This window comes from Chryseobacterium sp. CH21 (assembly GCF_004119445.1).
Lineage (GTDB): Bacteria > Bacteroidota > Bacteroidia > Flavobacteriales > Weeksellaceae > Chryseobacterium.
In genome coordinates, this window is sequence record NZ_QICI01000019.1 from 115,344 (window position 1) to 173,014 (window position 57,671).

The following is a 57,671-nucleotide window of genomic DNA, read 5'->3' on the forward strand; positions in this document are numbered from 1 at the left end:
GAAAAGGGAGCTTTTTACCTTCATACAGAACAAAATCTGCCTCACTTTCAAATTCTTTATTGAGTCTTTTGGCTTCATTGTGCATGGTCTCGGAAATATCAATTCCTGTATATCTGAGATTTTTGGCAAGACTCATTATACTTTTCAGATGAGCTGCGTTACCGTGTCCTATTTCAAGGATCTGCTGCTCGTCATCAATCACCAATGTTTTGATGCTTTCCAACGTCATGCTGATATTAGTTGCATTCATCATTTCACCAATCTCGATGCCTTTTTCTCCCTGAGGATTGGCAAGATTCTGTGCGAGGATTTTGAGTTCGTCTTTTTCCATGGTTATCCAAAATGATCATTGGGTTATTGGTAATAGGGTGTCCACAGATGGTACAGGGAAAATTATAGGCATTGCTTATATTTTCTGCAGTAAAAACTTCCTGTGGTGTTCCATAGGCGGAAACCTGTCCTGATTTCATTAATAAAATCTTATCTGCAAACTGTGCAGCAAGGTTCAGATCATGTAAAACTACAATAGCACTGTTGGCTTTTTTGGTGAAATTTTTGATAATTTCCAATGCTTTATACTGATGCTTTATATCTAAATTATTCAATGGTTCGTCCAGAAAAACCAGTTTGTGGGCAATATCATTTTCAAGCTGTGCCATTACTCTTGAAAGATGTACACGCTGTTTTTCTCCTCCTGAAAGGGTGTTGTATTCTCTTTCTTTCAGGTGAAAAATATCGGTTTCGTACATCATATTATTCATGGCTTCCAGATCTTCTTTTCCGGGCTGGGCATCGAAATACGGATACCTTCCCATCATGATTACATCTTTTACCTCAAGCGGAATATCGTTGCTGTTATGCTGTGAGAACTTTGCTTTGTGCTTTGAAAGTTCTTGTATATTCCATTCTTTGATGGGTTTATCTTTAAACAAGACTTTGTTATGTCCGGATTTTACTTCATCTGCCAATACGCTCAGAAGACTTGACTTCCCTGCTCCGTTGGGTCCTACAATGGCCAGAAATTCGCCGTATTCCAGAGATACATCTACCCCGTCCAGAATTCTGAATTCCTTATGTTTATAATTGATCTGGTGTGCCTTGATCATTACAGTGATTTTTTAAATTTAACCAAAATAGCGATAAAAATAGGGCCTCCCATTAAGGCTGTTAAAATTCCGATCGGCAGCTCTGACGGTTCCACAATGCTTCTGCTGAAGGTATCTGCCGTTAATAACAAAATGCTTCCGCACATTGCCGATAATGGCAAAATAAATGTGTAATTGGATTTGAATAACAGTCTTAAAATATAAGGTACAATAAGACCAACAAAACCAATGGTTCCTGAGAATGCCACACAACTTCCTACCATTAAAGCTACAATGATAATGATCTGCTTTTTCAGTCTTTCCACATTGATTCCCAGATGCTGCGCATCTTTCTCTCCCAGCATCATCGCATTCAATGCTTTTCCTTTTGGGAGTAAAATAATGTAAGCAATGATCGCAACAACGGCCAAAATAATATTCTTCGTCCATGTAGCGGCTGCCAGGCTTCCTAAATTCCAGAAAGTAAGGTCTCTGAGCTGCTCATCTTTTGAGATATAGATCAAAATCCGGTTATCGAAAACCCGATAGCCGTTATGGCAACTCCGGTAAGCAGCATCATCACTACATTTGTTTTTCCTCCGCTTGTTGAAATTCTGTACACCAGCATCATTGATAAAAAAGAACCGATAAAAGCCGCAATTCCTACCAGTGAAAATTGTACAGCTTCAGGAAGATATTCTTTGAAATGTCCTCCTAAAACAATCGCAATAGCTGCCAGCAATGTTGCTCCTGATGTAAGTCCTATTAAATCTCCCGTTGCCAAAGGATTCTTGAAAAGTCCCTGAAGACTTGTCCCTGAAACCGACAACATACTTCCTACTAAAATAGCCATGATAATTCTGGCTGCTCTTACGTCCCAAATCACATATTTATCACTGAGTGATAATCCGGAATCTCCTTTTATAAATTGCCACAGTGCCATGAAAGGAGATTTTTCTCCAAAATCATAAACGCCTGTATTAAGCGACAGTACTGCTATAATGGCAAGCAGTACTGCGCTTATAATAAGATAAAAGTATAGTTTACTTTGTGCTTTCAATTAAAAGTTTGTTTAATCCTACTGCTGCTTCTCCTACTCTCGGCCCGAAACCTGATACTAAACCTCCGTCCATTGCAATGATTTTTTTGTTTTTACCTGCATTGGTTTGAGATACTCCCGGCATTTTAAGTGCTCCTTCATTTCCTCCTGCTCCCTGTAAACCAGTTTCGAAGAAGAATAGTACGTCAGGATTAGCTTTTACAACAGCTTCCGGAGTCAAAGGTTTGAAATCTTCAAAATCAGTAACTGCATTTTCTCCTCCTGCAAGGGTAATTAATGAAGCCATTGGTGTATTTTTACCGCTTACCATCAGCATGTTTCCTCTGGCATAGATGAACAATACTTTTGGTTTTTTAGCAATAGGCTGTACTTGTTTCAAGTCAGCATCAATTTTATCATTTAATTTCTGATAATCTGTATTTCCGATCGCTTTTGCAACCTGTTCAATCAGTTTTTTAGTTCCGTCAACAGTGTATTCCTGTTTGAAAACTTCAGTTTTAATTCCTGAAGATTTGATTTTCCCCATTAATTCGGGGTTGATATCTTTATCAGAAGCAAGAATTAAAGTAGGATTTACTGACATGATCGGTTCAATAGTCATGGATCTCATGTGCCCCAGATCTTTAGCTGTAGTTTTTAAAGAGGCAGGATATGTACTGGTAACATCTGTTGCTACGATTTCTTTTTCGTGGCCAAGAGCAGCTACTATTTCAGTAATTCCTCCATTTAATGTTACTATTTTATTGTTGGTTTTTGGTGCTTCAGAAGTGGCTTCTGTAGTATTTTCTTTCGCTGTTCCTTCTGCTTTTTTGCAAGAATATACTGCTACAAGAACAGAAGCTGCAAGGATGAATTTTTTCATGATATACTATTATTTGATTATTTATAAAGGTTCGAACTCAAAATTGGTGTACCCACGGTTTCCGTTGTCATCTTTCATTTTATTGAACCTCAGCTTAAAGTAAAAACCTTCTGCATCTTTCAATACAAAGAAACGGTCTGCATACACGAAAGGAACCGGATTGGCTGCCGTACCGGTAGTGGTTCTCCACTTATCACCAATGGCTCTCTGGTCATTGAAAACAAATTTAGCAGGCTCTACGTCTTTCAGTTTAAATGCAGTGTAAGCCTGTTCCAGACTTCCGGTAACTGTTACCTGATAAGCACCTACTCCATTCAATGTATTGGTGGTAATAAAATCTGCATAGAAATAACTTCCTGCGCTGGTTGTAGGTCCCATGAATACTTCATTGGTAAATGTTGTAAATGCAAGGTCCCAGTTCTTTTTCTTAGGCTGAATCTTTGCAGGAGTTCCCATTTTCAGATTGAAGAATGTAAAATTGTATTCTGCATCTTTTGTAATGATATATTCTTTGATATCTGTTCCTGTTGCGTTCACATCAGCATAACGAATTTTGTATCCACCCGGAGCTCTTACAATCTGTACTTTCTTCCATCCTCTCGGATCTCCCGATAAAGAAACAGAACCTGCTCCGATATTGTTTGAAGAAGGAATTTCTCTTCCAAGATTGATCAGATAGATAGGATTATCTGCATCATTTTCTTTTACAGCATCAATCCCGGTAGTCTGCGTTAAGAAGTTTCCGTTAGGGTTGTCAACATACTTCATGTTTGCTGCATCAAATGTTCCTACCTGAGCAACATCTTTTAAAGCAGCTACATCGGATTCTTTTACTTTGCTGATATCTGTAGCATTAGGAATTTTAATAGCCGTCATGGCAAGAGAACCGTTCATAATGACACGAAATTCATCTCCTGAATAAAAACCAAGATCCCAATCTGTTCTTTTATTAACAGCCGGATTGGTGTAATCACTCAGATCTATCCATACCTGATTGGGTTCTGTAGGACCTCCTATTTTAGCATTCACTTCAGACCCTGTCATTGGAGGAACCGGAACCGGATCTTCATCAGCAGAAAGACAAGACTGTGTGGCCAGCATGACGGAAAGAATAGAAAATATCTTTAAATACTTCATAACAGTAACTTATTATTTAAAATTGAAACATTAATCTGGCAAAATAGCTTCTGCCATAATATAAATTAACAAAACCATTAGCTGCATTATGAGCCGTACCGGCAGTTGCAGTAGAGTTTAATCTTGTTACATCAAATATATTTTTCACCCCGGCAGAAATCTCAAAATGCTTGTTCCAGAAAGGCTGGCTTACAATGAAATCCATCATATGAAAGCTGTCTATTTTTCCAAGGCGGAAATCGTTGGCTCCGTCTGATACGTATAATCTGTCCGGACCTGTGAATTTATAATAAAGGGCAAAATTGGTATCGGTACTTTTCAGTCTGTAGGTAGCTGATGCTCCTGCCTGTACCAGATACTGGAAGTCTGTAGGAGATGATGATTTTAAATCATTCATAGATACAGATGTACCGCTTACAGACCCTCTTAAGGATAAAGCAAACTGGTCTTTTCTGAAATCTACATTCGCTGAAACCAATAAATTTTTATAATTATTAATATTCATGTATTTGTAGGTAGAAGGCTCTTTCACCATCACCATTTCAATCCTGTCGCGCACATCAAGATATAATGCATCTACTCCGTAATTAATTTTCCAGTTATTCTCCGCAGCAAAATTCTGATTCCAGAAAAGACCTGCTGAGAATCCTTTTTCAGGATTTAGATCAGGATTTCCTTGTACGTCATGATTGATATTTACAAAATAGGTATACAGCTCTTCATATTTGGGAAAACGGTTGGCCGATCCTACAACGGCTCTAAGGTTTGAATTCTCAGAGGTTTTATATCTCGCAGATAAAGAGTAGTTGTATTGATCATTAAAGTTCTCGCTTAAAGAAAGTCTTACCCCTGGTCTTAGGGAGAATTTATCTGAAACATTCCATTCTGCAGAAAGGAAATTGGAATAGGTAAATATTTTTCTTTTTACCGCTTCTCCAAAGAAATCTCCTGCAATGAGTGCGGCATATCCGTTGGTATAGTCTAGCTCGTATCCTAACTGAAAGTCAAAAACTTTACTATCCAGAAAGTTACTGAACATACCTCTTGAATAGATCACATCTGTTTTATAATAAGATCTTTCTTCCTGTCTGCTTTTCACAGTTCTGTTCGGAATATCATAATTGTAGTCAGCAAATTTTCTATCCTGATTCTGATAAGAGAAATCTCCCATATAGCGGATATGTCCCAGATTGGTTTGAATATTGAATTGGTGAACCCAACGATCTGTATTGTATTCTCTGTCACGGCTTTCATAGGCTACCCCACCCAATCCGTCATTAAGAGGATTTCTGCTTACTTCCGGATTATAGAAGTTGAATTTTTCATTCAGATAAGACAGTTTGTAAAAGAATGTCGTTTTATTTTTGGTATATCTTAATAATGCGGAGGCATCATATTGATCTTTCGGATTCCATTCGTATCCTCTCGTGTTATCCTGTCCAAAGTATTTGTAACCTTTGCTCTCCCCTTCATATCCCATAAACTGGTTATGGTTGAAATTGATGCTTGCAAACCATTCATTATTGATGTTATAATCTACATTCAGATTCTGAATATGTCTTCCGTTTCCTCTTTTCTTAAGATCATACTGGTCTCTTACCGTTTCTTCCTGCAATGAGCCTCTTACACTGATCTTTTGTGTACTGGTTTTTTTTGTAATAATATTAATGACCCCTGCAACTGCGCCATTTCCATACTCAACTCCCATACTACCTTTCATAATTTCAATTCTCTCTATATTGCTTAAAGCAATTTTGGTAAGGTCAATATTGCTTCCTAATCCTGTATCTCCTACTACCGGGATATTATCGATAAGGATTTTTACATAATCCCCATTAAGTCCCATTATTTTGGCGGTAGAATTTCCCGAGCGGGTATCTGGAGTAATCTGTATGTTAAGACTTTGATTCAAAACTTCTGCAACATTGGTTGCTGCCATATTTTTAATCTGCTCAGCATCAATAACGTCAACCTTATAGATGGATTTGTTAATGGACTGCTGCATATACTGTCCTGTAATAACAACTTCTTCAATTTTCTTTTGATTAAGAGAATCCTTTTCTTGTGCATTCATCCAGAAAGCCATGGATAATGAAAGAACGGAAAGCACTTTCTTCTTCATAAGGGTACAAATTTTCGACAAATATAAAACTTTATTTAGACTCATTAAAAATAAATGTATATTTTTGTGGAATAATTCTAAATAAAAATAATCTCATGAAATTAAAATTACTTTTAGGAGCTCTTGTGTTTACAGCGTTCACTGCAAATGCTCAGGTAGCTAATATCAATGAAAATTTTAATAATTTCACAGTTGGAAATACTACTTTCCCTCAATTCGGATGGTCTGCTATTGTAGCTCCGATAACAGGAGAGTTCCCTCCAGTACCGCCAAGAATGCTTGTTGCAGGAGATACCAACAGAGCTGTTCAGTCTTATGCTGGAAACAATGCTACAGGAACATCTTACCTGATCACTCCGCAGATTGAAGTCCCTACAGGAAATAAAACATTAACTTTTGACACTACATTAGTGGTTCAGTCTCCTGGTACCGGAACAATCCAGATAGGAGTAGCATCTAACCCGGCAGATATGGCAACATTTGTTGCTGTCGGAAGTCCAATCAGCGTTACGACTATTGGAACGATTCAGAATGTAAGTGTAAATATTCCGGCTTCTACAGGATCTTATATTGTTTTTAAATTTACACCAACAGCTTCGCACACTGCTATTCAGATTGACAATGTAGTTTACAACACAACTGCTTCTTTAGGAGTATCAGACAGCAATAAATCAACAGAAAACTTCAGATTTGCCTTAAATTCTGATCAGTCTGCGCTAGAATTTATCGTAAAGAAAGATCCTAAGAATATCCAGATCTATTCCGCAGCAGGACAAAAAGCTGCTGAAGGAAAACTGAACGGACAGAGATTTGATATCAGCACACTTCAGACAGGAGTATACTATATGAATATTGAAACTGCAGAAGGTAAATTAATCCAATCAAAATTCATCAAAAAATAAGGTTTATTAGACTATTATCAACCTTCACAAAGCCGGCGGGATCACTCCTTCCGGCTTTTTCTTGCTCTCTTTATTTCTTTTTTAAACGATAATTAAAATAAAAACAAGATAAAAATCATATTTTTATTTAGAATGATTAAAAATAATTATTTATTTTTGTGGAATCATTCTAAATAAGGATTTAAAAAATAAATTATGAAAACAAAACTATTATTGGCTTCAGTATTCGCTATGTCTGTTCAGCAGACTGTTTTGGCGCAGACTGATGCACTGGGATACTCACAGGTAAATATGACAATGGGGAGCGGATACCAAAACCGTGTGTTTGTAGATCTTGCAGATGGTAATATGGTTTCTCAGCCAGCCAATACCTGGGATATTGCTTTTTATAGAAACTCAAACTATGCCTTTGGATCAAGAGTAAATGATGCTAAAGATATTGAAGTATTCACTGCTTCTACCAATTTAGCCGATTGGGATAATATCAGTATAAGCAATGAATCTTCTTGGGGAGCACCTCTTTACAATCCGGATCAAACGACTGACTGGAGCCAGGGAGCTTTTGAACAAGGACCTGTAACTTCTCCAAATCCCAATATTCCTTCAACAGGATGGGGTGTTTACAACCCAGTAAATCACCATATTCAAGGGAAAGCTATCTTTGTTTTGAAGTATGCTTCAGGAACTTATATTAAGTTTGCCATTGAAGATGCTTTTGCAGGATATACCTTCAGATATTCAAAATGGAACGGTACATCATGGGGAGCTACAGAAACAAGAACGATCGCTAATGGAACGGATGATTCTTATTTCAACTATTTCTCATTTGATACTGGAGCAAAAGTTCCTAGCCTGGAGCCTTCAAGAACAGCATGGGATTTCGTATTTACCAAATATTATACTTTCTACATGGGGGTGCAGATGTACCCGCTTTCGGGAGCCATTCAAAGTCCGAATGTTAAAGTAGCAATGGTACAGCCTGAAACTCAGCAAACAGCAGCTTCTACCATTCCTGCCACTACAAGTTTCTCATCGGCTATTACTACAGTTGGACACTCTTGGAAAGGGATTGGTACCGTGAAAAACGATGTTGTATATTACGTTAAAAAAGGAAACGATTACTACAGAATGTACTTCACTACCAATGGTGGAGCAAGTACAGGAAATATGTATTTCAAATATAAAAAGATTACAGAAACTTTGGGAATTACTGAGGTAGGTAAAAAAGCTTCTTTCGGTATTTATCCAAACCCTGCGACAGCTGATAAAAAAGTAACTGTTCTTTTTGATGTTAAAGAAAAAGCGGGGAATAAAGGAAGTGTAGAAGTTTATGATCTTACCGGCAAAAAAGTATATTCTGAGGAACTTACTAATCAGGCAGGATTCTACAAACAGGATCTTAACCTTTCTACCCTTACTTCAGGGAATTACCTTGTAAAAATTACTTACGGTGGCCATTCGGAAACGAAAAAGCTTATCGTGAAATAAATATTTTTATTTTAATACTTTCTATTTTTTCTAATAAAAGGGCGGTTTCAAACTATTGAAACCGCCTTTTATTCTTTTAAATTTTAATATATCTTAAATCCTTTGTAAACCTCTGCTGAGCTTTCCATGATTTTTGAAGCATCTTTACGGAAATCCAAAAGATGATCCTGACCGTTATGTCTGTTATGGTGTTCTACACTTTCCCAAAGTTCGATCAGGAAGAATGTTCCTTTGTTATCTTTATCCTCGATAAGATCATACTGCAGGCAGCCTTCTTCTTTTCTTGTTTCTTTCACAAGGTTCTGAAACAGCTCTACGGCATCCATCAGATAATTTTCATTAAACTTAAAAAGTGCAATGATATGTAAATTCATGTTCTAATATTTAGTGATGTAAAAGTAAAATATTTTCAAAACCAATTATCTTTTTATTCCTTTTATTTTTCAATACCAGGCCTAATTTTTAATTAAAAACTGATTTATAAATAGTTATAGAACTCATCACAATTACCAGTGTTCCGATAATCACAAACATTTTCTTTACAGGAAGCTTAGCGGTAAGCATTGCAGAAAAAGGTGCAGTAATAATTCCGCCAATTAAAAGCCCGAGAATAATATTCCAGTGCTGTATTCCGAGGGTAAAGAAAAAGGTAACAGCAGCAGTGATGGTAAGGATAAATTTTGCTACTGTAGAACTTCCTACAGCAAATCTTGGGGTAAAAGCATTTTTGATCAGGGTTCCGGTAACCAGAGGCCCCCATCCTCCACCAGCAAAAGAATCTATAAAACCTCCTATTATTCCCAGTCTTGTCAGATTGGTTTTTCTTTTCAGGGCTTTGCTTTGTTTTTCTTTAAAAGCATTGGAGAGAATCTGAATTCCGAGGTATAAAGTATAAAAAGCAATTAATGTTTTGGTGATTTTAGCATAATACTCTCCCAGATAGGTCAATGATACGGCTCCGATAACTGCACCAATTACCGCTGGAATGGCTAGTTTTTTCACCAGACTTTTGCTTACATTTTTCAATTTGATGTGGCTGAGACTTCCTGCAGCCGTTGTAAAACTTTCCGCAGAATGAATACTCGCACTTACAATATGTGGAGGAATGTTCAGAAGCAAGAGTGTGGTAGTACAGATAACGCCATACCCCATCCCCATTGATCCTGCAACAATTTCGGCAAAAACACCTACCAAAAGCATCCAGTAAAAAATGTAATTATCTTTTGCCAGAATATTCAGAAGTTCATCCAGGTATCCCAGTTCGTACATTGAAAAAACAGCAATGAAGATAACAGCAGCAGTCACAAAAAGCACATTAAGCCTTATTTGAATTTTTCTTGAAATCACCATATCACAGAATCATTTTAGTCCATACTATCTCATTATCGACGGTACCAGCAATAAAAATATTTACCGGCAGTCTTTCTTCCTCAGAACTGTACATGATTCTTTTTCCGGATAAAGTGGGTGTGGTAACAGAATATACTGTCACGATAGAAGGTATACGATTTTGTAATGGGTTGGCATCTCCTTTTGAAATCATAATTTATTCATTTGAAGTAGTGCAAATATCTGATAAAAATATTTATCCTACAAAACAAGTAGACTATTAATTCAAAAAAAAGGATCAGGTCAGTCGACCAGATCCATTAAAGTTTTACTTTCCAGAATATTCAGTGAAGCATCCCGAACTTCTATCAGCACATCATGAAGCCCGCAGTGATCTTCATTACAATCATCACATTTCTGATAGAAATTCAGACTTACGCAAGGAAGCATGGCAATAGGGCCATTCACAAGACGAATAATCTTGGCCAGTTTCACATCTTCAGGATTTTCTTTGAGAAAATATCCACCACCCTTTCCTTTTTTACTATCAAGGATTTCCGCTTTTTTCAGTTCAAGCAGGATATTTTCCAAAAACTTTAAAGGAATCTTTTTGTGTTCCGCGATTTCAGAAATAAGAATCGGGCCATCATTTCTTTTTTCTACAAGATATGAAAGCGCCTTAAAAGCATATTGAGATTTTTTTGAAAGCATTACAGCAAAAATAAGAAAATTGTTTAATATTTGAAAAAAGACAATTTTATCAATTTATCCCCCTGTCTTTACGGTTTTTATCTTATTTGTCTTATCCGGAATTTTACGGTTTTTGCTCCCTCATTTTTGCCTTTCTCCTATTAAATCATTATGTTTGCGATATGTTCAGTAAACAAGAGGCGCAGCAACTAAAAAAAGAATTTTGGACTGCTTTTGGAAGATCATTTCCCAGAAAATGGATTCTTTATGATACCAAAATCAAGGATATGTCATTTAAATTTTCTGCCGACAATAAAAAAGCAGAGGTTTCTCTGGAGATCGAAATGAAAGACGAAATTTTTCGAAATGCCTACTACGAAAAGATCTGGTCACTGGAAGATATTTTAAAAGATTTCATTGGAGATTTTCAAAAAGAAGAATATTTCACCCTGGAAAATGGTAAGATTATCAGCAGAATATGGATCGAAAAACATGGGATTTCTATTTTTAACAAAAATACCTGGCAAGAAATTTTTGAATTTTTTGTAGCCAAAATGGATGGTTTCGAAAGGTTTTATTATGAATATGAGGATTTTATAAAGGACATATAAAATAATTATGAAATAAATACTGTTTCATGCTTCGTATTGAAATAAAAAAAGAAAACCTATCTTTGTTCCACCACTTAAACTAATAGATGAAACTAAACTAACATGATTAAAAATGAGAAAAGTGTACAAAAACATTTTTGGGGAAATTATCTCCAAAAGCAAAGCTGTGAAGTTAAACGAATATCATCTGTATTATTATGAGGAAGGTTCCGATTTCTTAAAAGAAATTGAATTCATCAACGAGGATACTGTTTACAACATCAATTATTTTCTAAGTGACGAAGAGGATGAGACAAAGGTAGTAGATTATCTCAGGGAAAAATCTGACTTTTTTGATATCGAAAAAAAGAAACCAACGACAGTTTTATTATCTCTACCAATAAACTATATTCCTTATCCGTAGATGATCTGCCCTTAATTTCTAAAACCGTTTTCAAAACTGATGATCCTGAAAACTTTATCTGTTCTCAGGTTATAGACAACGAAACTCATGAACCGCAACTTGAAAGAACAATAAAATGCTGGTATACCAATGATGAAAATGGTGAAAAATACGCAGCAATAGAATGCAGTTATCAAGAAGATGGAAAACTGGAACTGGCTGTAGATAAAACCACAGATCCTGATCATGAAGAAAAGTGGTCTCATTATGATTATGATACTTTTCCAGATCTTCAGGCACAGACATCTACCGATATCAGCTATTACAGAACTGCCGCTTTACTTCCCAAAGAAGCCTATCAGCAGTAATCTCTACTTAAAAAGCACATTTCTCAAAAAATTATTCATCGAAGTGAACTCTATTTTTTATCAGGCAGGACGTAATTAACTCCTGAACTTAATAAACATCTAAGCAGATTGATCTGTTTTATCAGATTGAATCTTTAGAAAAATAATAAAGACTGTTTCCTTATTGGAAGCAGTCTTTTTTTCATGAGATCTGGAAAATACTCGAAAAGTATCAGAATCAATTCCAAAAATAGGTTTACAATTTTGTTCCATTTTATTATATTTGTACGAAGGCACAAATATAAAAGGTCATTATGGAAAAGCTAAAAAATCTAAGAAAACAAAGAGGCTATACACAAGAATATATGTCGAAAATCATATCAACAGATGTTTCCAATTATTCCCGAAAAGAGAATGATGAAGTAAGAATATATGATGATGAATGGGAAAAGCTTGCAAAAGCACTTGATGTTCCTGTAGAAGATATCAAAGAGGAAAAACCATCTAGAGTTGTCAATAATGACAATTTAACTTTCAATGACCAATCTGCAAACAATAATTTCAATCAATATTATAATATTCCCAATTCTATTATAGAAAATTTGCAGAGTTATATTAAAGTTTTGGAAGAACAGGTAGAAAATTTAAAAACAGAAAATAAAAAATTGAAGTCTAGATAAAGCTTTATAATAAATTTATTTTCTATGGAAGATGAAGACCACATTTTTGAAATAGAGAACAGTATAGTTTTAACTATTCCAACGGATATTAAACAAATAACAGAAGGTGTTCGCGAATCATTTTATTATTTGGAAGGTTTAATCAATCTAGATTCAATATATAGAGGGATAAATCAAATGATAGTTTAAATATTAAAGCTAAAAATGTAGAATTTAAAAAAAATAGAAAATATCTAATATATTAAAATCTGATATTTTCATCAATAAAAATTCCGGAAGAAAATCTTCCGGAATTTTTTATGTTTTATCCAAATTTCTTTTTCCTTAACCAGAAGAATAATCCTCCGATAAGACCGATAATCACGAGTGGAAGCAGTAAATTCAGCCATTGCCAGGTGGATTTCTCCTCAGTAATTCTTTGTCTGTCCAGAAGTCTTTCTTCGATATTTCTGTTTCTCAGCTCCATCAGGTTGCTGTCATCCAACAAATAGTCCAGAGCATTTCTAAGGAACTGTTCGTTTCCAAACTGCTCATTTGTCAAAAGGTCTACTCCTAATGGAAGCGGTTTTCCTTTGATCACTTTGTTTCTTCCTACATCTCCGTCTGCAATAACAATCATTTTATTTTCCGGGCTGGATGTTTTGAATCCAGGGTAAGATTTTCTTTCAATTCTTGATGCATAGGCAGAACTAAATTTCCCTTCCAATGCTACCGCGAAGATCTTTGGAGTACTTGGTTTTTCCATTTGTCCAAGGCTGTCTACGCTTGCAATTTCTTTCAGATCAACATAGTTTGGAACCTGTTTCAACAATGTTCTTTCACTGGATTCGAAAAGAACTTTTGTTTTGATATTTTTTCTTCCTCCCAATGTATCGATAGAAGTTGGGAATTCAAATTTTACAGGGTTGATATTTTTAGTGATGGGGTTATTATTTTCAGCAATTCCAAGTGGATAATACGGCCAAGGCAAGCTTGTATACTGAGGATTTCCACTTACTTCACCCGTAACCAGTCTTAAAAGGGCAAACTTTTTAACATCTTTAACCAAAGCAGGATTGATTCTCAACCCATAATTGAAAAAGAAGTCGGTCATATTGATATCTACCGGGAAAGGCATCACTTTTTTAGACCTTGTTAAAGTATCCATTTCAGCATTTACCGCATCAATCATCCAAAGGGTTTTCCCTCCGTTCATGATGTACTGGTCAAGAATTACTTTTTCGTTATCTGTAAATGCTTTTCTTGGTTTTGCAATCACCAGAGCGCTCATCTGCTTCAATAACGGAATATCTTCCAATGACAGTTCAGTCTGATTTTTAGGAATAATAGGTCCGGCATCATAGTTTTCCATAGCCAGCTGTACAAATCCCTGGAATTCATCAGGATTCAACTCATCATGATTCACCAGAATTCCGATTTTCTTTCTCTTTGCTGCAGCAATATTCTTGATATTAGAAACAAGATTGTACTCTAATCCCTCAATGGATCTTGTCAGCTGCTGATCGGCATCAATTCCTGCCTGCTGTACGACCAATGGTATTGAAGCTCCGCCATCTCCATATTTGATCACAGCGTATGGGAAAAGTGTGATCTGTGAGATCTTTCCATCTTTGACATCCGGAAGAATAGAAGGCTGCATGCCCATTGCCATCAGGGTATCCTGAGACATTTTTGTTTTAATCGGGTCTATAAATTTAAAATCAATCTTTGGATTAATTTTCCTGAACTCTTCCAGCATGAATTTCGTCTCGCTTTGCAGCTGTTTGAAACTTGCAGGAAAGTCACCTTCCAGATACACTTCAACAGTCAGAGGCTTTTTAACAGACTCTAATACTTTGATGGTATTATCAGAAAGGGTATATCTTTTTTCTTTTGTTAAGTCTAATCTGATTCCCGAATAGGTCAGGATAATCACTAAAGGAACAATTACAATTAAGAAAATTCCCAGTGGAGATTTAGCATTGAACTTCTTCATGATTCTACTTCTTTTTGTTAATAAAATGATTAGACAATACTAATGAAGCTCCTATTACAAGTACAAAATAGGCTACATCCTTAAAATCAATAAGTCCTCTTGTAAAGCCTAGGAAATGTTGATAGAAACCAATATTCTGAAGAATAAAATCTGCTCCACCTAATAGTTTATAGCTTGCCAACTGCTCGATTCCAAAATACATAATAAAGCACATAAAAACGCCCAGCAGATAGGCCATAATCTGGTTTTGAGATAATGAAGACGCCAGAATTCCCACTGCTGAAAATGCTGCAATCAGCATGATCAAGCCAAGGTAGCTTCCAAAGGTCATTCCAAGGTCAATATTCCCTGCAGGAACTCCCAGCACATATACTGTATAAAGGTAAATCAATGAAGGAATAAGGCATAAAATCCCAACAATCCATACGGAAAGAAATTTTCCCGCTACCAGTTCTGAAACTTTTAATGGTTGTGAAAAAAGCCAGTTTAATGTTCCGCTTTGCTGTTCTTCTGCAAAAGTCTTCATAGAAAGTGCCGGAATGATAAACATCAGCAGCCATGGCACCAATACGAAATAGCTCTGCAATGAGGCCATTCCGATCTCAAAAATATTAGAATCGTTGTCGAAAAAGAACAGGAAAAGAGTTCCTATCAAACTGAAAGCAGCAATGATTACCCACGCACTCCAGTTTCCAAAGTAACTCCAAAGTTCTTTCTTTAAAATTGCAATCATAGTTTTTTTATAAGATGTAAAAAGGATGAATGTATTAAGACATACGTCCTACTCCACAATTATTTGTTTTTTTTATTTTTATTAACCAGTTTCACTGTCATCATGATCAGAAATACAAGAACGAAAAATCCTACAATTAATTGCCACCAGTATTCGATCACCATTGATTTTAAAATGACTGTAAATACCACCAGAAACAGAATGAATGTTGCAATTTCATTCGCCTGTCTCAGTTTGATATTAGCAATTGGCAGTGTATCTCCATGTAATTCTTTTAAATGAAGGACTTTTTCCAACACCAATAATGGTAAATGGCAAGCCCGATAAGGAAGGTAAGTTTCAAATGAAACCACGGCATTTTCATCAGCCCGGTATTTAAAAATATCATGACCAATCCGCATACTGTCATAATTACTCCCGCAGGAACGGTAATAATATTCCACAGTCTTCTGGCCATAAAAGTATACTGCTCTCTCAGAATTTTCTTTTTTTCTTCCGGAAATTCATCGGTATCCTTATAGTAAACGAAAATCCTCACGAGGTAAAAAATACCCGCAAAGTAGCTTACCATAAAAATAATGTGCAGCGCTTTGATTATTGTATAAAGCATTCAGAAAAAATTAACAGCAAAGATAAGCTTATTATATAATTGTTAAAAATAATTTTCTTTTGATCAGGAAAATATAAGTAAAAATAGGTTTCTATAAAAAATAGTTCGGCTCGGGGCAGCAAAGCTGCCCGAGCCGAACATTATATTTTCATTGTTGTAATCAATTCAACGATTAAGAGATCACTCCTAATTCTTTTCCAACCTTTTCAAAAGCAGCAATCGCTTTATCCAAATGTTCTCTTGTGTGAGCCGCAGATAGCTGTACTCTGATTCTCGCTTTCCCTTTCGGTACTACAGGATAGAAGAATCCGATTACATAAATACCTTCATCCATAAGCTTTTCAGCCATTTTCTGAGAAAGTGGTGCATCATAAAGCATTACCGGAACGATAGCAGCATCTCCTTCAGGAATATCAAAACCTTTAGCTTTCATTTCTGTTCTGAAGTATTCTGCATTTTCCATTACTTTATCACGAAGGGATGTATCATCAGAAATCATATCCAAAACTTTCAAAGCAGCTCCAACAATTCCAGGTGCCAGAGAGTTCGAGAATAAATAAGGTCTTGAACGCTGTCTCAGCATATCAATGATCTCTTTCTTACCGGAAGTAAATCCTCCTAAAGCTCCTCCTAAAGCTTTTCCTAAAGTGGAAGTGATGATATCTACTCTACCCATTACTTCATTAGCCTCATGCGTTCCACGGCCAGTTTTCCCGATGAAACCTGTTGCGTGAGAATCATCTACCATTACCAAAGCATCATATTTATCAGCAAGGTCGCAAACTCCTTTTAAGTCTGCAACGATACCATCCATTGAAAATACTCCGTCTGTAACAATAATTTTGAAACGGTGATTCTTTTCAGAAGCTGCAATCAACTGAGCTTCCAGATCAGCCATGTTATTGTTTTTGTATCTGTATCTCGCTGCTTTACACAAACGAACACCATCAATAATTGAAGCGTGGTTTAATTCATCTGAAATAATAGCATCTTCTTCTGTAAACAAAGGTTCGAAAACCCCACCATTCGCATCAAATGCAGCAGCATAAAGAATAGTATCTTCAAGACCTAAGAAATCAGCGATTTTTTTCTCCAAATCTTTGTGAATATCCTGTGTACCACAGATGAAACGTACAGAAGACATTCCATATCCATGAGACTGAATCATTTCCTGAGAAGCTTTCATAACTTCCGGATGATTTGATAATCCCAGATAATTATTCGCACAGAAGTTCAAAAGCTTTTTTCCGTTAGCTTCTATTTCTGCACTTTGTTGAGAAGTGATGATTCTTTCTCTTTTGTAAAGTCCGTCATTCTCAATATTCTGAAGTTCATTCTGTAAATGTTGAAGGTATTTTTCAGAGATCATTTTTGATAATTTTTAGATGTGCTAATTTACTAAAAAGGCAGTAAAATAAAACCTTTTATCAGTTTAATTCTAAAAAATCAGTAGAGATTTCAGTTTTAACATTATTAGTCTACAAATTTAGTAGGATAATATTTATATTTGTTTAAAATTTTCATGCATGAGACTAAAGCCGGTACAAAAAATAGAGAAAATCAGTTCAAAAACCTTTATTAACAGGCATATGAAGCCGAGAATCCCAATTATTCTTGAAGACTTTGTACATCCGGAAAGTCCCGCTTTCAATAAGTGGAATTATGAATATTTCAAAGAAATTGCAGGAGATCATAAAGTCAATATATATGGCAGTGAACTCGATTCTCTAGACAGAGTAGCCAGTGATCCGATAGCAGAATCTACATTTTCAGAGTATCTCGATCAGATACAATCTGCCCCTACTGAACACAGACTTTTCCTATTTAATTTAATAAAAATAAAGCCTGAACTTAAGAACGATATCATCTACAATGATGTTACGAATGGTAAAATACTAAAATGGCTGCCTTTTATGTTTTTCGGTGGCGAAGGTTCTGTAACGAGAAATCATATTGATATTGACATGTCACATGTTTTCATCACCCAGTTCCAAGGGATTAAAAGGATCTGGCTTTTTCCTTGGGAGCAGTCTGATTTCATGTACAAACTGCCTTACAACTTCCATAGTCTCGCTCAAATCAAAAAACCAGATTACAGAAAATACCCTGCGCTCTTATATTTAGATGGTTACGAAGCTGTCATTCATCCTGGAGAGACACTTTACATTCCCTCCGGATGGTGGCATTATATTCAATATGATTCGGAAGGATACTCAATATCTGTGAGAGCATTACCCACAAGTTCGCTGGAAAAATGGCGTGGTTTTAAAAACTTAGTCATTACGAGGCATTTTGATAACCTCATGCGTAAACTATTCAAAGAAAGATGGTTTGAATACAAAGTAAAAACGGCAAGAAAAAGAGGAGCCAGAGCTGCTAGAAAACAAAGAAGCTTTCAAATCTGAAAGCTTCTTTTGTTATATCATTATTGATTTTGGTAAACGCAAAGATTCATACTTTACCTCTCGTCATTTTTAATGCTTAATAAATTTAATACTCTTTTCATCAATCGTAATAAAGTAAGCTCCAGGAACCAATTCTGAAATTCCGATCGCTTTACCTGGCTGATAAATTCCTTTTCCTACTAATTTACCGTCTATAGCATGAATCGTAAAATCTGCAGCTCTGTTAAGACCTTTAAGGTTAATTTCATTTTTGGCAGGATTCGGATATAAGCCAAACTCTTCTTTCTCAACAGAAGAAACACTTAAAGTATTATCCTGAGTAACGGTAGAGTTTTTCTCAAGAATCTGGTATTCATAATTAAACTGAACGCTTGCAATCGGGAACGTTACAGACTGTAAAAAACTTTGATTATTTGAAGTATTATTTAAAACCAAATAAGCAGTCTGCCCTGCAGTTCCAGTCACTTTAATAGGTAAAGGCATTTCAAAGAAACTTACCAAAGAGCTGCTCTGGGTCTGGGAAACTTTGAATAAAGCCTGATTCCCGTTTTGCATCCACTTTATATTATAAGTAGGATATCCTTCTCCGTACACCCAGTCATTAAAAAATTCTGTAAAATCTTTCCCCGTAGACTGAAGCAAAGAAGCATTGAGATCAGCTGTACGTGCATAGCTGTACGCCAGATTCGGTCTTGCATGATAGTCTTTAAGTGCCTGATAAAAAACGGCATCACCTAAAGACCACTTCAGCATTCTCAGGATATATCCTCCTTTTGCATACGATAATCTGCTGTCAAAAATTCTGTTGATGCTGGAAAGTCCTGAATCCGGAACATAAACGCTTCCTCCTACACTTCCGGTAATATAGTTGGACTGACCTTGTAAGTAATTCAAAAATTCCGTATTGGTCATCAGTAGTTTTTCATTGGCAACATGCTCTCCGAAAGTGGCAAAACCTTCATTCAGCCAGATATCATTCCAGGCACCACAAGTCACTTTATCACCAAACCACTGATGGGTAAGTTCATGGGCTATAAGCTGTTTGCTCCATCCTCCCATAGAAGACATGGTCTGATGCTCCATTCCCCCTCCATACATGAATTCCATATGACCATATTTTTCATTACGGAAAGGATAAGCCCCAAAATACGTTTCAAAAGTATCCATTACCTGCTTTGTCCAGTTAATATTGGCTATACTGGTAGCATTTGAACTAGTGGATGGGTAAATATAGTTCACAAAAGGAAACGGAGGATTTCCAATGGTATCGGTAAGCTTTACAAAATTAGTAATAGACAATGCTATCAAATAAGCTGGTGTAGGATACATCGTTCTCCAGAAGGTAAGCTTTGTAGATCCGGTAGGAAAAGTTTCAGACATCAATTTTCCGTTAGCAGCCACGCTGTAATTGGATGGAGTTGTAATTTTAAAATCAAATCTTTCAATTTTATCATTCAAACTCTGTTTTGTTGGAAACCAGTCCTGTGCGCCATAAGGTTCATTCAACGTAGAAAGCACCGGGGTTCCGCTCTGAAGAGTCGTTCTGAACGCATCATTACTTGTAGAAGGTGCTCCTGCATAATAAATGGTAAGTGAATCTACTGTATTGGCAGGAATAGAAGCTGGAAAATCAATTTTCAATTCTTTTGAAGGAAGCTGCTGAAAACTTGTAATGTTAGTTCCGTGATACTTCACCTGAGAAACCGTTAATGAATTGGAAAGATCAAAATAAATGCTTCCCATACTTTGGTTAGGTTTAAAATGTGAAGTTACTGAACCTGAGATATTATATACTGCAGGATCCAGACTTACATCCATTCTCTGATACTGCAAGTCATAATTCAGGGTATTGGGATTCGTATTCCCGATGTTCATTTTCTGAGTAAAGGATTGTTTCTCTTTTTCGATCAATCCTTTCATATCTATGTTTTGCTCATGTTTCTGGCCATAGAACTGCTGGGATAATATAAATCCAAACACCAAAAGGTACAATTTTGTCATGTTTTGAAAAATTTAATCAAATATAAAAAAAACCTTTTAATCAATTATTAAAAGGCTGTTATAATATATAAAATAAAACATTTTTAAAGATCCAGTGCGGGTTCAAGAATTTTTTCCATTCTCTTTTTCACCATATCTACAGACCCGAAATAGTTATTCACCATTAAAGAGAACACCAATGTCTTCCCGGAATTTGTTTTCAGATAACCTGCTAATGTTTTTACTTTATTTAAAGTTCCCGTTTTAGCAAAAACCTGTCCGTTACCTCCTCCAATAAACATTCTTTTTAAAGTTCCGGATTGTCCTCCGATGGGAAGAGAGGTTAGATAAGATCTGTAATATTTCTGATCCATCAAAGAAGTAAGAAATTTTGCCTGTGAAATAGGAGTTACATTATTGCTTCTTGAAAGGCCGCTTCCATCCATATAAGTAAGACCATTCATATCAAAACCTGCATCTTTTAGGTGATTAGTCACCACAATTCTTCCTGATTCTGAAGTCTGGTCACCCATTTTCTGATAACCTACTGTTCTTAATAAAGCTTCGGCTAATGAGTTATCACTATGCTGATTGGTATAATAAATAATATCGCTTAAAGTTGGAGATTTATAAGCTGAAAGCATTTTTCTGCCTTCCGGAGCTGAATCTGTCATTTTCGGACTTACTTTTCCGGTAACAGGGATTCCGCTTTTTACCAATGTAGTTCTGAAAGAATTGGCAAGATATGCCGGAGCATCAGGAAGTTTGGTTGTTAAAGCTCCATTCCCTTCATATTTATCAGCATATACCATCTGATGGTTATAAGGAGAGACATAGAAAAATTTCTTATCTGTGGAGAAACTTCCTTTTTTGACAATCAGTTTTTCGTTGGCCGGGTTAATATCGCGGGTACTTCCAGCAGGCAGATAGTAATTATTGTTTTCCAACCATACAACATTTTCCGGAAGCACTGAAATATTGCCTTTGAAAAGCGCTGTCTGAATGATAATATCACCATTTACCTTTTTGATTCCCTCTCTTGAAACTCCGCCTACAAAATCTGAAATAATATCTCTATACGATGCAGCACCAGCTTTATTGGTTCCCAAAGACGGGTCACCGCTTCCTATTACATAAAGATTTCCATTTAAGACTCCATTTTCATCGATAGTCCCTGAATACTCAAGCTGAGTCATCCAACGGTAGTTTTCACCCAAAAGGTTTAATGCTGTTTCCGTTGTAAGCAGCTTTGTAGTAGAAGCAGGTACTAAAGGAGTATTTTCATTGTACGAAGAGATTACCTTCTTCGTTTTCGGATCGTACACTACGAATCCCCAGCTTGCATTTTTCAGCACAGGATCCGCCATCATTGTGTTTACATTAATATCTACAAGTTCTTTTGCTGACAAAACAGTTTTCTCCACCATCGTACTAACGGGTGAAGGCAGATTTAAACTGCTTTTCTGACTGTCATAATTCTGAGAATAAAGAACGGTAGAAACGGTAGACTGAGCCAGGAAAAAACCAGAAGCCAGCACCGCCGCACTTGAAAAACATTTTCTGAAATTTACCATCTATCTTCTTTTTGTTTTACAGTTTTGACTCTATAAAAAATGAAAGGTTAAATCATTCAATTAAAAAGCCAAACACTTAATCAACGTCCAAAAGTAGAAATTATTGTTATACAATGACCTACCAGTATCTTATAAAAGAGTCTAAAGTTTGTTAAAAATTGTTAAAAATCCACAAAAACAGCTTTTTTAATGCTTTGATATGCAGTAATTTCATCAAATTCTTTCAAACTTATCAAAACCATGTTTTTGAATTTCTCATAGTTTTTACCTCTGGGAAGCTTAAGCATAATCTGGAACTGATATAGATTATTAAGTCTTGCAATCTGAGCTCTCTCAGGGCCCAACACACACTCTTCCGGAAGGTATTTTCTAAGGATAGACCCTAAAAACTGAGAAGCCCGATCCACTTTATCTTCTCTAATGTGTTTCATTTCAATCATGATCAGCTTGGTAAAAGGCGGATAATGGAATTTCTGACGTTCTGTAAGGATATATTTATAGATCTTCGCAGGATTATTCATTTTAATCAACTGAAATACAGAGTGTTCAGGATTATAAGTCTGAATAAGGATTCTTCCTTTTCCTGAAACTCTTCCGGCTCTTCCTGAAACCTGTGTGATCAGTTGATAAGCTCTTTCTTCCGCTCTGAAATCCTGTACATATAATAAGGAATCTGCTTTAGGAATGGTCACCAGTTCGATATGATCGAAATCAAGGCCTTTAGAAATCATCTGTGTTCCTACGATGATATCTGTTTCTCCTTCTTCAATCTTCTCATACAGCTTTTCGTAGGCAAATTTCTTACGCATAGAATCCACATCCATTCTGTCCACCACATTTTCAGGGAACAGCTTGGTAACTTCCTCATGAATTTGTTCTACCCCTACTCCTCTTTCATTCAGATTTTCAGAATTGCATTTGGGGCAGGTTTTTGGTTTTGAAGCTTTTTGTCCGCAATAGTGGCATTTCATTTCATTAGCAGCCTTGTGATACGTCATTACGACATCACAGTTGGAGCAGTAATTGACATAGCCACAGCTCTCACATTCTATGACATTCGAATAGCCACGGCGATTATGTAGCACGATCGCCTGATTTTTTTCATCTACCGTTTTCTTGATCTCGTCTATAAGCTTCAGAGAAAAATTTCCCGAAACCTTTTTCGATTCCTGAGCTTCTTTGAAATTGATCAGCTCATATTCCGGCAGATTAACATTCCCGAATCTTTCATTCAGGAAAACATATTTCATTTTATCTTTTCTGGCTATGTAGTAGCTCTCAACAGAGGGCGTTGCAGATCCTAAAATCACTCCTGCGCTGTAGAATCCACCCAAAACCAATGAAGCATCTTTAGCATTAAAATAAGGAGAAACTTCTCTTGGTCTGTATGCAGAATCATGTTCTTCATCTACCACAATAAGTCCCAGATTCTGATAAGGTAAAAACAAAGCATTGCGGGTACCGATCAGAATACGGATGTCATTCTGCCTGATTCTCCTCCATACTTCTACTCTTTCAAAATCTGTTAGTTTCTGATGATAAAAACCGAGTTGCCTGCCGTATTTTTTTTCTAATCTTTGGGTAATTTGTTTGGTCAGAGAAATTTCAGGAAGTAAAAACAGAACATTTTTTCCTTCTTTGATGCATTCATCAATTTTCTCCAAATAAATATGGGTCTTCCCTGAGGAAGTAACTCCGTGAAGCAGGACATTTTTCCCTTCTTCAAAAGCTTCATCAATTTCAGATTTTGCTATTTTCTGCTGTTCGGAAAGTTCTTCAAGCTCCTCAATTTCTCCTTCATAGCTTTCAATTCTGTCCTTTTGCATATAATATTCTTCTACAAGACCTTTGTCAGCTAAAGGTTTGAAGTGCGAGCTTCCGAAATATCCATCCTCAAACAGCTCCGATTTTTTAATAGGAACATCAGGATTTTCTGTCTGCTTTTCTAAGATAAGAAGAAACAGATCCTTTTGTTTTTGGGCTCTGTTCAGTTTTAAAAGCACATCTGTAAGATTCTGATTGGCCAAAACCTCATCATTAATTCTTACATATGCTACTTCTTTCGCTTTATATTTTTCAGCAATTTTTTCATCAATCTCGATATACTGAAGATCAATCAATGAATTGATGGTTTTAATAATATCCTTTTTAGGAATAAAAGCCTCAATATCCGTCAAATTGATCAGTTGTCGTACTTCCAATGCCTGAATCAGGTACATTTCGTTGACATCCAGATTTTCAAAATCAACAACTACACCCGGTTTTAATTTTAAATAGGTTTCACTCTCCAGTTTTAACGAAGAAGGAAAAGAAAACCGGTAAATTTCCCCAAGGCTGCACAGATAATATTCCGAAAGCCAGTTCCAGAAATTAATCTGTTCCTCAGGCATAATCGGTTTATCATCCAGCATGCTGATGATTTCTTTTGCCACGAAGTTTTCCGGTGCATTGTCATGAAGTTCAAATACAATTCCCGTATAGATTTTCTTTCCGCCAAACGGTACCAGAACACGCATTCCAGGCTGAATTTCAGACATCATTTCTTCGGGAACTTTATACGTAAAAGATCCTTTGAGGTTCAGGGGTAAAACAATTTGAGCGTATTGCAAGGGAAATATTTAAAGTGTAAAATTAGATTTTTCCTGAGAGAACTGCAACTTTGTGGAGATTGTTTCAAGCGTCTTTAACAGACCTTAAAATCCAATTTAGAAAAAATATTCAATAGAAACGGACTTTAGTCCGTTTGATAGAAGTAAAATTTCAATAGGCTTTAGCCAAAAACTAGATTATAACGCGATGTTCGCAAAGCTATGATGAATTGTTTAATTCGTTCGCAAAGGCGTTCCACTTAGCAAAGATATCCCTCCAAAACAACAAAGAATATTCATATTAATAAATGATGACTTATCATTAAAAAAGAAGTTCTGTCATTTCATACCAGAATGCGGAGGTAAAAAATCCGACAATAATACTGACTCCGATGATCAGATTGGTCAGTTTTGTATTCAGTCTGAATTGTTCTGCAATAATACTTGAGGTAACAAGTGTAGGCATTGCTGCTTCAAAGACTGTGATTTTTGCCACATCTCCTTTTATTCCGAATAACAAAGCCATTCCCAGAACAATTGCGGGTGCCAGAATCAGTTTATAAAGCATAGACATTGACATCTGAGGAATCAGTTTTTTCCATCCGTTGAATTTCAGCTGTAATCCGACTGAAAATAAAGCTAATGGACTTACTGTTGCTGCCAGTTTATCAAAGAACGGTTCGGCTGCGGTAAAATCGATGAACTGCGATAATACCAAAGCAGAAATACATCCTATTAACGGGGGGAACGTAACAAGTCTTTTTAAAATAAATAGTGCACTTACTTTTCCTGATCTGCTTCCTCCTTTCACTGCCGCAATAATTCCGAGGGTGGAAAGAGAGAAAAACATAGTCTGATCACAGATAATCGCAATACTTAAAAGCCCTTCTCCATAAAAAGCACTGACTAAGGGAAATCCAATGAATGAAGTATTGCTATAGCCACTTGCCAGTTCTAAAGTACTTCTGGAACGCCTTGAATACCCTTTGCTCTTACTGTACAACATCATAAAGAAGAAACAGAATACAGAAATGAAAAACGTAGCCGTAATTGGGAACAGCATTTCTGTTGTCCATTTTACTTTAGGCAGATATTTAAACGAAACTGCCGGAAGAGCAAGATAAAGAATCCAGGTATTGATACCTTTATGGGCATCGGGGTGGATAGATTTTGTTGCTTTGAATATCATTCCTGCAATGATACACACTGCAATCAGAACAAAATTTACCATAATTATAAAGAAATATGCTGTAAATTTACGGCTGATTTTTGAGTTGGATGGGTAAAATTTATATTTTTTTCGTTAGAATTTCTAATGAATGTTTTCTGCTTTAAACCTTATAGGTTTCAAAAACCTATAAGGTTTGGAGATCTCCCTTCCGGAAATTTATAACCAATGTCAAGGTTCAAAGCTTTGACACAGTGAAATAATTTTTCAAAAATATATTTTAATTCTTCATCACATCCCAAAGACTCATCACTTCAATTTTTTCCAGAGGTTTTGAAAGGGTAATTTTTTTTGAAGTTCCTGGTAACAGGTCAAAGAAATTATCATTGAAGTGAATATCTCCGATCAGGTAAATATCTTTCGCCAAGATGTCCGTTGATATTTCAATTTCAGTAGATGAAATTTTTCTGATTTTAATTTCCGGTTTTGAAAGTTTTAAATCTTTAGGCTTATTAAAAAAGAATAGTTTTTCAAATTTTAAATCTTTATCGGAACTGATTCTTAAAACGGCTCCAGACAGATCAAACTGAGATAATTCAGATTTACTGATACTTCGTATTTTCTTACTCACATCAGCATTAATAATATCTGATTGATTAGCTTTCCAAAGTGTTTTTCCCTTAAAATCAATGAGTTCAAACTTTGCATCAGTCTTCAATTCTTTCAGCAGATCACTTATCAGATAAACGTCATAACTTTTATCGGTCTCGGCTACTGATATCAATACCGGTTCAAAGCTTCTTTTTGCCTGATAATGGAAGGCTTTCCAGTTTCCGAGATAATCAATAGAAGACCAGGAAACCACCGGCCAGCAATCGTTGAGTTGCCAGTAGAGTGTTCCCATATTATAAGGTTTTGCACGGCGGTGAGCTTCAATGGCGATCTGCATTCCTCTTGCCTGTAGCAGCTGTGAAAGGTAATTGTATTGTACAAAATCAGTTGGGATTTTGTAATCGCGTTTCAGGTATTCGTTGATAATATCCCAGCCACGGGCATGCTTTTCATGAGCTTTAATGGTTGGATTCTGAAGGTTTAAATCCGGAGTTCCTGAGAACATTGATTTTGTGGTTTCAAGAGTGGGTGTACCCTGAAAGCCATATTCAGACATGAAACGCCCTACTTTTTCGTTATAAACTTCAAAGGGTTGCTCACCCCACCAGACTCCCCAATAATGAGAATCTCCTTCTGTAAGGCTTTCTTTATGGCCCCAGCCAATGGATGGAGAGCTTGGCCAGTATATATTTTTATCAGATTTAAGATTTTCTGCCAATGCATTGGGAATGACTTCATGGAACAACTTTTTATAATCTTTCCAAACCTGTAATGAGTCAATTTTTGAATATTTGAACTGTTTCTGATATCCCCAGTTGACAATGGCTTCATCAATCTCATTATTCCCACACCACAAAGCTATTGACGGATGATTCTGAAGTCTGTCGACCTGATCTTTTACTTCTTCTTTTACATTGTTTAAGAATGCTTCATCTGCCGGATAAAAACTTCCCGCAAACATAAAATCCTGCCAGACGAGAATTCCATTTTCATCACAGGCTTTGTAAAATTCATCGTCTTCATAGATCCCTCCACCCCAGATACGAATCATATTCATATTGGCATCTTTCGTGTCTTTGATCAGTTTCTGGTATTTTTCTTTGGTCATTCTAGGTGAGAAGCTATCTCCCGGAATCCAGTTGGTTCCTTTGATATACAACGGCTGTCCATTGACTTTAAAGGAGAATGATTTTCCTTTTCCGTCTTTTTCCTGAATCAATTCAACTGTTCTTAGTCCTATCCTGATATTTTTAGCATCAATATTTTTCTGATCTTTTGAAAGCTTAACTTCAAAATTATAGAGATGAGCTTCCCCACGGCCATTAGGCTGCCAGAGCTTCATTCCGGTTGTTTCATAGGGAACAGATACTGTATTGTTTCCTTTCTTAAGAGATACTTTTCTGTGGATTTTATTAAGATCCAAGGTATAATCTCCTGCATTTTCAGCATAAATTTCAACGTCAAAATGTAAGTCTGTAGAAGTTTCAGAAGTGCTTTTCTGAATGTCTTTAATGGTAATAATTTTGGCATTATTCCAGAATTCTAACTGCACATCTTTCCATATACCTGCCGTGACCAATCTTGGTCCCCAATCCCATCCAAACTGATATTGTGCTTTTCTCACAAAACTTCTTGGTGATTCCGGCATAGTGAACGGAACTTTTTTCGCTGATTCTTTTCCTGTATTTACTGCAGATTTGAACTTAATTTGAACTATATTCTTTCCTGCTTTCAGATACTCTTTCACCGGAATTGTCCATTTACGGAACATATTATCGGTTTTCTTTAACAGTTTACCATTAAGATAAATTTCTGAAAATGTATCCAGCCCGTTAAAAACAAGATCAATATTGTCATTCTTTAATTCCAGAGAGGAAACTGTAAATGCAGTCTGATAATCCCAGTCTTCATTTTCAATCCATTGTACTTTTTTTCATTTTCATCTTTGTAAGGATCGGGAATAACTTTATTATCCATTAAATCCAGATGCACTGTTCCCGGAACTTTCGCTGGAAGCCAGTTTTGGTCTTTTGAATTTCTGAACTGCCAGTTCTCGGAAGACAAATTTCTTTGGGAAAACTGTGCCGAAAGGATATTCTGTGTGAAAAGGAAAGCAAAAAGGATTGTTCTCTTCATCAATAAATTTGTTTACAATTCTGTGGATTCCATATTTAATAAGTTCATTATTAAAATTAATAAGCAATCCCAATTTTATATGAGTCTGTTTCAGATATGTCAATACTTGTGAGTGAAAAATAGGATGCAACTCCAATACAGATTTCACTTCTACAATAACTTTATCTTCTACAATCAAATCAATTCTGAATGCATTTTCTATATATACTTCTTTATACTTTAAAGGTAAGGATAGTTGTTGCTTAATATTTAGTACCAACATCTTTAATTCATAAGCTAAAGCGGTTTCATATGCATTTTCTAAAAGGCCAACTCCTAAGTTCTTATGGACTTCTATAGCTGCTCCTATTATTTTGTAGGATAATCGTTTTCTGTCATTCATTTGTGTGTTTTTATTTTTATTGTGTAGTTTTTAAACGCAAAGTTTCAAATTTGGATATATAATATTTTAAGGAAGCAAAAATGGAATCGATTTTCAATCGATTGAATGAAGCGGGCTGTTTTTATCCTTAAGCTTAATCAGCGGCTTCGCCGCAACCCTTTGTTCACTCAAAATATAACACATTTTATCTTTTAAACTTTGCGTTTAAATATTTTTCATCTTATTTACTCTTCAATGCTAATACTTCATCAGGGTTGGCAAAAGCTCCACCATCCGTAATTGCTGAAGAATGGAAGTAATTAGCATTTGTTACAGCTCTTATTCCTTCAATATTGGATGAGCGAAGTCCACCTCCAACAAGGATTTCTATTCTTCCATTGGAAAGCTCAACCAGTTTTTTAAGATTTTCTTTTCCCTCAGATACATTCGGTTTCTGGCCGGAGGTAAGGATGGTTGTAAAACCACATTCAATTACTTTTTCTAAAGAATCTTCCAGACTTGCAGCACGGTCAAAAGCACGGTGGAAAGTACATGGAAGTGGCGCTGCCAGTTCTACTAAAGCTTTATTCTGCTCTCTATTAACCTCATCATTATCATCCAGAATTCCGAATACAAAACCATCTGCATGTAAGGATTTTAAATGAATCAAATCATTTTTCATCTGCTCAAATTCTGAATCTGAATAGGTAAAATCTCCTCCTCTGGGGCGGATCATCACAAAAATCGGGATGGTAATTTTTTCGCGAAGCTTTTTCATGGTTTCGAAATCAGGAGTGGTTCCTCCTTCACTAAGTCCATCGCATAATTCTATTCTGTCTGCTCCGTTTTCAAAAGCAATCACCGCTGATTCAGGGTTAAAACAAGCTATTTCTATTTTTGACATTATACTATCTATTTAATCTTATTTGGGCTCATCCTGCAATACATCAGCAATCAGGAAGGAACCGTTTTCTTTTATTACTTTTATCACAGAAGGATATTGAGCTTTAAAGCCTTCATCTTTCAGTACTACATTGAAAATATATTCATCTTTTGAAGAAGATATTAGTTCACAACTTTCAACTTCAATATTGTTCCAGTCCTGTGCTGAAATAAGGAACCCTGTACCAATTCCTGCTTTACTGATATCAAACTTCGATTTCCATTTATCCTGAAATTCTTTTTCTGTAAGGCTTCCGTCTACATCCAGATCAACATTAGTGGCATCCGTTTTATAATCAAAATAGTCTTTTGTGGTGATCTTCTGCATATTCTTTTCTCCATTTCCGATATCGGCTTTAAAATAGTTTACAATACTTGTCTTTAACCATTTTTGAGCATCTTCCACATCGTTGGACTCATTCTTCTGAACGGCTTTTTCTTCTGTCTGTTGTGGCTCTGTTACTGTTTTAATCTCCTTCTTTTCTTCCTTACAGGCAATAATCAGAAATAAGGAAGCAATAATTGTTCTTTTCATATTGTATGTTTTGGCTAAAGCCAATAGGTGTCATTGATTTATTTAAATGGGCTTCCTTCGTCTCAGCTCAGGATAAGCCCATTCTTATTGATTTGCTATTTTTTTTGTTGGAATAACGCAAAGACGCGAAGATTTTTCCTATAGTATTTCTTTTAAGGCACAAGGATTTTATCTCCGATAAAATTTATTTATAACTCTGGTTATTTATTACTTAATTATTTTAAAGCAAATTCTGGTTTTTCAAGACGATTTCCTTTCTGATCATACACGGCAAAGTTGAATCCGTCCTGAATACAGTAAGAACCATATTCTCCCTGTTTATTGATGGCGATAAAGCCTACCTGAATATCTTTTAGATTTTTGTTTCTTCTCTGCGTAATTTTTACGATTCTTTCTACTGCTTCTTTACAGGCTTCCTGTGGATTTCTGCCTTGTCTCATCAGTTCCACTACAAGATGGGTTCCCACCGTTCTTATCACTTCTTCACCATGACCTGTGGCTGTAGCGGCTCCTACTTCATTATCTACAAACAGACCTGCTCCGATAATTGGGGAATCTCCTACTCTGCCATGCATTTTGAAAGCCATTCCACTTGTTGTACAGGCACCCGAAAGATTTCCCTGTGCATCCAAAGCAATCATTCCTATGGTATCGTGGTTTTCAATATTGGCGATGGGTTTATACTGACTGGTTTTTAACCATTCTTTCCATTCTTTTTCTGATTCGGGAGTGAGAAGATTTTCTTTTTTAAACCCTTGTGAAAGGGCAAACTGTAATGCTCCATCTCCTACAAGCATAACATGCGGAGTCTTTTCCATTACGGCTCTGGCAACAGAAATAGGGTTTTTAACATGTTCCAGACATGCAACGGAACCGATATTATAATTTTCATCCATGATACAGGCATCCAGCGTTACTCTTCCGTCTCTGTCCGGACGACCTCCGTACCCTACACTTCTTTCTTTTGGATCCAATTCTACGAGACGTACTCCTTTTTCTACGGCATCCAGAGCTTTTCCTCCTTTTCCAAGGATTGTCCATGCTTCTTCGTTGGCTTTTAATCCAAAGTTTCAGGTTGAAAGGACAATTGGTTTGTTGACAGTTTTTACAGTAGGTTCAGGTAATTCGGCAGCCATTAAATCCAGCGGGTTTACGGCAAGTGCTGCTGTTGCAATTCCCAGTTTTTTAATAAAACTTCTTCGGTTATTGTTCATGGTATCTCAAATTGTATAATAGTCACAAATCTAAAAAAACTTCCATGAAATCCTCATGACAGCCCAATGAATATCCGTGTATTATTTTTATTTATCTTTACTGCTGTAATGGACTCTTTTAAAACTTTCAGAAATATCTCTTTCTTTCAGGAACTCACTGATGAGGAAATTACTATTCTGGTCAATATCAGTACCCCCAGACTGCTTCAAAAAAAAGAAAAACTGGCAGAACCCGGTAAACCTTTCAACCATTTATTCATTCTTTCCAATGGATTATTAAGATTTTTCTTTGATGATGAAAACGGTGTGGAAAGCAACCTTTTTTTACCTTCTGAAAAGGAATCAGCCATTATGGAAAGTCCGGAATCCTACTCCAATGACAATGAAAGAAAATATACCATAGAAGCTGTCATCGAAAGTCAGATTTTTTTGTTTAATAAAAATGAATTTGAGGAAATCGCATTTCAGCACAGAGGTATTTATAATGTGTACCTCAAATCTTTAAAGCTCATCATCAACATAGCCAAAACACGTATAGAACAGTTTTGCTCTACTTCTCCACACTCACGGTACGAAGAGTTTCTGGAGACAAGACCTTTCACTTCTCAGAATGCCAACAGAAAGTATATTGCTAATTTTCTGGGCATTACTCCCAATTCTCTTTCGAGGATGACCGCCCGTATTCATAAAAAAAGGAACGAAAGAAAAAAATAACTTAGGAATACTTTTTCTCACTTTATTCATTCTATTTTTGCTTACTCAAAACACAATTATATCAAAATTTAAAAAGCAAAATGAGAAAAATATCACCTAAAAAAACAACTTATTATTGATTTGTCTTTAATCTCAATTAAGATTTAGTGTAACCTAACGTATAAGTACTGACGGCCGGGTTACCCCCTTGTTTACACTTCATTATTACCTTATACAATTATTTTATGCAAAGAATATCATTACTTCTTTGCCTGTTATTATCATGCAATTTTGTTCAGGCATCAACAGGCAGTTTAGAAGATACTATAGCAAATTCTGCTTCCTGGTTCATTTTACTTGTTTTACCTATAGCAGGAATTTATCTTTTCTGGAAAGTTCACCTTTATCCGGAAAAGGTAGCTGAGAAAAAGAACCATCCTCAGCTGAAAGCCATAAAAAGTATGTGCCTCCTTTCCCTTGTTTTTGGAGGCCTTTTATGGCCGATTGCCCTAATCTGGGCCAACTATGATTACGGGAATCAAAACCCTCCCGAAAAAGAAACAGAGAACACAGATTTTACTGAAGAAGAATTTAAACCCATCGAAAATTAAAAAACATGCTGGAATTACTAGTCGCAATATATGCCGGAATATGCTGGCTGCTTATCAAAAAACTCAAACTCATTCCCTGGACATTTACTACTCAGGTAGTAGTATATTCACTTCCAATTTTTGGGTCTATTGCTTTAATATTAAGCTTAAATTTTTACTGCCCTATCACCTCTGATGTAAAAGTGGGAAACAGAAGTGTGGATATTACCACTCAGGTTTTGGGAAGGGTAAAAAAGGTATATGTAAGTACCAATCAGGAAGTAAAAAAAGGAGATACGTTGTTTGTACTGGACAGAGAACCGTATTTACAAGAGATCAAATCTCTGGAAGCTAAGCTCAGCAATATTAAAGCCACCGTAAGTTCTTACAATACGGACATCTCCGCTTCCAGAAAAAACATAGCAGGTCTGCAGTCGCAGCTGGATCTTGCTAATAAAAGAACTGCACAGTACAAGGAACTGGTAGAAGCCGGAGCTGCCAATAAATTTGATCTGGAGCAGGCTGTCACCAATGTGCATGATCTTCAGTCCAGAATCAGTGCTGCACAATCACAGCAACAGTCTTTGGAAACAAAGTCCAATGCTTCTTATGGTGGAGAAAATTCATCAGTATCTGAAATTAAGGCAAAGCTGGATCAGGCAAAATGGAATCTTTCACAAACCGTTGTTGTAGCTCCTACAGATGGTGTAATTCCCAATGTTCAGCTGAATGAAGGAGCAATCATGGCACCTTTTAAATCAGCATTTGTTCTGATTCAAAAGCAACAGTCGGTGATTGGATTTTTTGCCCAGAATGAGCTTGAAGCCGTAAAAAATGGTGATGAAGTAGAGCTGGCTCTTAAAACAGAACCGGGAAAAGTAGTAAAAGCGAAACTAGAATACGTCATTGATGCTACCAGCCAGGGAATTATGAATAATGCAGGTGGTATGCTTGGAGGAAACGGTTCTACAGCCGGACTTCCCGATACCGCCAGACAATTACCTGAAACGGACGGAAAGCTTATTGCCAAGTTTGTCTTGGAAGACCATCAAAAACAGCTTACCGTAGGGGCAAGAGGAACAGCGGTTATTTATTCTGATCATATCAAGCCCCTTCATCTAATCCGAAAAGTAATGGTACGTATTAACAGTAAAATCAATTATCTGGTTCTTAAACTTCATTAACATGGGCAAAAAATTAATTTTACTGGGTATACTTTCCGTAAGTTTAAGCTCATGTATCGGATATAAAGAGCCTACGAAGGAAAATATAAATCAGCTTAAAGAAAAGAGTGAAATTGCTTCTCATATAGAAATTCCGGACGAATGGATCTTTGACAGAAAAGCAAATTCAAGATCAATTTCCTATGAATGGGTGAATGATCTTAAAACGCCTCAACTGGAAACCCTTATTAATGAAGGAATGCTATACAACGCTGATCTCATCATTGCCAGAGAAAAGCTTACTCAGATTGAGCTGGCCATGGAAATTGCAGGAAGTGATCTTTATCCAAGTGTAAGTGCGGTTGCCAATACATCCAATAATCTGGTAAGCAATACTCAGATTCAGCGGCTAGCTTTAAAAGCTAACTGGGAAATTGATCTTTGGGGTAAGAATAAATCTTCACAGATGGCAAGTACCAGCAGTTATTTTTCTGCGAAATATCAGAATACGTTACTGCATCAGTCTATTGCAGGGATGATTGCCAAAGCTTATTTTTTGAATATTGCAGGAAATATTCAGGAAGATAAGATTGAAAGCTATATTCAAAAGTCTAAAGACCTGGAAAAGCTGTATATTATTCAAAAGAAAGTGGGAACGGCAAATGCTTTAGATATTTCGAATATTTCAGCAGAAATTATTTCTTTACAGGGCTATCTGGAAAAGGTGAAGAATGCCAATACACAGTCCAGACGGTCATTGGAACTGCTTACCGGAAAGTATCCGGAAGGAAAGTTGGCTACTCAGAACTTTTTTAATCCTGCCGGTAATCGTATTCCTGAATCTTTCCCTCTTGAACTTCTGGAGAACAGATCAGACATACAGGCCAATCATTTTCAGGTCGAAAAAGCTTTTTATGAAGTACAGGAAGCTAAAGCGGCAAGACTTCCTTCATTAAGTATAAGCTCGTCCCTTGGCAGTGCGGGAAGTAATGTGGAATCTATCAATTCTTTATTTTCTAATCCTTTATTAAAAGTGGGTGGCGGATTAGTTTCTCCATTATTTAACGGCGGAAAGCTTAAAAAGAATGTGGAAGTTAAAAACTCTCAGCAGAAGCAGGTCGTTGAAGAATATTCAAAGGCGGTTCTGAATGCATTAAACGAAGTAGAATCTTCTTTAGCCAATCTCCGTTCCATTGAAAAGCAGATGACTTATACTACTCAGGCTGTCAATGAACTGAAAAACAATATCAATCTTACAGAAAAACAAATAAAGGTAGGTATCAACAACAGTTTTGTACTGATCCGTAAACAAAGGGATCTTTTGAAAAATGAAATGAACCTCATCAATCTGGAACTTCAGTACAGAATAGAGCGTATTAATCTTTATATGGCTTTAGGGGCTGAGAACTTCATTTATTCATAATTTTATACTTTAAAAAAGACTGCAGATTGTTTTCTGCAGTCTTTTTTAATAGATTAATGAGGTAATTGATCTCTGAAATATCCATATACCCATGTTCCTGCAATAGCACTCAAAAGGGTGATGGATACAGCTAAGGCTCCGGTTCCGATCTGCGCAAACAGAGGTCCGGGGCAAGCTCCTGTAATGGCCCAGCCAAAACCGAATATCAATCCTCCGTAGATCTGACCTTTGTTGAACTTTTTTGGAGTCAGCGTAATGGGTTCTCCGTGGATTGTTTTTATATTGAATTTTTTGATCAGCCACACCGAAATCATTCCTACCAATACTGCACTTCCGATAATTCCGTACATATGGAAAGACTGCAGGCGGAACATTTCCTGTATTCTGAACCAACTGATCACTTCAGCTTTCACAAAAATAATCCCGAATATAACTCCTGCAACAAGGTACTTCAGATGATGATACCATGGATGAGTAAGGGTACTTTCGTTCACACAAACAGCATCCTGATGGCGTATTTCCTGTTCTTTTTCTTTTATCATGATGTAAACTTTTCTTTTAAAATTATAGGGAAAGGATGACAGGTAAAATGATATTAGCCATTAAAAAACCACCGATCATAAAGCAGACTGTTGCTACCAAAGAAGGCCACTGCAGATTGGAAAGTCCCATAATCGCATGTCCGCTGGTACATCCTCCCGCATATCTTGTCCCGAAACCTACTAAAAATCCGCCCGCTACCATCATGACAAATCCTCTCAGGGTCAACAGACTTTCGAAATTCATCAGTTGTACAGGAACCAGATTGCTGTAATCTGTAATTCCGTAGCCTGCCAGTTCTGCTTTCAGATTGGGATTGACTGTTATTTCATTGGGGTTCAGCAAAAAATGGGAAGCAATCATTCCTCCGAAGAAGATTCCCAGTACAAAAAATAAATTCCAGGCTTCTTTTTCCAGTCATATTTGAAAAAATTCACATTGGCAGGGATACAGGCTGCACAGATATGTCTCAGTGAAGAGCTGATTCCAAAGGATTTATTTCCCATAATCAATAAAGCGGGAACGGTAAGCCCGATCAACGGACCAGCAATATACCATGGCCAGGGTTCTTTTATAATTTCCAACATCTCTTATTTTTAATGTAATTTATTTAAAATTTTAGTCTGACACACAAAATCACTTTTAGGAATACCTGTAGATGCAATCGCTTTAAAACCACCTTCAACTTCCGAAAAGTTTCTGTACCCTCTTGCCTGAAGGATGCTCGCTGCTATTGTACTTCTGTAACCGCTTCCACAATGCATGTAGAAATGTTCCCCCGGATTTATCTGATGAATCCATTCATTGATATAGGCTAAAGGTTTGCTGTAAGCTTCATGAATATGTTCCGCATTGTATTCACTTTCTTTTCTTATATCAATGATTTTCGCTTCTTTTTCTTTGATTTCGGATTCAAACTGCTGTGCAGAGATACGATTCACAAAGTCTGTTTCTTTTCCACTCTTCTTCCATGCTTGAAAGCTTCCTTCCAAAAATCCTAAAATATGATCGAATCCTACCCTGCTCAAACGGGTTATAGCTTCTTCTTCATTTCCATTCTCGGCAACCAACAGAATAGGCTGGTTTACGTCGGCAACTAAAGCTCCTACCCAAGGGGCAAAGTCACCATCCAAGCCTATATTGATGGACTGTGGGATAAATCCTCTGACAAATTCACTACTGGTTCTCACATCTAAAATCAAAGCTCCTGAAGCTTCGGCAATTTCTTCAAACTGTTCGGGTGAAAGAGCGTGCAACCCTTGTGAAAGAACCTCATCAAAACTATTGTATCCTTTTTTATTCATCTTCACATTCATCCCGAAATAAGCTGGTGGAGGTAAAAGTCCGTCAGTCACTTCATTGATAAAGCTCTGTTTATCCTTTTGATTCAAAGCATAATTGGTTCTTTTTTGATTTCCCAGTGTGTCTACCGTTTCTTTCTGCATATTTTTACCGCATGCAGAACCTGCTCCATGGGCTGGATAGACAGTAATATCATCATCTAAAGGTAAAATTTTCTGGTATAAACTATCATATAAAAGTCCGGCAAGTTCTTCCTGAGTCATATTTGTTCCTTTCTGTGCCAGATCAGGACGGCCCACATCCCCAAGGAATAAGGTATCACCACTAAAAAGAGCCTTTTCATTACCATTTTCATCAATTAACAGGTAGCATGAACTTTCTAGAGTGTGCCCGGGCGTATGAAGAACTTTGATTTTACTATTTCCTATTTCAAATATCTGCCCATCTTCTGCAATGATGGCTTCAAATTCAGGATGGGCAGTAGGACCGTAAACAATCGGAGCTCCGGTTTTATGGCTTAAATCAAGGTGACCACTGACGAAATCTGCATGAAAATGGGTTTCAAAAATATATTTTAATTGTACTCCATCTTCTTTCAATCTGTTGATATAAGGCTGTGTTTCTCTTAAAGGATCTATAATTGCAGCTTCTCCGGCTGAAGTGATATAGTAAGCACCCTGTGCGAGACATCCTGTATAAATCTGTTCTATTTTCATCGTATTTTATTTTTTGATTCTGTTATCTGATACAAATCTCCTGCTTTCCTTTTTCATGTACAGTTACTTTTGTTACATAAGAACATTAAACGAAGATTTCTTTGGTTATAATATAAATACCCATGATCAGGATAAACCATCCAAATGCGGGTTTCAGTTTTTTACCGTCTATCTTTTTTGACAATTGTGAGCCTGTTATAATCCCTGCAACGGCAATGGCTGTAATAGAAAGTAATAGTTTCCATTCTATTTGTACGTGATTTACAGAAGTAAGAAAACCGATCAGAGAGTTGATAGAAATGATAACTAATGATGTCCCGATCGCTATCTTCATTGGGATTTTTAACAGGTTAACCAATGCCGGAATGATCATAAAACCTCCCCCAGCTCCCACCAGTCCAGTTAAAACGCCCACTATTGAGCCCTGTCCTGCAGCCTGCAAGGCTTTATTATTATTTGTTTTATGTTTTAAAGGTTTTTCCATAATACTTTTTCTTATCATTTTATAAGAAGCCAAAATCATTAAACCGGCAAAAATCAGGAGTAAAAAAACATTTTTGGTAACGAGAAAACTGTTTATTTGAAATACTTTCTCTGGAATTAAGGGAAGAAGATATAACCTGGTCAGGAAGATGGAAATAACGGAAGGAATTCCGAATATCAGCGCTATCTTAAAATTGATCAATCCTTTTTTAAAATACGATACAGATCCTACAAGACTGCTTATTCCTACTATAAAAAGTGAATATTCCGTTGCCATAAAAGCATCGATACCAAAAAGATAAACGAGTACGGGAACGGTGAGAATACTTCCTCCACCTCCGATTAAACCAAGAGAAATTCCTATTAAAACTGCAGCTGCATATCCTATAATTTCCATTTCTATTCAACTAATTATGATGCAAAAATGGGAATGTGAGAGGGAAGCTACAGCTACTTTTGTTACATAAGAAAATTTTTTAACACGAATGAGCACCAATAGGTTCACAAAGGCACAAGGAAGCTATTGTGAGAAATATAGAGATTGCTTACCTACGATTCGAAATGACTTTTACCACCCCGTCAAAAATTCTTTGAATTTTTGCCACCCCTCCGAAGGAGTGGAATGTGAGTACCTTTGATTCAATTGAAGTGGAGTTTATGAGTTGAGGGGTTTCAGGAGGACGATTTTATTTCTGCCCAGTTTGAGCCTTCCTTCTTCTTCCAGCTGTTTCAGAAGTCTTGAAACCACTACTCTTGCGGTTCCCAGCTCATTGGCCAGCTGTTCGTGCGTTGTGTGAATGATTTCAGAGCCGGTAAGTTCAGATTTTTTCTGCAGCAGATTGAGAAGTCGTTCGTCTACTTTTTTGAAAGCGATGGCATTGATGATATCCAACAATTCTTCAAATCTTTTATGATACAATTTGAAGATATAATCCAGCCATTCCGGATGTTCTTTGATGAATAAAGAGACCTTGTCTACCGGTAGGAAAAGAATTTCCGCATCTTCTTCAATCTCTGCTTTTACAATACTTTTTTCATTATGCATCCCACCCAGAAAGGACATGATACAGCTTTCACCAGCTTTGATATAATATAATAAAATTTCGCGTCCGTCTTCTTCGGTTCTGATGACTTTCAGCATTCCTTTCATCACAATAGGAATGGAACGGATAGAAGCATTTTCATCTAAAATAATGTCTCCTTCATGGTAATTTTTCGTTGTACCATACTGATACAGCTTTTCTACCAGCTCCGGGGATGATGAAAATTTGGAAGAAAGTACGGTGTCCTGCATTTTTTATTCTAATTTACGCCAATTTCGTCAACAAATAACCATGCTTTTGAATCTGCCCCAGGGTTTCCTGCCGGAATAACACCTGCATTTTCAATAGCTACTTTCAGGTATTTTGTATTCTGTTTTCCTACATTTACTTTGATTTTTCCATGAGCATCTTGAATTTCCGCAGTCCCGATTTCTTTGATCAGTTTAAAATTTTGGTTATCATCAGAAACAAAAATCTTTGCCGACTTGGCAAGATGAATCCAGCTTCCTTTATTTTCAAGGGTATTAAAATAAACTTCTGAAAAGGCAGTTTTCTGTTCCAAATCTATTGTTGCCACAACATCTTTCCCCTGGAAGCCAAGCCATGTTTTACCCAACTGTTTTACATTTCCAATGATACCGTCTACCAAAGTGAAAGCACCTCCAAAAGAATAATTTTCGTTAGGTTGTTGCTCAAGGGTTATCTTTTTTCCGGTTGTTTTGGAAACCGTAAATTCCTGTGCAGACACAGCACTTTTCGATTGACCTTCTTCGAAATAAGCCGATTTAATGGTTAAAGAATTAGGAATCTGAACTGCATTCTGGTACGTTTTAGAATTGATTGTAGGATTTGTTCCATCCAAAGTATATCTGATCCCGTTCGAATTCTGCGAAGTTGAAAGTTCGTATGAAATTCCGTTACCGGAAGGAACTACTTTTCCAATGATGTTATAAATACTCTTTGCATAGTTCACCTGCATATTATCCAGCACTTTAAACTGGCTGATCACTCTATTTTCAAATTCTTTGTATTTTTTGGGATCTGATGTTCCCCATCCTACTTCAGAAAGTGCCATTAATCTTGGAAAAATCATGTACTGTACATGTTTGAAATCTAAAATATATTCCGTCCACAGATTAGCCTGAACTCCCATGATATATTTGGCCTGCTCTGCATTCAGTTCAGAAGGGATAGGATTGTAAGAATACACTTTTTCTAAGGGAGTAAAACCACCAAAAGCATTAGGCTCAGACTGCGGATCTCCCTGATAATGATCGAAATAACAATATGCACCCGGTGTCATTACAACAAAGTGCTTTGATTTTGCAGCTTCAATCCCTCCGTTCACGCCTGTCCAGCTCATTACGGCTGCATTCGGGGCTAATCCTCCTTCTAAAATTTCGTCCCAGCCAATAATTTTTCTGCCTTTAGTGTTGACATATTTTTCAATTCGATGAATAAAATAGCTCTGTAAGCCATGTTCATCTTTTAAATTATTCTTCTTAATTAATTCCTGGCAATGTGTACATTCTTTCCATCTTGTTTTCGGACACTCGTCACCGCCAATATGAATGTATTTGGATGGGAATAATTGGATCACTTCATCCAAAACGTTTTCAAGAAAGGTAAATGTTTCATCTTTCGGGCAGAAAACATCATCAAAAACACCCCATTTTGTAGCAGCTTCAAAAGGCCCTTTCGTACATGCCAGCTCAGGATATGCTGACAGTGCTGCCAAAGCATGACCCGGCATTTCTATTTCAGGAACTACTGTGATATGTCTTTCCTGAGCATATTTTATCACATCTTTTATTTGTTCCTGGGTATAAAAATAAGGTCCATAAGGTTGACCGTCAAAGGTGTTATCAACATAAGCCCCAATCATGGATTCTTTACGTTTTGAGCCGATCTGAGTAAGTTTCGGATATTTTTTTATTTCAATTCTCCATCCCTGATCATCTGTCAAATGCCAATGAAAAGTGTTCAGCTTATACATCGCCAAATAATCTATGTATTGCTTCACCTCATCCACTGTGAAAAAGTGTCGACAAACATCCAGATGCATCCCTCTCCATGCAAACTTCGGTTGATCTTCGATCTTCATCATCGGAATTTTCTTAGTATCTTTATATTGTTCAAGAATCTGAATCAGGGTTTGAAGAGCCAGAAAATATCCTTGCTTTGTATAAGATTTAATATGAATTTGTTTTGGAGAAATTTCTATAGAATAATATTCTTTTTTCTGTTCGGCATTTACTCCGGAAGGAATTATGGAATTTGTTAAGTGGATGTCACCACCTTTCTGGCCATATTGAAATTCTAACTGAGAGCCTATTCTTTTTTGGAAATATTCCGTCTCTTCTTTCGGCAGATCACCACTTAATACGAAAATATCAGGAATTACAAATTCCCCTTGTGAAAATTCAACTTTTTGAGGGTAAGGGATTAGATTCAATTTATTTTGGGCAAAAATTAGGTTTGAAATCAATACAAAAAACACTAAAAAAGTACGTATCATTGGAAGGGGTTAAGGTTTGAGCTAAGATAATTATTTTTAAAAACTCTTGGGGCATTTTTAAAAACAAAATTTAAACATCTTAAGTTGTTTAAATTCTCATGAAATGGATAATTTACAGTTTATGAAACCATGTACCTAGAAATTGTTCTATAATACCTTGTATAGTATGGTTTGCTTTTTGATAAATTTAGTCGACTTAAAAAAATTAAAAGGTTTAAATTTGTAAAAAAATAGGATGAAAAAAAGCATTTTTCTGGCAGCCGGATTGCTATTCTCAATGTCAGCACAGGCACAACTTCTAGACATCATAAAATCTACTGTTAAAGATAAAACAGGTGTAGACCTTAATGTTCCCGTAAAAAACAACAATACTACAACTTCCCCAAAAACGACTACCACTACCACCTCAACTGGCCAGTCTAATAATTCATCTGCTAACCTTGGAAGCCTTACTTCTACTCAGATTTCCTCAGGCTTAAAAGAGGCTTTAAGTATGGGAGTAACTGATGGAGTAAAAAAACTGGCTATTACTGACGGTTTTTTCAAAAATGAAGCAGTAAAGATTTTAATGCCTGAAAAATTAAGAAAAATTGATACCACTTTACGTTCCATAGGAATGGGAAGCCTTGCTGATGAAGGAGTAAAATTATTAAACAGGGCTGCTGAAGATGCTGTAACAGAAGCAGCACCTATTTTCACAAAGGCTATTACCTCTATGACCATTACAGATGCAAAGAATATTTTATTAGGTGGCAATAATGCTGCAACAAGCTATCTGCAAGGAAAAACCCAAACTCAGCTTTTCAGTGCTTTTCAGCCTAAAGTAAAAGCTTCTTTAGGAAAAGTAGGTGCAGACACACTTTGGAAAAATCTGATTTCAAAATACAATACATTTACAGGACAGGCTGTAACTACTGATCTTAATGAATATGTTACTACAGAAACCATTAATGGGGTTTTCAAAATGGTTGCAGATAAAGAAAGCGGGATCAGAAATACGCCTGCTATGAGAACGACAAGTATTTTGCAGAAAGTTTTTGGAGCTCAGGATGGGAAATAAAATAAGAGGTTAGATTGACTTTCTAACTGTTTAGATATAAAAGCTGTTTCATGATGAAACAGCTTTTTGGGGTTTTAATTTCTTTTGTCTTGAAACAAAAGAAACAAATTCAAGACTTGGATCTCTCCGCTAAAAATAAGTCCTGTTCTCTAAAAATTCTAAACTTGCGCGAATTCTATATTGCTTAATCGGTTCTAATTTGGTGTCGCGCTTCGGACAGGAGAATTTTCTTAACGTTCACAGAACTTATTTTTTTAACGCTGCGAGTTCCTATGTCACTTTAAGGTGTTCCATAGAAATATGATCAGTATTTTAAATGATAAAAGGTTGTTTTTATGATGAGACAGCTTTTTTGGTTTTAATTTCTTTTGTCTTGAAACAAAAGAAACAAATTCAAGACCTGGATCTCTCCGCTAAAAATAAGTCCTGTTCTCTAAAAATTCTAAACTTGCGCGAATTCTATATTGCTTAATCGGTTCTAATTTGGTGTCGCGCTTCGGACAGGAGAATTTTCTTAACGTTCACAGGACTTATTTTTTTAACGCTGCGAGTTCCTATGTCAGGTTATTTATAAAAGAATCGGCCTCACAAAGTGAGGCCGATTCTTTTATATTGTGATCAGATTAGAACTGCATTTCAGGAATTTCTCCTTCAATGATCAGATCTGCTTCTGTAGCTTTAATAATATCCTCTACTGAAACGCCCGGCGCTCTTTCCACCAGCTTGAATCCTTTTGGAGTAACGTCCAAAACAGCTAGTTCAGTAACCACTTTCTTCACACAGTTTACTCCTGTTAGAGGAAGTGTACATTTTTTGAGGATTTTACTTTCTCCTGCTTTGTTTACGTGCATCATGGCTACGATAATATTTTCAGCAGAAGCAACAAGATCCATCGCACCTCCCATTCCTTTCACCATTTTCCGGGAATTTTCCAGTTGGCAATATCTCCGTTTTCTGAAACTTCCATGGCTCCAAGGATGGTAAGGTCTACTTTCTGACCACGAATCATCCCGAAACTGAAGGCAGAATCAAAGAATGAACCTCCTTCCAGAATAGTAATGGTCTGTTTTCCGGCATTGATGATATCAGCATCTTCTTCTCCTTCGAAAGGGAAAGGTCCCATCCCCAAAACTCCGTTCTCACTCTGGAATTCTACGGAAATACCTTCCGGAACATAGTTGGCAACCAAAGTAGGAATTCCAATTCCCAGGTTTACATAATAACGATCTTTCAGTTCTTTTGAAATTCTTTTGGCAATTTGTTCTTTTGTAAGCATAATAAAAACTTAGACTGCAATTTAATTATTTTCACTTGAATACAAAAGGGCTTTGTTGTATTCAATAATTAACACTGTTAGTTAAAATAATATCTGTAATTTTGTTCCCTTATTTTAACAGAATGAAAATACTTTTTAGATATCTTAAACCTTATCAGTGGCTGATTCTCATTTCTTTATTTTTGGCTACTATTAATCAGGTTTTTTCTTTATTTGCCCCGGCTATCACAGGAAATATCCTGGACCAGCTGGTTACTCACCCTAACTTTTTTGATAAAGAAAAACTATTACCGAGAAACCTGAATGAATATTTATACGGAAGCTCAGTATATCATGGAGCTTTTTATTTTCTGGGATTGCTTATCGGAACTGCAATGGTGAGCCGAATTGCCAAAGCTTTTCAGGATTATGTGGTAAGTGTAATTACCCAAAAGTTTGGAGCCAAAATATTTACGGATGGATTAAAACACTCTATGGCACTTCCTTATCAGGAATTCGAAGATCAGAGAAGCGGTGAAACCCTTTCTATTTTAACGAAAGTAAGAGAAGATACCGTAAAATTCATTACTAATTTCATCAATATTTTCTTTGGAATTCTTGTAAGTATTATTTTCGTTTCGGTATATGCGATCCGTTTACACTGGTCTATTATGCCGGTTTATATCTGTGGAATTTTCTTTATTGCTATTGTCACCAATTTATTGAGTAAGAGAATAAAAGTGATTCAGAAAAATATTGTGACTGAAACAACTGCTTTAGCCGGAAGTACTACGGAAAGTCTTAGAAACATTGAGATTGTTAAAAGTTTAGGATTAACCAATCAGGAGGTAATCCGTTTAAATAACAATACTTATAAAATCCTTGGTCTTGAGCTGAGAAAAGTGAAAAGCATCCGTTCTTTGAGTTTTATTCAGGGAACGATGGTCAATTTTCTTCAGCAGATGATTACACTTACTTTATTGTATTTAATTTTTAAAAACATTGTCACTCCAGGTCAGTATTTGTCTCTTATGTTTTATGGTTTCTTTATTTTCGGGCCCATGCAGGAGATTGGGAATATTATTATTTCTTATCGTGAAGCAGAAGCTTCTCTTCAAAACTTTGACCGTTTGATGAAGAAAGAAGTAGAAGAAAAACCTCTTCATCCAAAGAAAATTGGAGCCATTGAAGAATTGGAATTTAAACACGTTTCTTTCAAGCATCAGTCCGCACAATATAAAGCTTTAAATAATATATCTTTTGATCTTAAAAACGGTGAAACCATTGCCTTTGTAGGGCCAAGTGGTTCCGGAAAAAGTACATTGGTAAAACTATTGGTAGGATTGTACAGACCTCAGGAAGGGAACATTTTTTACAATGGAATTAATGGAAAAGAATTTGATTTTGATGAACTGAGAAATCAGATTGGTTTTGTAACACAGGATACTCAATTATTTGCAGGAACTATTAAAGAAAACCTTCTTTTCGTTAATCCTTCCGCTACTGAAGAGGAACTGGCAGTCGCTTTACAGAAATCAAGCTGTACGACATTGTTGGAAAGAGCGGAAAAAGGAATAGAAACCGTGATTGGAGAAGGTGGTTTGAAGCTGAGTGGTGGTGAAAAGCAAAGAATTGCCATTGCAAGAGCGCTGTTGAGAAAACCTCATCTATTGATTTTTGACGAAGCAACTTCTGCATTGGACAGTATTACCGAAGAAGAAATTACTACAACTATCAAAGACATTTCGAAGGAAAGAGAACAGATCACTGTGCTGATTGCACACCGTTTAAGTACGATTATGCATGCAGACAAAATTTATGTTCTTGAACGCGGACAGGTGGTAGAAACAGGTTCCCATGCCAACCTTATTGACGAAAAAGGACTTTACTACGCTATGTGGAGACAACAGATCGGAGAAAGAAAAACGCTTACTCCTCAAGGATAAAAAAAGCGCTGAATGGATGTTCAGCGCTTTTTTATTTTATGATTTAAGCCTATTCTTTAGTTCTCACTGTTCTCTGCTCAATTCTTTTTTCAAATTTTTCTCCCTGGAAAATTCTCTGAATCATGATTCCAGGAATGTGGATCTCGTTAGGATCTAATTGTCCTGGTTCTACCAGTTCTTCTACTTCAGCAATGGTAATTTTTGCTGCCCCTGCCATCGGATGGTTGAAATTTCTTGCAGATCCTTTGAAAATAAGATTTCCTGCATGATCACCTTTCCATGCTTTTACGATAGAATAGTCTGCATCGTAAGCATGTTCCAGAATATGAGGCTTCCCTTTGAAGTCTTTCACTTCTTTTCCTTCTGCTACTTCAGTTCCGTATCCTGCAGGGGTATAAAAAGCTGGAATTCCTGCCTGAGCAGCTCTGCATTTTTCTGCTAAAGTTCCTTGTGGAGTAAGCTCTACGTCCAATTCACCTGAAAGCATCTGTCTTTCAAATTCAGCATTTTCTCCTACATAAGAAGAGATCATCTTCTTTATCTGTCTTTTGTGAAGCAATAATCCTAACCCGAAATCATCTACTCCTGCATTGTTTGAAATACAAGTCAGATCTTTCACATCGCTTTCTACCAAAGCATTAATTGAGTTTTCCGGAATTCCGCAAAGTCCGAATCCGCCAAGCATCAGGGTCATTCCATCATTAATTCCTTCGATGGCCTCTTTTGCATTTTTTACTCTTTTATCTATCATGAAATATTAGATTTTTCTGTTGGCTAAATTTAATAAATTTTCCGGTATATCTGATGAACGGAAACAGTACTGAATTTCATACTTTTTTTAAATAGTATTTTCAGATACTTAAAAATATCATAATCAAACCCTTACATTAAAAACCGAACAAGTCTGTTCATTTTTTATTTTATTTCTCGTCAAATTGATATATATTTGAGCCCTCAAAAGCCGTAAATACAGTATATTTTATTGTTATCGGATGTAATTTAAACACAATTTTAATATAAAAATTATTCTATAGTAAAACATACTATTTCTATTCCCCTATTTAACCTTCCACTACTATACCATCACAATAATCATATTATACAATCAAACCTTAAATAAAAACATGAAAAAATTATTTACCTCAGCATTACTTGCACTGGTATTGAGCATCAATGTGTATGCACAGGAAAAAACGTATTTCGATGAAAACTGGGAAAAAACCACTCAGGATAAAATGGAATATTACCGTGAAACCACTCCTAAAGGAAAACTGACCCTTATCAAAGATTTTTACAAGGACGGAAAACTCCAAATGGAAGGACTGGCTTCTGACACTACCCCTAACAGTGAGGTTTTCGACGGAAAGGTAACCTGGTATACTCCGGAAGGAAAAGTAATGACTGTAACCACATTTTCTAAGGGTAAACAGCTGGGAGTCTCTCAATCTTATGATGAAAAAGGGAGACTTACAGAAGATGTCAATTATAAATCTGATGGTACTTTCGATGGAAAGACATTCCTTTATAAAGATATAGAAAGTGAATATTTTTATAACAGCATTACCACTTATGAGAATTCTATCCCTGCCAAGACCATCGTTTATGATGAGGACATAAAAGGAATAAGATACGAAAACTATGCTACTAAAGACGGCGGCACTGAAACCAAATATTATGACGAAAAGGGAAAGCTTATTGGTACTGCTCCTTCAGGCTCCGGAGAAACTTTGCTGGTAGATTATTATCCAAATCCGATGAGGGTTTCTAAAATTGAAAAATATAAAACTGACGGCAGCGTAAAGGAAGGTGTTATCTATGGCAAAAATGGGAAATTGCTGCAAGAGCAAAAAAATAATAAAAAAGATGGCTATAAAACCACTTATGATGAATCCGGGAAGAAAATAGGACATCTTGTTTATCAGTACGATAAAGAAAATGACACCTTCAAGCCTATGGATGGTGAAGATTATCAGTTTAATTATGATTCTACCCAGATTTCGGCTATTGATGTTTATAAAAACGGATCTGTCGTATTGAGTAAATCTTTCGATGAAACCGGAAAATTATCCTCAGAAAAGATATTGAAAGACGACGTAACACAAGAGATCAAATATTACAGCCCGGAAGGCAGCCTGAAATCTACACTGACTTATAAAGATGAGATGCCTTATAACGGTACATCCTATGAAGGGCTTACCGAAACACAATATAAGGAAGGCGTTGTAATGAATATCAAAATGTATAATGAAGAGAAAAAGCTGAAATCTGAGAAGAAATTAAATTCTAAACAAACAGCTTATGATGCCACCATCTATGATAATAAAGGTACTCTTTTATATACTTACAACCAGCCTTTGAATGAAGACGAAGATCATTACTTCTTCACAGCACAAATTGTACAGTATGTAAAAGGAAAACCTGCCAACAAAGCTTCTGTGAAAAAAGGTATCCTTCAAACCGGAAAAATAAAATTAACCACATTAAACGGGTCTAAAGAACTTGAACGCAATGGAAAATGGGTCCTGTTAAAGCTATATGGTACGGATGGAAAACTTATTCAGGAAACCAAAACATTGGCCGATATACCGGAAGAGTATTCTTCTACTGAAAATCCGGCAGCGATGAGTGAGGATGATCTATACTATTTTGACTAATCACACCTATATATTTAAGGCAGTTTCAATTTTTTGGAACTGCTTTTTGTTTGCCCACAGATGACACAGATTTTCACAGATGATTATGGATACTTTTGAATCTGTTAGAATTTCTTATTTTACGTTGATTCCTATTATAGAGCGGATGGTTGTGCGTAGGTTTTGTTAAAAATTAAATGAAAAAGGAGGCTGCCATTGCTGGCAGCCTCCAAAAATTATAATTGTATTTAGCTTATTTTACTGAATAATCAGTTTTAAAGTAAATAGTTTTCTTCCGTGTACTTTTACAAAATAAACACCTGCCGGAAGGTTTTCATTCACCAGAGAGAAACGCTGGTTATTGATATTTTTCGATACATAAAGCAGTTCTCCTGAAGCTGAAACCAATTCAATTTTTTCAATTGGGTAATCACTCTTAATAAAAGTAGGCTGTCCTGGTTTGGTTGGGTTTGGATACAACACTACATTTTTCTCTGTGCTTCTTGTTTCTTCAGTTCCTAAAGTAGGTGAAGCAACCTGAAACTGTACTCTGTTGGAAACTTCCGTATACGAATCATTGGTAAACATGACCATATAATAGTTTCCTGGAGTCGCAGGTACTGCTGTTCCCTGAATTGTTTTTGTTCCCTGAGTTATACCATCAAAATAGGTATAAGAAACAAAGTTATCATCCGGAGTCTGAACACTTTGAGGATAGATTCCCAACCAGTCTTTGATAATTCCCGGGGAATCTGTCCATGAAGCCGTAATATTTTCTCCTAAAGTATATACTGGTTTATTGATCCACAGGTCAGTAACAATGTCTCCTACTTTAAAGAATACCTTCTCCCCGATTCCGTTATATCCGTCTTCCAATAAATACTGTGCGTAATAATATCCTTTTGGAAGCCCTGTGAAATTAAGAGTCCCTGAAGCTGCATTTACATAGCTCCATTTGATAGAAGCTGTAGTTCCTGGGATCTGTCCCATTTTGTAAATTCCAATCCAGTCTTTCTGCAAGTTCGGCCCATCTGTAAAATTGATGACAACCGTTCCTCCTACCGGATATGTGTCTGCTGTAGCCTGAAGCTGTACTTTTGGCCCTACATAGAAGTTTTTTCTTGCTGTAATTTCAGTATAGCCACCATTCGCAAAGAATCCTGCAAAATACTGACCTTTAGCAGCCAAACCATTCGGGAAAGCAGCTGTTCCGGCTGTTTGCCCATTCGTATAAACAAACCCTTGAGAAGTAGTGGTAGCCGGAGTTTGTCCTTTCTTATAAATTCCTACCCAATCCTGCTGATTTCCGGGACCTCCGGTGTAAGTAGCGGTGATCGCTTCATTTTGAGCATATTCTGTTTTATTTAAAGTAAATGTAGGGTTTGAAACTACACTTCCTGTAATTTCGAACTGCTTCACATCACTCCAGTCGCTCCACTCAAGGTTTCTGTCTCTGTAACGTGTTTTCACATAATAGATTCCATTGGGAATAGAGTTAGCAGCCAGCGTTACTTTTGTAATATCTACTCCATCATTCAGGTTTTTCGTTTTATCCGGAGTTCCGTTTCCGTCTTTTCCGAACCAGTTTTCAAAATCGCGATAGAATTCTTTTTCAATGACAGAAAAATTCGAAGTTTTACTCAACAGGAATTGTGTTGTATTTAAAAGTTCTCCGTTTGAAGAGGAGAATGCACTTCCATTCAATGTCAATGGTAAAGTAGTCGTCCCTGTGAAATTGTTTGTAATAGAAGGTTTGGCTGGTTTAGGCTGATTTTTATATCTGTGGAAGGAATCTACCAATACATTATTTTTCTTGTTGTATACCCCTCCGATAGAATAACATTCAACATCTACTTTTCCTGTTGGAATGTCTACTTCTACGATCTGATACGTCCAGTCTGTCAATGTTTTCTGAACATCATCAAAATCCTGCTCATTAGACATTCCCCAATACTGATCCCAGGCTGTCCCTCCTGAAATAATCTGATAGTTCGGTGTATTTTTAAGCTGACCTCTGTGGTACAAATGGTGGTGAGCCCCTACGTGCATTAAATATTTATCTGAAGTTACCAGAAGCGGTACTGCATTTTCTCTTACCCATGTAGAAATATCTCCTACATACTGCTCTGCCTGATAAGGTCTGTGGCTTAAAGAAATAATCCAGTCTACGGTAGCATCATTGTTGGCAGCTGTTAAGACTTGCTGAAGCCAGGTCTGCTGTGCAGATCCCGTATGTTCTGAACTTAAACTTACGAATAATACATTACCTGCCTGCTGAGCATAATAATTTTCATTTCCAGAGCTTATTCCTTTATAACTGATTTCATCAATATAAAAGTGAGCATAGTAAGAATTCATTCCCATCGTTCCATAGGTCTCATGATTTCCTACTGTTGTCTGGATAGGCAGATAAGGGGATAATTTGATATTCTTTTTAAAGTGAACATTCTCATAGTGATCCAAAGTACCAACGTCTACCTGATCACCCACCATAAAAGTAAGCGCAATATTATCAGAAGGATCGAAAGTTGCTCCGAATTTTTCTTTCAATTTTTTATAGGCATTCAACGTAAGCGTGTCATATCTCGGTTCTGCTTTGATCTGGTTGTCTCCCATAATAAGGAAACGGATTTTTCCATTGGCAGTTACAGGTTGCCCCGGTAAAGGAAGCGTTCTGAAATTATAAACAGCAGACTCGCTTGTTCCTGTTTTAATCTTATAATAGTATTTGGTATTCGGCTGCAGGTTGTTAACCTTTGCCGTGTGATAATAATAGTTGTTGTTGTATCCGGTATCTGAGAAGATATTGGTGGTTCCCGTTACTGTTACATTCAGGTTGGTCGGAGAATCTCCATAGATCACCGTTGTTTCATTATTGGAAGCTGTTTTCCAATTGACGATCATAGAATTGGGAGTCGGGTTTTGTAAATAAGGATACAAAGTCTGCCCGAAAGCCATCTGGACCGCGAAACAAAAAAAGAAGAAATAATGTTTCATAATCGTTTTCGTTTTAAAATAACATATAGAATTTCGAATTGTAAATCAGTCAATTAAAAAATCGTTCCTTTGATTTTTTATTTCGGGCAAAAGTAGAACTCCCATATAAACTCAGTCTGATGGTACTTTGAAGAAACCGTTAAATTTTTGGTAAAACCAGAGTGAAAAAATTATAGTTTTTAGCACATTAATTATTTGGCGTATTCAAAAACTATTTTGTACATTTGCAACCTGTTATTCAACCTCTGACGAAGAACGTGTAAGTTGCTTAGCTTTAACATTTTATTTTATTAATAATGGATTTATTAAAGTACGTACAAGACAAGTACATTGCGAAAAAAGAATTCCCTGAATTCAAAGCAGGTGATACAATTACTGTGTATTACGAAATTAAAGAAGGACAAAAGACTAGAACTCAGTTCTTCAAAGGAACAGTTATCCAATTAAGAGGTACTGGATCTACAAAAACTTTCACAATCAGAAAAATGAGTGGTGATGTAGGTGTAGAAAGAGTATTCCCTATTAACTTACCTGCGCTTCAAAAAATTGAGGTTGATAGAAGAGGTAGAGTTAGAAGAGCTAGAATTTACTACTTCAGAGACCTTAGAGGTAAAAAAGCAAGAATCAAAGACGCTGCTTACAAGAAGAAATAATTCAGACAACAATACATACAAAAAGAGGCTGTTTACATGTAAACAGTCTCTTTTTTTGTTAAAACATTTTTTATTTTATTTCTTATACGGAGTTCCGATTCCTGTTTCCAGAAAAAGCTTCAAACTTCCGATGAACTGATTCCAGCCACCGGAACAAATAGTATAGCATTCCACAGCCGGATTCAACCCTACATGGGTAAGCTGCAGCAAAATGCTGTTTTCCTTTTGTTCCATTTCCCAGATGACACTTGTCCCAATCCATTCTGTCTGATTTTTTAATTCAGGAATGGCAATCAAAGAATCTTCAACCAACCAGATCATTCTCAAATTGGGTAGTGATTCTTTGATTCGTATTGTCTTGTGAATATGATCTCCAAATCTTACCGTAAATACATCTCCTATCTGTGCTGATGCTCCGGCAAACAGCTCAGACCACCAAAGAGGAATCTGATGAGCAAGTGCTTCATAGATCTTCTCTGCTGAAACCTTGAGCTCAATTGTGGTAGTATAATTGTCCATATCTCTTATTTTTTGTAAAGCTATTCTGTTGACCCATACAATTTTAAGCAAATTACTGTTCAATAGACTTTGCATAGGACAAGAAATACTGATGAATCTTTAAACCATTAAGAGCTTTTTATTACCCTTGATGACTACTCCTTTTTCATGAGATATTGCAAAGGTGTGGAACCTGTGTGTTTTTAAAAACTCAATAAAAGCACTGTCTGAAGAGAAGTCCAGGATATGCGACACCTCTCCTATTGAATTACCTTCTACTAAAAGTTCAATCGAACGCTGTAACCGCCATTGCTGCCGCCAATCCTGGTAAGAGAGTCCTGTTTCTTTTTTAAAAATACGACTGATTGTCTTTTCCACCGCCCCTACTTTTTCTGCCAGATCTTTCAACATAGGAGGTGTAGAGCTACGCTGAGTCCAGTCTTCTACAGTTTTCTTAAAACGGCGATCATGCGGCATTTTTAGTTCCAGTTTTTCTTCCGGCGCTCTTTGTATTTCATCCCAGAATACTTTTAACAGATGAGCCTGATCATTTTTGAGAGCAGACCATTCCCAAAAACAAATTCGTTCTATAATCTCCTTTAATAAAGGGTTTACATGTAAAACCTTAAGACCGGTATTGATATATTTTCCTGCATAGTTTTCATCAAAATAGATTGATCTGTAAGCTACAATATTCCGGAAATTAACACGATGAGCTTCATTCGCAGGAATCCAAAGCATTCGAAATGGAGGAAGCACCAATTGCCTGTCAGAAGTCGTAACCGTCATACAGCCTGATGGTGCATACAACAACTGAGTTTTTGTTTTATGAAAATGAAAACCAGAATCATGTAACACCATATCTGAGGCGATTCCAACTACCATTTCTTGAATAGAATCAGCATCAAATGCTTCATTTTGCTTCAATATAGCCATGTCCTATTTTTGATATTTTTTGTTTTTATATCATTATAAATATATATTGATTTTTGGAAACTTTGCAAAAAAAATGAAAAAGACAAATCCTATATGGCTGTTGACTCTGCTTGTAATGATTCCGCAGTTTATAGAAACCATTTACAGCCCCGTTTTACCGATGGTACAGAAACAGTTTGGAGTGAAGGAAGAATCTGTTACGTTGACAATCAGTTTATATTTTATAGCATTTGCTATGGGAGTGGCATTTTGGGGTGTTCAATGTGACAAAATTGGAAGGAAAAAATCACTTGAATATGGGCTTATTACCTATGGAATTGGGGCTTTAACAGCTGTTTTTGCACCCAATTTTATCATTTTTCTTGCAGCCAGAATTATGTCTGCATTTGGAATTTCTGTAGGTTCTATTGTGACACAAACTATTTTAAGAGACAGCTATGACAAAGATCACCTCAGTAAAGTATTTTCCTGGATCGGAATTGGTTTATCTGTAAGTCCTGTGATAGGAATGATTAGCGGTTCGGTTTTAGCTTCTTCTGTTGGACATCAGGGTGTATTCATTACATTATGTATACTGGCTATAGTATTCTTTATTCTTTCGAGACAGAAAATTACTGAAACTCATCATTCCAAAAGAGAAATCACCATATGTACTTTAGTAAATCTATTCAAGCGGATGATTCAGGATCGGGAGATCATCAAATGCTGTTTATTAATAATGAGTTTTAATGTATTATTGTTCTCGTACTATTCATTAGCTCCGTTTATCTTTAAAGAATATCATTATTCCTCGTATGCATTTGGATATAGTAGTATTGTATTGGCAGCTGGAATATTTGCAGGCGCAAAACTTAACAGATCTCTGTTATTGAGAAACATACAACCTAAACATTTAGTTAAAGCAAGTACATGTATAGCTTTTATTGCCTCTATTTTCGTGTGGATACTTGCCAATAAAGGAATTTATTTCTTAATTCCCTATTTTTTTATTGTGATGGCCTTCAGTACCGCAATCCCTAATATTCTGAGTACAGCACTTATTAATTATAAAAATGAAACAGGAAGTGCCGGGGCTTTACTGGGATTGATTTATTATATACTGATAGGTTCAGGATTAATAGGTATTGGTTTTATACAAAATCTGGGAATTTCGTGTGTATTGTTTTCCGGAATTGGAGTTGGTACTCTACTGCTATTTGGGGATAAAAAGAATTGATTTTGAAACATTAAGTTTAATGGAGGTGATAAGATTAGTTAAGCTTCATCAAAGATGAAAAATTAGGCAGAATGTTTATAGAGCTTACGATTTTTAATCGCTTGCAAAAACTTAATGTTTCAAATATTTTATGCCTTACAATTGATTTATTGTATAAAATTATACAGCGCTTCCAAGAATTTTGGATAGACTTCAATATGTGGCAGATGTCCTACATTATCAATCTCTACGAGCTTTGAACCGACAATTTCCTTTTGAGCTCTCTTTCCCAATTCCTGATACTGCCCCATTTTCGGCTGAAGTTCTTTGGGTGCTCTATCCTTTCCTATTGCCGTTCTGTCTCTTGTACCAATGATTAATAACGTGGGAACTTTAATGTTTTTAAATTCATAACAAACGGGCTGATTGTAAATCATATCTGAGGTAAGTGCAGCATCCCAGGCTACCTGAGGATAATCTTTATGAAGCGTCCACCCGGCAATTAAATCAAGCCATGGCTGATATTCTTCTTTCCATTTGTTGTCATAATAGAATTTCAACTGATAATTTTTATAAGTTTCGGCTGTATTTTTCAGTTCGGACTGATAGGCATGATCAATAGTCTGATAAGCTGCAAAAGTCTTATAATCTTCAAGCCCGATTGGGTTTTCAAGAATCAGTTTATGTACTTTTTCAGGATACAATAATGTAAATCTGGTTGCTACCATTCCTCCCATTGAATGTCCCAGCACTATTGCTTTATCAATTTTAAGTTCATCAAGAATTCCTTTTGTATTTTCTGCCAGTTGTGAAAAAGAAAACTGGTAAGCATGGGGTTTTGAAGATTTTCCAAATCCTATCTGATCCGGAATCACCACTCTGAAACCTTTAGCAGAAAGATCTTTCGCAGTTCTTTCCCAATAAGCGCCATTAAAGTTTTTTCCGTGGAGAAGCATAATTATTTTTCCATTGGGTTTTTGGGGCTGTACATCCATATACGCCATTTTCAAATCTTCACCCTGAGATTTGAGATTGAGAAAATGAACTTCATAGGGATATTGATAATCAGACAGCATTGCATCCAGAGGTTTTACCTGTGAAAACATAAAACCAGAGACCGTGATTGTAAAAGTGGTCATTATATTTCTGAAATGTTTCATGAAACTTTTATTTTAAAGATTAAAAATAAAAAACCGCTCCAAAAGGAACGGTTTCAACTGTTATTTTTAGTTAAATGTTTTCTAGACCATTATGCTATCGACACTTCTTTTTCTTTCTTTGAAGGTAAATTCATCAAAACAATAGCAAAAAGAATCAGGATTATTCCTACCCATTGGATGAGAAACACTTTCTCTCCCAGTAACACAAAAGCCATTGTTACGGAAACCGGAAGTTCCAGTGACGAAACAATACTTCCCAACCCCAATCCTGCATTTGGAAACCCTACATTGAATAAAATCGGAGGAATAATCGTTCCAAACAGGGCAAGTACAAATCCGTACGTCAGGAATATTGAATAATTGAATGAATGAATATGTTCCGTATTATCTGTGAAATTTAAGTATAATGATTTTAAGCCATCAAAATACATTGGTCCTATCTGAGCAAAGAATAAAAATGCAAAGACTACTACTGAACCACCCGCCAGCATAATAATACTCTTTCTGAAAACCGGAAGATGGGTAGCCAGTGTATTGGAAGTGAACATCGTCAAAGTATAGGAAGCAGCAGCCATCAGACCCCAGAATACTCCATGCCAGTCCAGCTCTATTTCCATATTAATAAGATTCGTTGCCAGAACCGTTCCCAGTAATACAATAACCACAGAAACTACTTTCCTTGCGTTAGGTAATTTTTTTGTAATAATACTTTCCACCACCACGCTGAACCATACGGACTGCATCAACAATACGATAGCAATGGAAACATTGATATATTGTACTGCAATGTAATAGAACAAACTTGTTCCTCCCAGGGAGGTTCCTGCAAGCAGCAACATTCTTACTTCTTTAGAACTTGGACTCGATAATTTTTGTTTTGAGGTTAAAGTCTGAATTAGATTAAGGATCAAAAGTCCCGTCAAACCTAGAACGAATTGAGAGGTAGTCACTTCCGAGGTTGTAAAACCATCATGATAAGCCATTTTCACAAAAGTGGCCAACATACCATATATACTAGCTCCAATCCCTACAAATAAAACACCTTTTAGTATATTTTTCTTCTTCATAATTTTTTTAACAGCCTGCAAAGGTACAATATATAAATTAAACCTTTCTGATGTGTTAGGTTAATAGATAAATAAAATCGCCACAAGCAAGCTTGTGGCGATTTTAATATTGATTATAAGTAAATTATTTTTTAACCATTACTTTTGAAGAAGCTTCGAAACCAAGTCCTTTGATTTTAACCATATAAGTTCCGTTTACCAAATTACTTGTAGAGATTGCTTTTTTAGCATCCGGTGAAACTTTATCTTCAGAAGAAACCAGTTTTCCAGAC

General features: G+C 36.3%; 49 protein-coding genes and 6 pseudogenes (2 of these 55 cut by a window edge). 17 read left to right on the forward strand and 38 right to left on the reverse strand.

The genetic code is table 11. The features are described 5' to 3' along the window. The 6 genes and pseudogenes from BOQ62_RS02935 to BOQ62_RS02960 all read right to left on the reverse strand — a co-directional run. Nucleotides 1-331 carry the 5' portion of a class I SAM-dependent methyltransferase gene (locus BOQ62_RS02935; RefSeq protein ID WP_121487249.1) on the reverse strand. It extends 320 nt beyond the left edge of the window, so only the first 331 of its 651 coding nucleotides appear in the window; the start codon lies at nucleotides 329-331; its stop codon lies off the left edge, out of view. Then, on the reverse strand, nucleotides 255-1,106 hold the full coding sequence (locus BOQ62_RS02940) for a heme ABC transporter ATP-binding protein (protein WP_129036974.1): 852 nt from the start codon (nucleotides 1,104-1,106) through the stop codon (nucleotides 255-257). Before BOQ62_RS02940 ends, BOQ62_RS02935 begins: the two co-directional genes overlap by 77 nt. Further along, nucleotides 1,106-2,145 (reverse strand): annotated as a pseudogene (locus tag BOQ62_RS02945) (FecCD family ABC transporter permease). Before BOQ62_RS02945 ends, BOQ62_RS02940 begins: the two are co-directional and overlap by 1 nt. Further along, nucleotides 2,129-3,007 carry a hemin ABC transporter substrate-binding protein gene (locus BOQ62_RS02950; protein ID WP_129036976.1) on the reverse strand — a complete coding sequence of 293 codons (879 nt, stop codon included), beginning with the start codon at nucleotides 3,005-3,007 and terminating at the stop codon, nucleotides 2,129-2,131. Before BOQ62_RS02950 ends, BOQ62_RS02945 begins: the two are co-directional and overlap by 17 nt. Nucleotides 3,008-3,028: 21 nt before the next feature. Continuing rightward, entirely contained in the window at nucleotides 3,029-4,144 is a 1,116-nt protein-coding gene (locus BOQ62_RS02955) for an HmuY family protein (RefSeq protein ID WP_129036978.1), read from the reverse strand. Between the two features lie 16 nt (nucleotides 4,145-4,160). Beyond that, on the reverse strand, nucleotides 4,161-6,266 hold the full coding sequence (locus BOQ62_RS02960) for a TonB-dependent receptor plug domain-containing protein (protein ID WP_129036980.1): 2,106 nt from the start codon (nucleotides 6,264-6,266) through the stop codon (nucleotides 4,161-4,163). Nucleotides 6,267-6,361: 95 nt separating this feature from the next. Between BOQ62_RS02960 and BOQ62_RS02965 the strand changes: the two genes are divergently transcribed. Then, nucleotides 6,362-7,168, forward strand: a complete 807-nt coding sequence (locus BOQ62_RS02965) for a T9SS-dependent choice-of-anchor J family protein (RefSeq protein WP_129036982.1) — start codon at nucleotides 6,362-6,364, stop codon at nucleotides 7,166-7,168. Nucleotides 7,169-7,363: 195 nt separating this feature from the next. Next, on the forward strand, nucleotides 7,364-8,656 hold the full coding sequence (locus BOQ62_RS02970) for a T9SS type A sorting domain-containing protein (protein ID WP_129036984.1): 1,293 nt from the start codon (nucleotides 7,364-7,366) through the stop codon (nucleotides 8,654-8,656). Nucleotides 8,657-8,739: 83 nt separating this feature from the next. Here BOQ62_RS02970 and BOQ62_RS02975 read toward each other — a convergent pair whose 3' ends face one another. The 4 genes from BOQ62_RS02975 to BOQ62_RS02990 form a co-directional block, all read right to left on the reverse strand. Continuing rightward, complete coding sequence (locus BOQ62_RS02975) at nucleotides 8,740-9,030, reverse strand: putative quinol monooxygenase (RefSeq protein ID WP_047376912.1); 291 nt, start codon at nucleotides 9,028-9,030, stop codon at nucleotides 8,740-8,742. Nucleotides 9,031-9,118: 88 nt separating this feature from the next. After that, entirely contained in the window at nucleotides 9,119-10,006 is an 888-nt protein-coding gene (locus BOQ62_RS02980; RefSeq protein WP_129036986.1) for a sulfite exporter TauE/SafE family protein, read from the reverse strand. 1 nt (nucleotide 10,007) lies between these two features. Further along, nucleotides 10,008-10,199: a hypothetical protein gene (locus tag BOQ62_RS02985; protein WP_129036988.1), complete on the reverse strand. Its 192-nt coding sequence runs from the start codon at nucleotides 10,197-10,199 to the stop codon at nucleotides 10,008-10,010. Nucleotides 10,200-10,288: 89 nt separating this feature from the next. Further along, entirely contained in the window at nucleotides 10,289-10,696 is a 408-nt protein-coding gene (locus BOQ62_RS02990) for an RrF2 family transcriptional regulator (protein WP_129036990.1), read from the reverse strand. A gap of 161 nt (nucleotides 10,697-10,857) precedes the next feature. Between BOQ62_RS02990 and BOQ62_RS02995 the strand changes: the two genes are divergently transcribed. From BOQ62_RS02995 to BOQ62_RS22330, 5 genes are all read left to right on the forward strand, one after another. After that, complete coding sequence (locus BOQ62_RS02995) at nucleotides 10,858-11,286, forward strand: DUF4268 domain-containing protein (protein ID WP_129036992.1); 429 nt, start codon at nucleotides 10,858-10,860, stop codon at nucleotides 11,284-11,286. 121 nt (nucleotides 11,287-11,407) lie between these two features. Continuing rightward, nucleotides 11,408-11,689 (forward strand): hypothetical protein, encoded by a 282-nt coding sequence (locus BOQ62_RS03000; RefSeq protein WP_129036994.1) that lies wholly within the window; start codon nucleotides 11,408-11,410, stop codon nucleotides 11,687-11,689. Nucleotides 11,690-11,914: 225 nt separating this feature from the next. Then, complete coding sequence (locus BOQ62_RS03005; RefSeq protein ID WP_129036996.1) at nucleotides 11,915-12,115, forward strand: hypothetical protein; 201 nt, start codon at nucleotides 11,915-11,917, stop codon at nucleotides 12,113-12,115. 214 nt (nucleotides 12,116-12,329) lie between these two features. Further along, nucleotides 12,330-12,695, forward strand: coding sequence for a helix-turn-helix domain-containing protein (locus BOQ62_RS03010; RefSeq protein WP_129036998.1), 366 nt, complete (start codon nucleotides 12,330-12,332; stop codon nucleotides 12,693-12,695). Nucleotides 12,696-12,719: 24 nt separating this feature from the next. Continuing rightward, complete coding sequence (locus BOQ62_RS22330; protein WP_164976663.1) at nucleotides 12,720-12,884, forward strand: hypothetical protein; 165 nt, start codon at nucleotides 12,720-12,722, stop codon at nucleotides 12,882-12,884. 115 nt (nucleotides 12,885-12,999) lie between these two features. Here BOQ62_RS22330 and gldG read toward each other — a convergent pair whose 3' ends face one another. The 4 genes and pseudogenes from gldG to kbl form a co-directional block, all read right to left on the reverse strand. After that, complete coding sequence (gldG, locus tag BOQ62_RS03015; RefSeq protein ID WP_129037000.1) at nucleotides 13,000-14,670, reverse strand: gliding motility-associated ABC transporter substrate-binding protein GldG; 1,671 nt, start codon at nucleotides 14,668-14,670, stop codon at nucleotides 13,000-13,002. A gap of 4 nt (nucleotides 14,671-14,674) precedes the next feature. Further along, nucleotides 14,675-15,403, reverse strand: coding sequence for an ABC transporter permease (locus BOQ62_RS03020; RefSeq protein ID WP_129037002.1), 729 nt, complete (start codon nucleotides 15,401-15,403; stop codon nucleotides 14,675-14,677). 59 nt (nucleotides 15,404-15,462) lie between these two features. Continuing rightward, a pseudogene (locus BOQ62_RS03025) lies at nucleotides 15,463-16,013 on the reverse strand (CopD family protein). A 172-nt stretch (nucleotides 16,014-16,185) separates the two neighbouring features. Beyond that, nucleotides 16,186-17,382, reverse strand: a complete 1,197-nt coding sequence (gene kbl, locus BOQ62_RS03030; RefSeq protein WP_105703114.1) for a glycine C-acetyltransferase — start codon at nucleotides 17,380-17,382, stop codon at nucleotides 16,186-16,188. 157 nt (nucleotides 17,383-17,539) lie between these two features. Between kbl and BOQ62_RS03035 the strand changes: the two genes are divergently transcribed. Then, nucleotides 17,540-18,418, forward strand: a complete 879-nt coding sequence (locus tag BOQ62_RS03035; protein ID WP_129037004.1) for a cupin-like domain-containing protein — start codon at nucleotides 17,540-17,542, stop codon at nucleotides 18,416-18,418. 69 nt (nucleotides 18,419-18,487) lie between these two features. Here the strand turns inward: BOQ62_RS03035 and BOQ62_RS03040 are convergent, their stop codons facing one another. From BOQ62_RS03040 to BOQ62_RS03080, 10 genes and pseudogenes are all read right to left on the reverse strand, one after another. Then, nucleotides 18,488-20,419 (reverse strand): M1 family aminopeptidase, encoded by a 1,932-nt coding sequence (locus BOQ62_RS03040; RefSeq protein ID WP_129037006.1) that lies wholly within the window; start codon nucleotides 20,417-20,419, stop codon nucleotides 18,488-18,490. Between the two features lie 83 nt (nucleotides 20,420-20,502). Beyond that, complete coding sequence (gene dacB / locus BOQ62_RS03045) at nucleotides 20,503-21,972, reverse strand: D-alanyl-D-alanine carboxypeptidase/D-alanyl-D-alanine-endopeptidase (protein WP_129037007.1); 1,470 nt, start codon at nucleotides 21,970-21,972, stop codon at nucleotides 20,503-20,505. Nucleotides 21,973-22,133: 161 nt separating this feature from the next. Continuing rightward, nucleotides 22,134-24,581: a primosomal protein N' gene (gene priA, locus BOQ62_RS03050; RefSeq protein ID WP_129037009.1), complete on the reverse strand. Its 2,448-nt coding sequence runs from the start codon at nucleotides 24,579-24,581 to the stop codon at nucleotides 22,134-22,136. 301 nt (nucleotides 24,582-24,882) lie between these two features. Next, nucleotides 24,883-25,791, reverse strand: a complete 909-nt coding sequence (locus BOQ62_RS03055; protein WP_129037011.1) for an AEC family transporter — start codon at nucleotides 25,789-25,791, stop codon at nucleotides 24,883-24,885. 217 nt (nucleotides 25,792-26,008) lie between these two features. Beyond that, complete coding sequence (locus tag BOQ62_RS24205) at nucleotides 26,009-26,896, reverse strand: glycoside hydrolase family 2 protein (protein ID WP_410494172.1); 888 nt, start codon at nucleotides 26,894-26,896, stop codon at nucleotides 26,009-26,011. Between the two features lie 336 nt (nucleotides 26,897-27,232). Next, nucleotides 27,233-28,332, reverse strand: a pseudogene (locus BOQ62_RS24210) (glycoside hydrolase family 2 protein); the annotation flags it as partial. Next, entirely contained in the window at nucleotides 28,310-28,858 is a 549-nt protein-coding gene (locus tag BOQ62_RS03065; protein WP_317127353.1) for a GxxExxY protein, read from the reverse strand. The pseudogene BOQ62_RS24210 and the gene BOQ62_RS03065, both read right to left, overlap by 23 nt. Before the next feature lie 220 nt (nucleotides 28,859-29,078). Beyond that, entirely contained in the window at nucleotides 29,079-29,741 is a 663-nt protein-coding gene (locus BOQ62_RS03070) for a copper homeostasis protein CutC (protein WP_129037013.1), read from the reverse strand. Between the two features lie 18 nt (nucleotides 29,742-29,759). Beyond that, nucleotides 29,760-30,314 carry a hypothetical protein gene (locus tag BOQ62_RS03075; RefSeq protein WP_129037014.1) on the reverse strand — a complete coding sequence of 185 codons (555 nt, stop codon included), beginning with the start codon at nucleotides 30,312-30,314 and terminating at the stop codon, nucleotides 29,760-29,762. A 215-nt stretch (nucleotides 30,315-30,529) separates the two neighbouring features. Further along, nucleotides 30,530-31,528 (reverse strand): annotated as a pseudogene (locus BOQ62_RS03080) (isoaspartyl peptidase/L-asparaginase family protein). Between the two features lie 66 nt (nucleotides 31,529-31,594). Here BOQ62_RS03080 and BOQ62_RS03085 point away from each other — a divergent pair. From BOQ62_RS03085 to BOQ62_RS03100, 4 genes are all read left to right on the forward strand, one after another. Continuing rightward, nucleotides 31,595-32,242 (forward strand): Crp/Fnr family transcriptional regulator, encoded by a 648-nt coding sequence (locus BOQ62_RS03085; protein WP_228413627.1) that lies wholly within the window; start codon nucleotides 31,595-31,597, stop codon nucleotides 32,240-32,242. Between the two features lie 224 nt (nucleotides 32,243-32,466). After that, the gene (locus tag BOQ62_RS03090) at nucleotides 32,467-32,832 is read left to right on the forward strand and encodes a DUF3302 domain-containing protein (RefSeq protein ID WP_129037016.1); all 366 of its coding nucleotides are present in this window, start codon (nucleotides 32,467-32,469) and stop codon (nucleotides 32,830-32,832) included. Between the two features lie 5 nt (nucleotides 32,833-32,837). After that, entirely contained in the window at nucleotides 32,838-33,995 is a 1,158-nt protein-coding gene (locus tag BOQ62_RS03095; RefSeq protein ID WP_129037018.1) for an HlyD family secretion protein, read from the forward strand. A gap of 1 nt (nucleotide 33,996) precedes the next feature. After that, nucleotides 33,997-35,397 (forward strand): TolC family protein, encoded by a 1,401-nt coding sequence (locus BOQ62_RS03100; protein ID WP_129037020.1) that lies wholly within the window; start codon nucleotides 33,997-33,999, stop codon nucleotides 35,395-35,397. A 53-nt stretch (nucleotides 35,398-35,450) separates the two neighbouring features. Here BOQ62_RS03100 and BOQ62_RS03105 read toward each other — a convergent pair whose 3' ends face one another. The 6 genes and pseudogenes from BOQ62_RS03105 to BOQ62_RS03130 all read right to left on the reverse strand — a co-directional run bounded on the left by BOQ62_RS03105 (nucleotide 35,451) and on the right by BOQ62_RS03130 (nucleotide 41,936). Continuing rightward, on the reverse strand, nucleotides 35,451-35,939 hold the full coding sequence (locus tag BOQ62_RS03105) for a DUF6691 family protein (RefSeq protein WP_129037022.1): 489 nt from the start codon (nucleotides 35,937-35,939) through the stop codon (nucleotides 35,451-35,453). Nucleotides 35,940-35,961: 22 nt separating this feature from the next. After that, nucleotides 35,962-36,524: pseudogene (locus tag BOQ62_RS03110) on the reverse strand (YeeE/YedE family protein). A 9-nt stretch (nucleotides 36,525-36,533) separates the two neighbouring features. Then, the gene (locus BOQ62_RS03115; RefSeq protein ID WP_129037024.1) at nucleotides 36,534-37,955 is read right to left on the reverse strand and encodes an MBL fold metallo-hydrolase; all 1,422 of its coding nucleotides are present in this window, start codon (nucleotides 37,953-37,955) and stop codon (nucleotides 36,534-36,536) included. A gap of 85 nt (nucleotides 37,956-38,040) precedes the next feature. Continuing rightward, nucleotides 38,041-38,835 (reverse strand): sulfite exporter TauE/SafE family protein, encoded by a 795-nt coding sequence (locus BOQ62_RS03120; RefSeq protein ID WP_129037026.1) that lies wholly within the window; start codon nucleotides 38,833-38,835, stop codon nucleotides 38,041-38,043. A 258-nt stretch (nucleotides 38,836-39,093) separates the two neighbouring features. Next, nucleotides 39,094-39,732, reverse strand: coding sequence for a Crp/Fnr family transcriptional regulator (locus BOQ62_RS03125; RefSeq protein WP_129037028.1), 639 nt, complete (start codon nucleotides 39,730-39,732; stop codon nucleotides 39,094-39,096). 8 nt (nucleotides 39,733-39,740) lie between these two features. Next, nucleotides 39,741-41,936 carry a beta-N-acetylhexosaminidase gene (locus BOQ62_RS03130; RefSeq protein WP_228413629.1) on the reverse strand — a complete coding sequence of 732 codons (2,196 nt, stop codon included), beginning with the start codon at nucleotides 41,934-41,936 and terminating at the stop codon, nucleotides 39,741-39,743. Between the two features lie 298 nt (nucleotides 41,937-42,234). Here BOQ62_RS03130 and BOQ62_RS03135 point away from each other — a divergent pair, with 298 nt between their 5' ends. Further along, complete coding sequence (locus tag BOQ62_RS03135) at nucleotides 42,235-43,059, forward strand: DUF4197 domain-containing protein (RefSeq protein ID WP_129037031.1); 825 nt, start codon at nucleotides 42,235-42,237, stop codon at nucleotides 43,057-43,059. 623 nt (nucleotides 43,060-43,682) lie between these two features. Here the strand turns inward: BOQ62_RS03135 and BOQ62_RS03140 are convergent. Continuing rightward, nucleotides 43,683-44,335, reverse strand: a pseudogene (locus BOQ62_RS03140) (CoA transferase subunit B). 122 nt (nucleotides 44,336-44,457) lie between these two features. On the opposite strand from BOQ62_RS03140, the gene BOQ62_RS03145 reads away from it, so the two are divergent. Beyond that, nucleotides 44,458-46,260 carry an ABC transporter ATP-binding protein gene (locus BOQ62_RS03145; RefSeq protein WP_129037033.1) on the forward strand — a complete coding sequence of 601 codons (1,803 nt, stop codon included), beginning with the start codon at nucleotides 44,458-44,460 and terminating at the stop codon, nucleotides 46,258-46,260. A gap of 49 nt (nucleotides 46,261-46,309) precedes the next feature. Here BOQ62_RS03145 and BOQ62_RS03150 read toward each other — a convergent pair whose 3' ends face one another. Continuing rightward, nucleotides 46,310-47,011, reverse strand: a complete 702-nt coding sequence (locus BOQ62_RS03150; protein ID WP_129037035.1) for a CoA transferase subunit A — start codon at nucleotides 47,009-47,011, stop codon at nucleotides 46,310-46,312. Nucleotides 47,012-47,384: 373 nt separating this feature from the next. Between BOQ62_RS03150 and BOQ62_RS03155 the strand changes: the two genes are divergently transcribed. Then, on the forward strand, nucleotides 47,385-48,914 hold the full coding sequence (locus BOQ62_RS03155) for a membrane-binding protein (RefSeq protein WP_129037037.1): 1,530 nt from the start codon (nucleotides 47,385-47,387) through the stop codon (nucleotides 48,912-48,914). Between the two features lie 237 nt (nucleotides 48,915-49,151). Here BOQ62_RS03155 and BOQ62_RS03160 read toward each other — a convergent pair whose 3' ends face one another. After that, nucleotides 49,152-51,890, reverse strand: a complete 2,739-nt coding sequence (locus tag BOQ62_RS03160; RefSeq protein WP_129037039.1) for a fibronectin type III domain-containing protein — start codon at nucleotides 51,888-51,890, stop codon at nucleotides 49,152-49,154. A gap of 296 nt (nucleotides 51,891-52,186) precedes the next feature. On the opposite strand from BOQ62_RS03160, the gene rplS reads away from it, so the two are divergent. Further along, nucleotides 52,187-52,543: a 50S ribosomal protein L19 gene (gene rplS / locus BOQ62_RS03165; RefSeq protein ID WP_068942389.1), complete on the forward strand. Its 357-nt coding sequence runs from the start codon at nucleotides 52,187-52,189 to the stop codon at nucleotides 52,541-52,543. 75 nt (nucleotides 52,544-52,618) lie between these two features. Here rplS and BOQ62_RS03170 read toward each other — a convergent pair whose 3' ends face one another. Next, nucleotides 52,619-53,062, reverse strand: coding sequence for an SRPBCC family protein (locus tag BOQ62_RS03170; protein ID WP_129037041.1), 444 nt, complete (start codon nucleotides 53,060-53,062; stop codon nucleotides 52,619-52,621). Nucleotides 53,063-53,161: 99 nt separating this feature from the next. Further along, complete coding sequence (locus BOQ62_RS03175; protein WP_228413631.1) at nucleotides 53,162-53,977, reverse strand: AraC family transcriptional regulator; 816 nt, start codon at nucleotides 53,975-53,977, stop codon at nucleotides 53,162-53,164. A gap of 73 nt (nucleotides 53,978-54,050) precedes the next feature. On the opposite strand from BOQ62_RS03175, the gene BOQ62_RS03180 reads away from it, so the two are divergent. Next, a complete protein-coding gene (locus BOQ62_RS03180; RefSeq protein ID WP_129037042.1) occupies nucleotides 54,051-55,193 on the forward strand; it encodes an MFS transporter in 1,143 nt (380 codons plus the stop codon). A gap of 146 nt (nucleotides 55,194-55,339) precedes the next feature. Here the strand turns inward: BOQ62_RS03180 and BOQ62_RS03185 are convergent, their stop codons facing one another. From BOQ62_RS03185 to BOQ62_RS03195, 3 genes are all read right to left on the reverse strand, one after another. Further along, on the reverse strand, nucleotides 55,340-56,332 hold the full coding sequence (locus tag BOQ62_RS03185) for an alpha/beta fold hydrolase (protein WP_185146784.1): 993 nt from the start codon (nucleotides 56,330-56,332) through the stop codon (nucleotides 55,340-55,342). An 89-nt stretch (nucleotides 56,333-56,421) separates the two neighbouring features. Next, a complete protein-coding gene (locus BOQ62_RS03190) occupies nucleotides 56,422-57,399 on the reverse strand; it encodes an EamA family transporter (protein ID WP_129037044.1) in 978 nt (325 codons plus the stop codon). A 124-nt stretch (nucleotides 57,400-57,523) separates the two neighbouring features. Beyond that, nucleotides 57,524-57,671, reverse strand: the end of a protein-coding gene (locus BOQ62_RS03195; RefSeq protein ID WP_228413633.1) for a T9SS-dependent M36 family metallopeptidase. It continues 2,483 nt past the right edge of the window; the window shows 148 of its 2,631 coding nt (coding positions 2,484-2,631); its start codon lies off the right edge, out of view — the gene reads right to left on this strand; the stop codon is at nucleotides 57,524-57,526.

Coding starts and splice junctions, on each gene's coding strand:
- BOQ62_RS02940 (WP_129036974.1), bottom strand. CDS start 1,106: ATGATCAAGGCACACCAGATCAATTATAAACATAAGGAATTCAGAATT.
- BOQ62_RS02950 (WP_129036976.1), bottom strand. CDS start 3,007: ATGAAAAAATTCATCCTTGCAGCTTCTGTTCTTGTAGCAGTATATTCT.
- BOQ62_RS02955 (WP_129036978.1), bottom strand. CDS start 4,144: ATGAAGTATTTAAAGATATTTTCTATTCTTTCCGTCATGCTGGCCACA.
- BOQ62_RS02960 (WP_129036980.1), bottom strand. CDS start 6,266: ATGAAGAAGAAAGTGCTTTCCGTTCTTTCATTATCCATGGCTTTCTGG.
- BOQ62_RS02965 (WP_129036982.1), top strand. CDS start 6,362: ATGAAATTAAAATTACTTTTAGGAGCTCTTGTGTTTACAGCGTTCACT.
- BOQ62_RS02970 (WP_129036984.1), top strand. CDS start 7,364: ATGAAAACAAAACTATTATTGGCTTCAGTATTCGCTATGTCTGTTCAG.
- BOQ62_RS02975 (WP_047376912.1), bottom strand. CDS start 9,030: ATGAATTTACATATCATTGCACTTTTTAAGTTTAATGAAAATTATCTG.
- BOQ62_RS02980 (WP_129036986.1), bottom strand. CDS start 10,006: ATGGTGATTTCAAGAAAAATTCAAATAAGGCTTAATGTGCTTTTTGTG.
- BOQ62_RS02985 (WP_129036988.1), bottom strand. CDS start 10,199: ATGATTTCAAAAGGAGATGCCAACCCATTACAAAATCGTATACCTTCT.
- BOQ62_RS02990 (WP_129036990.1), bottom strand. CDS start 10,696: ATGCTTTCAAAAAAATCTCAATATGCTTTTAAGGCGCTTTCATATCTT.
- BOQ62_RS02995 (WP_129036992.1), top strand. CDS start 10,858: ATGTTCAGTAAACAAGAGGCGCAGCAACTAAAAAAAGAATTTTGGACT.
- BOQ62_RS03005 (WP_129036996.1), top strand. CDS start 11,915: ATGAAGAAAAGTGGTCTCATTATGATTATGATACTTTTCCAGATCTTC.
- BOQ62_RS03010 (WP_129036998.1), top strand. CDS start 12,330: ATGGAAAAGCTAAAAAATCTAAGAAAACAAAGAGGCTATACACAAGAA.
- BOQ62_RS22330 (WP_164976663.1), top strand. CDS start 12,720: ATGGAAGATGAAGACCACATTTTTGAAATAGAGAACAGTATAGTTTTA.
- gldG (WP_129037000.1), bottom strand. CDS start 14,670: ATGAAGAAGTTCAATGCTAAATCTCCACTGGGAATTTTCTTAATTGTA.
- BOQ62_RS03020 (WP_129037002.1), bottom strand. CDS start 15,403: ATGATTGCAATTTTAAAGAAAGAACTTTGGAGTTACTTTGGAAACTGG.
- kbl (WP_105703114.1), bottom strand. CDS start 17,382: ATGATCTCTGAAAAATACCTTCAACATTTACAGAATGAACTTCAGAAT.
- BOQ62_RS03035 (WP_129037004.1), top strand. CDS start 17,540: ATGAGACTAAAGCCGGTACAAAAAATAGAGAAAATCAGTTCAAAAACC.
- BOQ62_RS03040 (WP_129037006.1), bottom strand. CDS start 20,419: ATGACAAAATTGTACCTTTTGGTGTTTGGATTTATATTATCCCAGCAG.
- dacB (WP_129037007.1), bottom strand. CDS start 21,972: ATGGTAAATTTCAGAAAATGTTTTTCAAGTGCGGCGGTGCTGGCTTCT.
- BOQ62_RS03055 (WP_129037011.1), bottom strand. CDS start 25,791: ATGGTAAATTTTGTTCTGATTGCAGTGTGTATCATTGCAGGAATGATA.
- BOQ62_RS24205 (WP_410494172.1), bottom strand. CDS start 26,896: ATGTCTGAATATGGCTTTCAGGGTACACCCACTCTTGAAACCACAAAA.
- BOQ62_RS03065 (WP_317127353.1), bottom strand. CDS start 28,858: ATGAATGACAGAAAACGATTATCCTACAAAATAATAGGAGCAGCTATA.
- BOQ62_RS03070 (WP_129037013.1), bottom strand. CDS start 29,741: ATGTCAAAAATAGAAATAGCTTGTTTTAACCCTGAATCAGCGGTGATT.
- BOQ62_RS03075 (WP_129037014.1), bottom strand. CDS start 30,314: ATGAAAAGAACAATTATTGCTTCCTTATTTCTGATTATTGCCTGTAAG.
- BOQ62_RS03085 (WP_228413627.1), top strand. CDS start 31,595: ATGAATATCCGTGTATTATTTTTATTTATCTTTACTGCTGTAATGGAC.
- BOQ62_RS03090 (WP_129037016.1), top strand. CDS start 32,467: ATGCAAAGAATATCATTACTTCTTTGCCTGTTATTATCATGCAATTTT.
- BOQ62_RS03095 (WP_129037018.1), top strand. CDS start 32,838: ATGCTGGAATTACTAGTCGCAATATATGCCGGAATATGCTGGCTGCTT.
- BOQ62_RS03100 (WP_129037020.1), top strand. CDS start 33,997: ATGGGCAAAAAATTAATTTTACTGGGTATACTTTCCGTAAGTTTAAGC.
- BOQ62_RS03105 (WP_129037022.1), bottom strand. CDS start 35,939: ATGATAAAAGAAAAAGAACAGGAAATACGCCATCAGGATGCTGTTTGT.
- BOQ62_RS03115 (WP_129037024.1), bottom strand. CDS start 37,955: ATGAAAATAGAACAGATTTATACAGGATGTCTCGCACAGGGTGCTTAC.
- BOQ62_RS03120 (WP_129037026.1), bottom strand. CDS start 38,835: ATGGAAATTATAGGATATGCAGCTGCAGTTTTAATAGGAATTTCTCTT.
- BOQ62_RS03125 (WP_129037028.1), bottom strand. CDS start 39,732: ATGCAGGACACCGTACTTTCTTCCAAATTTTCATCATCCCCGGAGCTG.
- BOQ62_RS03135 (WP_129037031.1), top strand. CDS start 42,235: ATGAAAAAAAGCATTTTTCTGGCAGCCGGATTGCTATTCTCAATGTCA.
- BOQ62_RS03145 (WP_129037033.1), top strand. CDS start 44,458: ATGAAAATACTTTTTAGATATCTTAAACCTTATCAGTGGCTGATTCTC.
- BOQ62_RS03150 (WP_129037035.1), bottom strand. CDS start 47,011: ATGATAGATAAAAGAGTAAAAAATGCAAAAGAGGCCATCGAAGGAATT.
- BOQ62_RS03155 (WP_129037037.1), top strand. CDS start 47,385: ATGAAAAAATTATTTACCTCAGCATTACTTGCACTGGTATTGAGCATC.
- BOQ62_RS03160 (WP_129037039.1), bottom strand. CDS start 51,890: ATGAAACATTATTTCTTCTTTTTTTGTTTCGCGGTCCAGATGGCTTTC.
- rplS (WP_068942389.1), top strand. CDS start 52,187: ATGGATTTATTAAAGTACGTACAAGACAAGTACATTGCGAAAAAAGAA.
- BOQ62_RS03170 (WP_129037041.1), bottom strand. CDS start 53,062: ATGGACAATTATACTACCACAATTGAGCTCAAGGTTTCAGCAGAGAAG.
- BOQ62_RS03175 (WP_228413631.1), bottom strand. CDS start 53,977: ATGGCTATATTGAAGCAAAATGAAGCATTTGATGCTGATTCTATTCAA.
- BOQ62_RS03180 (WP_129037042.1), top strand. CDS start 54,051: ATGAAAAAGACAAATCCTATATGGCTGTTGACTCTGCTTGTAATGATT.
- BOQ62_RS03185 (WP_185146784.1), bottom strand. CDS start 56,332: ATGAAACATTTCAGAAATATAATGACCACTTTTACAATCACGGTCTCT.
- BOQ62_RS03190 (WP_129037044.1), bottom strand. CDS start 57,399: ATGAAGAAGAAAAATATACTAAAAGGTGTTTTATTTGTAGGGATTGGA.